General features: G+C 71.3%; 58 protein-coding genes and 3 tRNA genes (2 of these 61 cut by a window edge). 25 read left to right on the forward strand and 36 right to left on the reverse strand.

All coding sequences use genetic code 11. The features are described 5' to 3' along the window. The 10 genes from rpsC to ACF08D_RS14990 form a co-directional block, all read right to left on the reverse strand. A protein-coding gene (gene rpsC, locus ACF08D_RS14945) for a 30S ribosomal protein S3 (RefSeq protein ID WP_147987684.1) crosses the window boundary here: on the reverse strand, positions 1-190 show its 5' end (the start). Its footprint begins 644 nt before the window's first position; the window shows 190 of its 834 coding nt (coding positions 1-190); its start codon is at positions 188-190; its stop codon lies beyond the left edge, outside the window. Further along, a complete protein-coding gene (rplV, locus tag ACF08D_RS14950) occupies positions 190-537 on the reverse strand; it encodes a 50S ribosomal protein L22 (RefSeq protein WP_009327087.1) in 348 nt (115 codons plus the stop codon). Before rplV ends, rpsC begins: the two co-directional genes overlap by 1 nt. A 49-nt stretch (positions 538-586) precedes the next feature. Then, positions 587-868, reverse strand: coding sequence for a 30S ribosomal protein S19 (rpsS, locus tag ACF08D_RS14955; RefSeq protein ID WP_003974263.1), 282 nt, complete (start codon positions 866-868; stop codon positions 587-589). 12 nt (positions 869-880) lie between these two features. Further along, complete coding sequence (rplB, locus tag ACF08D_RS14960) at positions 881-1,717, reverse strand: 50S ribosomal protein L2 (RefSeq protein WP_356734352.1); 837 nt, start codon at positions 1,715-1,717, stop codon at positions 881-883. A gap of 41 nt (positions 1,718-1,758) precedes the next feature. Beyond that, complete coding sequence (gene rplW / locus ACF08D_RS14965; protein ID WP_156692835.1) at positions 1,759-2,076, reverse strand: 50S ribosomal protein L23; 318 nt, start codon at positions 2,074-2,076, stop codon at positions 1,759-1,761. Beyond that, positions 2,076-2,726, reverse strand: coding sequence for a 50S ribosomal protein L4 (gene rplD / locus ACF08D_RS14970; protein WP_064069951.1), 651 nt, complete (start codon positions 2,724-2,726; stop codon positions 2,076-2,078). The genes rplW and rplD overlap by 1 nt, the downstream gene beginning before the upstream one ends. An 8-nt stretch (positions 2,727-2,734) precedes the next feature. Beyond that, positions 2,735-3,379: a 50S ribosomal protein L3 gene (rplC, locus tag ACF08D_RS14975; protein ID WP_344363080.1), complete on the reverse strand. Its 645-nt coding sequence runs from the start codon at positions 3,377-3,379 to the stop codon at positions 2,735-2,737. Positions 3,380-3,392: 13 nt separating this feature from the next. Further along, a complete protein-coding gene (gene rpsJ, locus ACF08D_RS14980) occupies positions 3,393-3,701 on the reverse strand; it encodes a 30S ribosomal protein S10 (protein WP_003948644.1) in 309 nt (102 codons plus the stop codon). 543 nt (positions 3,702-4,244) lie between these two features. After that, the gene (locus ACF08D_RS14985; protein ID WP_392223001.1) at positions 4,245-5,381 is read right to left on the reverse strand and encodes a hypothetical protein; all 1,137 of its coding nucleotides are present in this window, start codon (positions 5,379-5,381) and stop codon (positions 4,245-4,247) included. Between the two features lie 39 nt (positions 5,382-5,420). Next, the gene (locus tag ACF08D_RS14990) at positions 5,421-6,386 is read right to left on the reverse strand and encodes a TetR/AcrR family transcriptional regulator C-terminal domain-containing protein (RefSeq protein WP_392223002.1); all 966 of its coding nucleotides are present in this window, start codon (positions 6,384-6,386) and stop codon (positions 5,421-5,423) included. 219 nt (positions 6,387-6,605) lie between these two features. On the opposite strand from ACF08D_RS14990, the gene ACF08D_RS14995 reads away from it, so the two are divergent. From ACF08D_RS14995 to ACF08D_RS15015, 5 genes are all read left to right on the forward strand, one after another. Beyond that, complete coding sequence (locus tag ACF08D_RS14995) at positions 6,606-7,706, forward strand: FAD-dependent monooxygenase (RefSeq protein WP_392223003.1); 1,101 nt, start codon at positions 6,606-6,608, stop codon at positions 7,704-7,706. Positions 7,707-7,729: 23 nt separating this feature from the next. After that, complete coding sequence (locus tag ACF08D_RS15000; protein ID WP_392223004.1) at positions 7,730-8,452, forward strand: bleomycin resistance protein; 723 nt, start codon at positions 7,730-7,732, stop codon at positions 8,450-8,452. Between the two features lie 65 nt (positions 8,453-8,517). After that, a complete protein-coding gene (locus ACF08D_RS15005; RefSeq protein ID WP_392223005.1) occupies positions 8,518-9,411 on the forward strand; it encodes a hypothetical protein in 894 nt (297 codons plus the stop codon). 22 nt (positions 9,412-9,433) lie between these two features. Then, positions 9,434-9,694: a hypothetical protein gene (locus ACF08D_RS15010; protein WP_392223006.1), complete on the forward strand. Its 261-nt coding sequence runs from the start codon at positions 9,434-9,436 to the stop codon at positions 9,692-9,694. 57 nt (positions 9,695-9,751) lie between these two features. Further along, entirely contained in the window at positions 9,752-11,815 is a 2,064-nt protein-coding gene (locus ACF08D_RS15015; protein WP_392223007.1) for a glycoside hydrolase, read from the forward strand. Here the strand turns inward: ACF08D_RS15015 and ACF08D_RS15020 are convergent. After that, positions 11,809-12,324, reverse strand: coding sequence for a hypothetical protein (locus tag ACF08D_RS15020; protein WP_392223008.1), 516 nt, complete (start codon positions 12,322-12,324; stop codon positions 11,809-11,811). The genes ACF08D_RS15015 and ACF08D_RS15020 overlap by 7 nt on opposite strands. Before the next feature lie 194 nt (positions 12,325-12,518). On the opposite strand from ACF08D_RS15020, the gene ACF08D_RS15025 reads away from it, so the two are divergent. Continuing rightward, entirely contained in the window at positions 12,519-14,573 is a 2,055-nt protein-coding gene (locus ACF08D_RS15025) for a PIG-L family deacetylase (protein WP_392223009.1), read from the forward strand. A 106-nt stretch (positions 14,574-14,679) separates the two neighbouring features. Here ACF08D_RS15025 and tuf read toward each other — a convergent pair whose 3' ends face one another. The 6 genes from tuf to ACF08D_RS15055 form a co-directional block, all read right to left on the reverse strand. Next, complete coding sequence (tuf, locus tag ACF08D_RS15030) at positions 14,680-15,873, reverse strand: elongation factor Tu (RefSeq protein WP_392223010.1); 1,194 nt, start codon at positions 15,871-15,873, stop codon at positions 14,680-14,682. A gap of 147 nt (positions 15,874-16,020) precedes the next feature. Next, positions 16,021-18,147, reverse strand: a complete 2,127-nt coding sequence (gene fusA / locus ACF08D_RS15035; protein WP_392223011.1) for an elongation factor G — start codon at positions 18,145-18,147, stop codon at positions 16,021-16,023. Between the two features lie 38 nt (positions 18,148-18,185). After that, positions 18,186-18,656 (reverse strand): 30S ribosomal protein S7, encoded by a 471-nt coding sequence (gene rpsG, locus ACF08D_RS15040; protein ID WP_003956472.1) that lies wholly within the window; start codon positions 18,654-18,656, stop codon positions 18,186-18,188. 2 nt (positions 18,657-18,658) lie between these two features. Then, positions 18,659-19,030, reverse strand: a complete 372-nt coding sequence (gene rpsL, locus ACF08D_RS15045) for a 30S ribosomal protein S12 (RefSeq protein ID WP_003948652.1) — start codon at positions 19,028-19,030, stop codon at positions 18,659-18,661. A gap of 353 nt (positions 19,031-19,383) precedes the next feature. Continuing rightward, on the reverse strand, positions 19,384-20,268 hold the full coding sequence (locus tag ACF08D_RS15050) for a hypothetical protein (RefSeq protein WP_392223012.1): 885 nt from the start codon (positions 20,266-20,268) through the stop codon (positions 19,384-19,386). 145 nt (positions 20,269-20,413) lie between these two features. Further along, positions 20,414-20,899, reverse strand: a complete 486-nt coding sequence (locus ACF08D_RS15055; RefSeq protein WP_392223013.1) for a helix-turn-helix transcriptional regulator — start codon at positions 20,897-20,899, stop codon at positions 20,414-20,416. Between the two features lie 221 nt (positions 20,900-21,120). On the opposite strand from ACF08D_RS15055, the gene ACF08D_RS15060 reads away from it, so the two are divergent. Genes ACF08D_RS15060 through ACF08D_RS15070 form a run of 3 tightly spaced genes read left to right on the forward strand, consistent with a single transcriptional unit; the run spans position 21,121 to position 22,608 of the window. Continuing rightward, on the forward strand, positions 21,121-21,480 hold the full coding sequence (locus tag ACF08D_RS15060) for a WhiB family transcriptional regulator (RefSeq protein ID WP_392223014.1): 360 nt from the start codon (positions 21,121-21,123) through the stop codon (positions 21,478-21,480). A gap of 19 nt (positions 21,481-21,499) precedes the next feature. Further along, positions 21,500-22,411, forward strand: a complete 912-nt coding sequence (locus tag ACF08D_RS15065) for a hypothetical protein (RefSeq protein ID WP_392223015.1) — start codon at positions 21,500-21,502, stop codon at positions 22,409-22,411. A gap of 14 nt (positions 22,412-22,425) precedes the next feature. Further along, positions 22,426-22,608: a hypothetical protein gene (locus ACF08D_RS15070; protein WP_392223202.1), complete on the forward strand. Its 183-nt coding sequence runs from the start codon at positions 22,426-22,428 to the stop codon at positions 22,606-22,608. A gap of 150 nt (positions 22,609-22,758) precedes the next feature. On the opposite strand, the gene ACF08D_RS15075 is transcribed toward ACF08D_RS15070, so the two are convergent. Then, entirely contained in the window at positions 22,759-23,052 is a 294-nt protein-coding gene (locus tag ACF08D_RS15075) for a hypothetical protein (RefSeq protein ID WP_392223016.1), read from the reverse strand. A 362-nt stretch (positions 23,053-23,414) separates the two neighbouring features. On the opposite strand from ACF08D_RS15075, the gene ACF08D_RS15080 reads away from it, so the two are divergent. The 4 genes from ACF08D_RS15080 (at position 23,415) to ACF08D_RS15095 (ending at position 25,387) form a co-directional block, all read left to right on the forward strand. Then, positions 23,415-23,816, forward strand: a complete 402-nt coding sequence (locus tag ACF08D_RS15080) for a hypothetical protein (protein WP_392223017.1) — start codon at positions 23,415-23,417, stop codon at positions 23,814-23,816. Positions 23,817-23,962: 146 nt separating this feature from the next. Next, complete coding sequence (locus ACF08D_RS15085; RefSeq protein ID WP_392223018.1) at positions 23,963-24,547, forward strand: phage tail protein; 585 nt, start codon at positions 23,963-23,965, stop codon at positions 24,545-24,547. A gap of 154 nt (positions 24,548-24,701) precedes the next feature. Next, on the forward strand, positions 24,702-24,992 hold the full coding sequence (locus tag ACF08D_RS15090; RefSeq protein WP_392223019.1) for a hypothetical protein: 291 nt from the start codon (positions 24,702-24,704) through the stop codon (positions 24,990-24,992). Positions 24,993-25,057: 65 nt separating this feature from the next. Next, positions 25,058-25,387 (forward strand): hypothetical protein, encoded by a 330-nt coding sequence (locus ACF08D_RS15095; protein ID WP_392223203.1) that lies wholly within the window; start codon positions 25,058-25,060, stop codon positions 25,385-25,387. A 17-nt stretch (positions 25,388-25,404) separates the two neighbouring features. Here the strand turns inward: ACF08D_RS15095 and ACF08D_RS15100 are convergent, their stop codons facing one another. Both ACF08D_RS15100 and ACF08D_RS15105 read right to left on the reverse strand, forming a co-directional pair. Next, entirely contained in the window at positions 25,405-25,833 is a 429-nt protein-coding gene (locus ACF08D_RS15100) for a hypothetical protein (RefSeq protein WP_392223020.1), read from the reverse strand. Positions 25,834-25,896: 63 nt separating this feature from the next. Next, complete coding sequence (locus tag ACF08D_RS15105; protein ID WP_392223021.1) at positions 25,897-26,322, reverse strand: hypothetical protein; 426 nt, start codon at positions 26,320-26,322, stop codon at positions 25,897-25,899. A gap of 68 nt (positions 26,323-26,390) precedes the next feature. Here ACF08D_RS15105 and ACF08D_RS15110 point away from each other — a divergent pair, with 68 nt between their 5' ends. From ACF08D_RS15110 to ACF08D_RS15150, 9 genes are all read left to right on the forward strand, one after another. Beyond that, complete coding sequence (locus tag ACF08D_RS15110) at positions 26,391-27,017, forward strand: hypothetical protein (RefSeq protein ID WP_392223022.1); 627 nt, start codon at positions 26,391-26,393, stop codon at positions 27,015-27,017. Positions 27,018-27,063: 46 nt separating this feature from the next. Continuing rightward, on the forward strand, positions 27,064-28,176 hold the full coding sequence (locus ACF08D_RS15115) for a hypothetical protein (protein ID WP_392223023.1): 1,113 nt from the start codon (positions 27,064-27,066) through the stop codon (positions 28,174-28,176). A gap of 22 nt (positions 28,177-28,198) precedes the next feature. Beyond that, positions 28,199-29,458 carry a hypothetical protein gene (locus ACF08D_RS15120; protein ID WP_392223024.1) on the forward strand — a complete coding sequence of 420 codons (1,260 nt, stop codon included), beginning with the start codon at positions 28,199-28,201 and terminating at the stop codon, positions 29,456-29,458. Further along, complete coding sequence (locus ACF08D_RS15125) at positions 29,445-31,820, forward strand: hypothetical protein (protein WP_392223025.1); 2,376 nt, start codon at positions 29,445-29,447, stop codon at positions 31,818-31,820. Before ACF08D_RS15120 ends, ACF08D_RS15125 begins: the two co-directional genes overlap by 14 nt. Continuing rightward, positions 31,817-32,050: a hypothetical protein gene (locus tag ACF08D_RS15130; RefSeq protein WP_392223026.1), complete on the forward strand. Its 234-nt coding sequence runs from the start codon at positions 31,817-31,819 to the stop codon at positions 32,048-32,050. Before ACF08D_RS15125 ends, ACF08D_RS15130 begins: the two co-directional genes overlap by 4 nt. Then, positions 32,047-32,697 carry a hypothetical protein gene (locus ACF08D_RS15135; RefSeq protein WP_392223027.1) on the forward strand — a complete coding sequence of 217 codons (651 nt, stop codon included), beginning with the start codon at positions 32,047-32,049 and terminating at the stop codon, positions 32,695-32,697. The genes ACF08D_RS15130 and ACF08D_RS15135 overlap by 4 nt, the downstream gene beginning before the upstream one ends. 206 nt (positions 32,698-32,903) lie before the next feature. Continuing rightward, a complete protein-coding gene (locus ACF08D_RS15140) occupies positions 32,904-33,809 on the forward strand; it encodes a peptidoglycan-binding protein (RefSeq protein WP_392223028.1) in 906 nt (301 codons plus the stop codon). Between the two features lie 11 nt (positions 33,810-33,820). Beyond that, on the forward strand, positions 33,821-34,057 hold the full coding sequence (locus tag ACF08D_RS15145) for a hypothetical protein (protein WP_392223029.1): 237 nt from the start codon (positions 33,821-33,823) through the stop codon (positions 34,055-34,057). Next, on the forward strand, positions 34,044-34,307 hold the full coding sequence (locus tag ACF08D_RS15150; RefSeq protein ID WP_392223030.1) for a hypothetical protein: 264 nt from the start codon (positions 34,044-34,046) through the stop codon (positions 34,305-34,307). Before ACF08D_RS15145 ends, ACF08D_RS15150 begins: the two co-directional genes overlap by 14 nt. A gap of 74 nt (positions 34,308-34,381) precedes the next feature. On the opposite strand, the gene ACF08D_RS15155 is transcribed toward ACF08D_RS15150, so the two are convergent. The 10 genes from ACF08D_RS15155 to ACF08D_RS15200 all read right to left on the reverse strand — a co-directional run bounded on the left by ACF08D_RS15155 (position 34,382) and on the right by ACF08D_RS15200 (position 47,890). Next, a complete protein-coding gene (locus tag ACF08D_RS15155) occupies positions 34,382-38,281 on the reverse strand; it encodes a DNA-directed RNA polymerase subunit beta' (protein ID WP_392223031.1) in 3,900 nt (1,299 codons plus the stop codon). Positions 38,282-38,387: 106 nt separating this feature from the next. After that, positions 38,388-41,873: a DNA-directed RNA polymerase subunit beta gene (gene rpoB, locus ACF08D_RS15160; RefSeq protein ID WP_392223032.1), complete on the reverse strand. Its 3,486-nt coding sequence runs from the start codon at positions 41,871-41,873 to the stop codon at positions 38,388-38,390. A 538-nt stretch (positions 41,874-42,411) separates the two neighbouring features. Next, positions 42,412-42,798, reverse strand: coding sequence for a 50S ribosomal protein L7/L12 (gene rplL, locus ACF08D_RS15165; protein WP_392223033.1), 387 nt, complete (start codon positions 42,796-42,798; stop codon positions 42,412-42,414). A 114-nt stretch (positions 42,799-42,912) separates the two neighbouring features. Further along, positions 42,913-43,443, reverse strand: a complete 531-nt coding sequence (gene rplJ, locus ACF08D_RS15170) for a 50S ribosomal protein L10 (RefSeq protein WP_156692855.1) — start codon at positions 43,441-43,443, stop codon at positions 42,913-42,915. A 422-nt stretch (positions 43,444-43,865) separates the two neighbouring features. After that, on the reverse strand, positions 43,866-44,831 hold the full coding sequence (locus tag ACF08D_RS15175; protein ID WP_392223034.1) for a hypothetical protein: 966 nt from the start codon (positions 44,829-44,831) through the stop codon (positions 43,866-43,868). 186 nt (positions 44,832-45,017) lie between these two features. Continuing rightward, on the reverse strand, positions 45,018-45,746 hold the full coding sequence (gene rplA / locus ACF08D_RS15180; RefSeq protein ID WP_064069965.1) for a 50S ribosomal protein L1: 729 nt from the start codon (positions 45,744-45,746) through the stop codon (positions 45,018-45,020). A gap of 80 nt (positions 45,747-45,826) precedes the next feature. Further along, positions 45,827-46,261 (reverse strand): 50S ribosomal protein L11, encoded by a 435-nt coding sequence (gene rplK, locus ACF08D_RS15185; RefSeq protein WP_064069966.1) that lies wholly within the window; start codon positions 46,259-46,261, stop codon positions 45,827-45,829. A gap of 159 nt (positions 46,262-46,420) precedes the next feature. Continuing rightward, positions 46,421-47,350, reverse strand: a complete 930-nt coding sequence (gene nusG / locus ACF08D_RS15190) for a transcription termination/antitermination protein NusG (protein WP_392223035.1) — start codon at positions 47,348-47,350, stop codon at positions 46,421-46,423. Between the two features lie 77 nt (positions 47,351-47,427). Then, a complete protein-coding gene (gene secE / locus ACF08D_RS15195) occupies positions 47,428-47,715 on the reverse strand; it encodes a preprotein translocase subunit SecE (protein WP_064069968.1) in 288 nt (95 codons plus the stop codon). A 102-nt stretch (positions 47,716-47,817) separates the two neighbouring features. Further along, positions 47,818-47,890 (reverse strand) — tRNA-Trp (locus ACF08D_RS15200). A gap of 264 nt (positions 47,891-48,154) precedes the next feature. On the opposite strand from ACF08D_RS15200, the gene ACF08D_RS15205 reads away from it, so the two are divergent. Further along, entirely contained in the window at positions 48,155-49,381 is a 1,227-nt protein-coding gene (locus ACF08D_RS15205) for a pyridoxal phosphate-dependent aminotransferase (protein WP_392223036.1), read from the forward strand. Positions 49,382-49,516: 135 nt separating this feature from the next. Beyond that, positions 49,517-50,539 (forward strand): adenosine deaminase, encoded by a 1,023-nt coding sequence (locus ACF08D_RS15210; protein WP_392223037.1) that lies wholly within the window; start codon positions 49,517-49,519, stop codon positions 50,537-50,539. A gap of 92 nt (positions 50,540-50,631) precedes the next feature. Here the strand turns inward: ACF08D_RS15210 and ACF08D_RS15215 are convergent, their stop codons facing one another. The 6 genes from ACF08D_RS15215 to ACF08D_RS15240 form a co-directional block, all read right to left on the reverse strand. After that, positions 50,632-51,687, reverse strand: a complete 1,056-nt coding sequence (locus ACF08D_RS15215; RefSeq protein ID WP_392223038.1) for a UDP-N-acetylmuramate dehydrogenase — start codon at positions 51,685-51,687, stop codon at positions 50,632-50,634. A gap of 103 nt (positions 51,688-51,790) precedes the next feature. Beyond that, positions 51,791-52,219 carry a MaoC family dehydratase gene (locus ACF08D_RS15220; RefSeq protein ID WP_392223039.1) on the reverse strand — a complete coding sequence of 143 codons (429 nt, stop codon included), beginning with the start codon at positions 52,217-52,219 and terminating at the stop codon, positions 51,791-51,793. 4 nt (positions 52,220-52,223) lie between these two features. Further along, positions 52,224-52,676 carry a MaoC family dehydratase N-terminal domain-containing protein gene (locus ACF08D_RS15225; RefSeq protein ID WP_392223040.1) on the reverse strand — a complete coding sequence of 151 codons (453 nt, stop codon included), beginning with the start codon at positions 52,674-52,676 and terminating at the stop codon, positions 52,224-52,226. Positions 52,677-52,772: 96 nt separating this feature from the next. Then, complete coding sequence (rpmG, locus tag ACF08D_RS15230; RefSeq protein WP_003948671.1) at positions 52,773-52,937, reverse strand: 50S ribosomal protein L33; 165 nt, start codon at positions 52,935-52,937, stop codon at positions 52,773-52,775. An 88-nt stretch (positions 52,938-53,025) separates the two neighbouring features. Then, positions 53,026-53,098, reverse strand: a tRNA-Met gene (locus ACF08D_RS15235). A gap of 44 nt (positions 53,099-53,142) precedes the next feature. Next, positions 53,143-53,215 (reverse strand) — tRNA-Thr (locus tag ACF08D_RS15240). Positions 53,216-53,561: 346 nt separating this feature from the next. Between ACF08D_RS15240 and ACF08D_RS15245 the strand changes: the two genes are divergently transcribed. Then, a protein-coding gene (locus ACF08D_RS15245; protein ID WP_392223041.1) for an amidohydrolase family protein crosses the window boundary here: on the forward strand, positions 53,562-54,194 show its 5' portion. The gene runs 600 nt beyond the window's last position; only the first 633 of its 1,233 coding nucleotides appear in the window; the start codon lies at positions 53,562-53,564; the stop codon falls past the right edge of the window.

Raw genomic sequence — 54,194 nt, forward strand, 5'->3', positions numbered from 1 at the left:
GGACACGGTCACGGGTGCGCTCGATCTCGACCTTGGAGATGCCGGCGCGCTCCATGCCGGACGTCATCATCCGACGGATGGCGACGTCTTCCTTGACGTAGTCCTTGTACAGCTTGTCGGCGTACCAACGCGACTTGAAGTCGGTGGTGATGCCGAGCCGGAACCCGTGCGGGTTTACCTTCTGGCCCATTACCGGGTTCCTTCCTTGCTGCTGACGACCACGGTGATGTGGCTGGTCCGCTTGCGGATCCGGTAGGCACGGCCCTGAGCACGCGGACGGAACCGCTTCAGGGTCGGGCCCTCGTCGACGTACGCCTCGCTGATGAACAGCGAAGAGGCGTCCGTGTGGTCGTAGTTGTGCGCGGCGTTGGCAATGGCGCTGTCCAGCACCTTGCCCACCGGCACGCTCGCGGCCTGCGGGGCGAAACGCAGGACCGCCTGAGCCTCCGTGGCGTCCATGCCACGGATGAGGTCCACCACGCGGCGGGCCTTCATGGGCGTGACGCGGATGTACCGCGCCTGGGCCCTGGCTTCCATGGTTGTCCCTTCAGTGTCTGACACGTTCGTCATGGTCTGTCACCCCGCGTTAGCGGCGCTTCGACTTCCGGTCGTCCTTGACGTGGCCGCGGAAGGTGCGAGTCGGCGAGAACTCGCCGAGCTTGTGGCCGACCATCGACTCGGTGACGAACACCGGGATGTGGGTCTTGCCGTTGTGCACCGCGATCGTGTGGCCGAGCATGGCCGGGACGATCATCGAGCGACGGGACCAGGTCTTGATGACGTTCTTGGTGCCGGCTTCGTTCTGAGTGTCCACCTTCTTGATCAGGTGGTCGTCGACGAAGGGCCCCTTCTTGAGACTACGCGGCATCTAAACCCGCTCCTAGCGCTTCTTGTTCGTCTTGCGGCGGCGGACGATGTACTTGTTGCTCGCCTTCTTGGGAGAACGAGTACGACCCTCCTTCTGACCCCACGGGGAGACCGGGTGGCGACCACCGGAGGTCTTGCCCTCACCACCACCGTGCGGGTGGTCGACCGGGTTCATGGCGACACCACGAACGGTCGGGCGCACGCCCAGCCAGCGCTTGCGGCCGGCCTTGCCCCAGTTGATGTTCGACTGCTCGGCGTTGCCGACCTCGCCGATGGTGGCGCGGCAGCGGACGTCGACCAGACGGATCTCACCGGACGGCATGCGCAGGTGGGCCATCTGGCCCTCCTTGGCGAGCAGCTGCACGGAGGCACCCGCGGAGCGGGCGAACTTGGCGCCACCGCCGGGACGGAGCTCGATCGCGTGGATCGTGGTACCGACCGGGATGTTGCGCAGCGCCAGGTTGTTGCCGGGCTTGATGTCGGCGCCGGGGCCGTTCTCGACCCGGTCGCCCTGGCTCAGGCCACGCGGAGCGATGATGTAGCGCTTCTCGCCGTCCACGTAGTGGAGGAGCGCGATGCGCGCGGTGCGGTTGGGGTCGTACTCGATGTGAGCGACCTTGGCCGGCACGCCGTCCTTGTCGTGACGACGGAAGTCGATCACGCGGTAGGCGCGCTTGTGGCCACCGCCCTGGTGACGGACGGTCACACGACCGGTGTTGTTACGGCCGCCCTTGCTGTGCAGGGGGCGGACCAGCGACTTCTCCGGCGTGGACCGCGTGATCTCGACAAAGTCGGCGACGCTGGACCCACGACGGCCCGGAGTCGTCGGCTTGTACTTGCGGATACCCATTTCTCAGTCCTCGTCCGATATTCGGACGATCCAGACCGCCGTCAGGCGGTCGGACCGCCGAAGATGTCGATACGGTTGCCCTCAGCAAGGGTCACGATGGCGCGCTTGGTGTTGGCGCGCTTACCGAAACCGGTGCGGGTGCGCTTGCGCTTGCCCTGGCGGTTGATCGTGTTCACCGACGTGACCTTGACCGAGAAGACCGACTCGACGGCCTGCTTGATCTGGGTCTTGTTCGCGGTCGGCGCCACGATGAACGTGTACTTGTTCTCGTCGAGCAGCGCGTAGCTCTTCTCGGAGACGACCGGCTTGACGAGAACGTCACGCGGGTCGGAGAAGGTCTTGCTGGTGATCTCGGCCATCAGGCCTCGCTCCCCTCGTTGTCATCGGCCTTGGGGCCAGACACGAAGGACTCGAAGGCGGCCTTGGTGAAGACCACGTCGTCGGAGACGATCACGTCGTACGTGTTCAGCTGGCCCGGCTCCAGGATGTGAACCTGGGGCAGGTTGCGGGCGGACAGCCACGCGGCCTCGTCGGCGCGCTCGACGACCAGGAGCAGGTTCTTGCGCTCCGAGATCTTGCCGAACAGCGTCTTGGCGGCCTTGGTGGAGACCTCGCCCTCGACCACGCCGGTGACGACGTGGATGCGGGAGTGACGCGCCCGGTCCGAGAGGGCACCGCGCAGGGCGGCGGCCTTCATCTTCTTCGGGGTGCGCTGCGAGTAGTCACGCGGCACGGGGCCGTGGACGACGCCACCGCCGGCGAACTGCGGGGCGCGGGTCGAGCCCTGACGGGCGCGGCCGGTGCCCTTCTGGCGGTACGGCTTCTTGCCGCCACCGCGGACTTCGCCACGGGTCTTGGTCTTGTGCGTGCCCTGGCGGGCAGCGGCCAGCTGGGCGACGACGACCTGGTGGATCAGCGGAACGCTGGTCTTCGCGTCGAAGATCTCCGCGGGGAGCTCGACGGTCCCGGCCTTGTCGCCTGCCGGCGAAAGGATGTCAATGGTGCTCATCGGTTACCTCAGGCCCCCTTGGCCGCGGTACGGACCAGGACGAGGCCGCCGTTCGGACCAGGAACCGCGCCCTTGATCAGGAGCAGGCCCTTCTCCGCGTCAACGGCGTGGACGGTCAGGTTCTGGGTGGTGACCCGCTCGTTGCCCATGCGGCCCGCCATGCGGAGGCCCTTGAACACACGGCCCGGGGTGGCGCAGCCACCGATGGAACCGGGCGAGCGGTGCTTGCGCTGGGTGCCGTGTCCGGCGCCCAGGCCACGGAAGTTGTGGCGCTTCATGACACCGGCGAAGCCCTTGCCCTTGCTCTTGCCGGTGACGTCGACCTTGACGCCCGCCTCGAAGACCTCAGCGGTGATCTCCTGGCCGAGCGTGTACTCGGAGGCGTCAGCGGTGCGGATCTCCACCAGGTGGCGGCGCGGGGTGACGTCGGCCTTGGCGAAGTGGCCCTTGAGGGGCTTGTTCACCTTGCGCGGGTCGATCTCGCCGAAGGCGATCTGGACCGACTCGTAGCCGTCGATGTCGTTGCTGCGGACCTGGGTGACGACGCAGGGCCCGGCCTTGACGACGGTCACCGGGACGACCCGGTTGTTCTCGTCCCAGACCTGGGTCATGCCGAGCTTCTCGCCCAGGACGCCCTTAATGTTCTTAGCCATCTCGCGCGTCACCTCAGAGCTTGATCTCGATGTCGACGCCGGCCGGCAGGTCGAGACGCATCAGCGAGTCAACCGTCTTCGGCGTGGGGTCGAGGATGTCGATGAGGCGCTTGTGCGTGCGCATCTCGAAGTGCTCGCGCGAGTCCTTGTACTTGTGCGGCGACTTGATGACGCAGTACACGTTCTTCTCAGTGGGCAGCGGCACCGGGCCCGCGACCGACGCACCGGTACGGGTCACCGTCTCGACGATCTTCTTCGCCGAGGAGTCGATGACCTCGTGGTCGTAGGCCTTGAGCCGGATGCGGATCTTCTGTCCCGCCATGGCTACTCAGTAGTCCTGTCTCTCGTAACGCTCTGGAACCTGGTGGGTTCGCGTCCCGCTCTCCGACCCACGCGGTCGGGCGTGTCGCATCCCCTCTACGCAGATCTCCCGAAGGATTTCCCAACCAAGGGGGTGCGGGCCCGAGGACCGCGAGACCGGGGGGAACACCCACCGGGTGCCTGGTCGGCGCCCCGCTGACACTTCCCGGAAGATTCCCGTACGTCCGCCCCTGCACCTCGCGGTGCGATTCATGGGGCGACGAGTACTGTGGGACTCGCTTCCGGTCCTCCCGGCGGGAGGCGCGCAGCATCGGCACTCAACCGAGCAACCCCGACAGTCTGCCATACGGGGCAGAGCCCACGCCAATCGAGCCGTAGAGATTACCCCGCGGGGTGTCGCTGTCAAACCGCGGCACGCGCCGCGCCCGCCGGAACGCCCTGCTCCGCAGGGGTGTCCCGGGGTACGGAGTCTCCGGGGCCGACGGCCCCCGGGTCGCGGCGTTCAGGTGCGGGGCCGGGCGCCGGTGGCCCCGGGGCGCGGCGTTCAGGTGCGGGTGACCGTGCCGCACTCCTGGGACTGCTCGTCCAGCGGCTCGCTCATGTCGTAGGGGTCGACCGCCGGGCCCGTACCGCCGCCCTCGTCCTCCCCGGTGGCCAGGTCCGTGAGGAACTGCGGGTGCAGGAAGCCGTCCGGGTCCCGCGTGCAGTCGTCGTTGCCGGCGCTCTCGTCCATGCGCAGCACGTGCAGCGTGCCGGGTGTCGACCGGACCTTCTCCGGGTCGTACGCCGCGAAGGTCATCTGCCGGCGTACGACCGTCCGGGCGACCTCCCTGGCGTCCGGCTCCGCCTTGACCACCGGGTAGACGAACGTGTGGTCGGTGTGGACCAGCACCTCGCCGTCCTGGTCGCCCTTCTCGTACGTCACGGTGCCGAGCACCTTCACCACGTCACCGGCGGGCCTGACCTCGGACGGGTCGAAGCGGCTGAAGACCCACAGCGGGTTCTGCTCGGGGCCGGGGGCGGTGAGCGCCTTCTCCAGCGCTCGGCGGCCGTCCTCCTGGCGCGGGTCCAGCAGCGCCAGGGCGGCGCGGGGCCGGTCGCCGCGCAGGGTGGCCGGATCAAGGTTGGCCGCGATCAGCAGCCTCCTGGTGTCGGCGAGCGCCCGGGCGACCTGCTCCCGGCTCAGCCCGCCGGTGGCGCGGGCCTCCGGCAGGGCGATCCCGGCGGCGCCGTCGGCCCAGCCGGCCGCGGGCGAGCCGCGGAACGGCTCCTCCGGTGTGGGCAGGTCCTCGGGCGCCCGGTCCGCCGGGAGCGCGACGGCGGGCACCGGGCGCTCCCAGCCGAACCGGTCGGTGACCAGCTGCGGGCGTACGGCGACGACCAGGAGCCCCGCCGCCGCGAGGATGCCCAGCACCGCGGCGACACGCCGGCGGCGGGTGGCCCGCCCGTCCCTCTCCCGCCACGCGGGGCCGGTGCGCCACCCGGCGGGCTCGGCGGGCCGGGTGATCCGCCGGGCGCGCGCGGCCCGCTCGTCGGCGGACGCCTCCCGGGGCGGCGGCGCGGCCTTCCGCCCGGGCTCCGTGCCCGTACTCTCTCCCGCGTCGCGGAGGAACCGCGCCCACTCCTCGTCCGGGACGGACGACCCGTCGCCGGGCCGGTCGTCCGGTGCCTTCGCCGTCACTGTCCCCACCCCTGAGCGTCATCTGACGCGCACATTTCATCACGGGCGGTGGTCGCGCTCCGCCACGAGGTGTTCGACGCCGTCGAGGAGCGGGGTGAGCCCGAAGGTGAAGAGGGCGTCGAGATCGAGGTCGTACCCGTCCTCGAAACCGGCGAGCGTGGCGGCCAGCGCCGGGAAGCGCCCGGAGGCGACGATCTCGCCCATCGCCGCCGCCTGGCCCGCCATCCAGTCGTCCTCGGTCAGGCCGGTCGCGGCCTGCGCCTGCGTCTCGCGCTCCAGGTGGACGGCGACGCCCTGGACATAGGTGTAGATCAGCACATGGACGTCGAACCGCGTCTTCGCGTCCAGCCCGCTGTCCGCGAGCGCCCCGAGCACCCGCTCGCCGTGCACCAGCAGGTTGGGCAGTACGAGGGGGCGGCCGAGCGGGCCGATCTGGGCGACCCAGGGATGCCGGCGGCACACCTCCCACAGGCCGCGGGCCGCAGCCTCCAGCTTCTCGCGCCGGCCGCCGGGCGGCGGTACGGCGAGCGGCCCGACCTCGCCGTACACGGTGTCGGCCATCAGCGCGACCAGCTCGTCCTTGCCGCCGACATGGCGGTACGGCGACATCGCGGCCACCCCGAGACGGGCGGCGACCCCGCGCATGGACAGGGCGGCGAGCCCCTCGGCGTCGGCGATCCCGATGGCGGCCCGCACGACACGCTCACGGGTCAGCTCCGGCTCGCCCCCGGCCCGCCCGGGGGGCAGACCCGGGGCCGGGGCCGTGTCCGGAGCCGGGGCCGGGGGCCGCTTCGCGGCGACGACCGTGCCGACGCGGGGGCGCGCCTCGACGGCGCCCTCCAGCCGCAGGGCGGTGAGCGCCTTGGTGGCGGTGGCGAGGGCCACGCCCCACCGCTGGGCGATCTGCCGGGTGGAGGGCACCCGGTCGCCGGGGCGGAGGTCGCCCGCGGCGATGCGCCGCCGGATGTCGGCGGCGATGCGGAGGTAGGGCGGCTGACCGGTCATGGCACCTCGCGTTTCTGCGGAATTTTCCCGCCGCCTCACCCCTGTACTAGCTCAGCGACGAGCAGCACGTTCCTGGCGTCACGGCGTAACTACCCTAGTACAGCAGCCCTTTTGAGCCCCTTGCGATGCTGCGTGTACGGCGTACATTCAGCAGCGTACGCCGTATTGAGCGTACCGGTCGTACCGGTCGTTACCGGTCGTGTCGAAGGGAGCTGGGCCATGACGTCCGTACTCATATCCGGTGCCGGGATCGCCGGATCCGCGCTCGCCGCTCTGCTGTGCGGGCGGGGCTGCGAGGTCACCGTCGTCGAGCACGCGCCGGAGCTGCGCGCCGGCGGGCAGGCGGTCGACGTCCGGGGAGTCGCGCTGGAGGTGCTCGCCCGCCTGGGCGTGCTGGAGCCGGCGAGGGACCTGCGCACCCGCGTCCGCGGCATGTCGGTCCTGGACGCCGCCGGCGCGGAGGTCGACCGGTCGACCACGCACGCGCTGAGCAGCGGGCGCCTCGACAGCGAGGACATCGAGGTGCTGCGGGAGGACCTGGGCCGGCTGCTGTACGAGCGGGCGCGCGGGGACGCCGCGTACGTCTTCGGGGACGGGGTGACCGCGCTCACCGAGGAACCCGGCGGGGTGCGGGTGGACTTCGCCTGCGGCCCGGCGCGCCGGTTCGACCTGGTGGTCGGGGCGGACGGACTGCACTCGGCGGTGCGGCGGCTGGCCTTCGGGCCGGAGGAGGGCTTCTCCCGGCACCTGGGGAGCTACCTGTCCGTGTTCGGCGCGGACAACTTCCTGGGCCTGGAGGACTGGCAGGTCTGGCTGCGGGACGGCGGGGCGGGGTTCGGGATCATGCCGGTGCGCGGCAACCGGGAGCTGCGGATCGCGTTCGGCTTCGAGTCGGCGCCGCTCGCCCGGGGCGCCGATCTGCGGGCGCTGGTGGTGGAGCGGCTGGCCGCGCTGCACTGGGAGGGCGACCGGCTGGCGAAGGCCGCGGCCGGGGCGCCGGACTTCTACTGCGACGCGATGGCCCAGATCCACCTGGAGCGCTGGTCCCGGGGGCGTACGGTCCTGCTCGGGGACGCCGGGTACTGCCCCTCCCCACTGTCGGGCCAGGGCACGAGCCTCGCCCTGGTCGGCGCGTACGTCCTGGCGGAGGAGCTGGGGCGCACCTCGTACGAGCCGGCCTTCTCCGCGTACGAGACGCGGATGCGGCCCTTCGTGGCGGTGAACCAGGCCCTGGCGACGGAGAACCCGGGCGGACCGGCCTCGGAGGAGTCGATGGAGCGCGCGAAGTGGGCGATCGACCTGGACGAGGGCGACAGCTAGTAAAATTTGACTAGAGTGAGGGGGTGAGCGAGAAGACGATTCCGATCCTGCCCTGCCGGACCATCCGGCCCGTCCTCGACTTCTACACGGCCCTCGGCTTCGAGGTGACCTTCGAGCAGACGAGCCCCAACCCGTTCGCGGCCGTCGAACGCGGCGGCATCCAGCTCCAGTTCTTCGGGATGAGGCAGTACGACCCCGCCGGGTCGTACAGCACCTGCTACGTCCTCACCGACGACGTCGACGGCCTGCACGCCGCCTTCCGCGCGGGGCTGAAGGCCGCGTACGGCAAGGTGCCGGTGCGCGGGCTGCCGCGCCTCGGACCGGTGAAGGACACCTCGCACGGCGTGCGCCAGTTCCTGATGACCGACCCGGGCGGCAACTGCATACGGGTCGGCCGCCCGTACCGCGAGGACCTCCACCACCTGCCCGCCCCGGACGAGACGTTCGCCCGCGCCCTGCACCTCGGCGCCCTGTTCGCGGACTCGCGCGACGACCCGGAGGGCGCCGCCCGGATCGTCGACCGGGTGCTGCGCCTGGAGGACGAACACCCCACGCCCGTCCAGCTCGTGCGGCTCCTGGTCCTCCGCGCGGAGGTGGCGGAACGCCTCGGCGACGACGGGACGGCCTCCTCGGCGCTGGCCCGCGCCGAGGCGGTGCCGCTCACGCCCGGGGAGCGGGAGGAGGTACGCGAGGACCTGGAGCGCGCGGGGGAACTGGCCGCCCGGGCGGGGCAGGACCCGGCGTAGCACGATCGGGTGAAGCAAGCGCCTTCGGCATATGTCGAGGGTGCTTGCTCCCTAGCGTCCCGCTCATGGTCAGTTCGCCGCACGAAGCGATGCACCGCATCTTCCAGGAGTGTCCGGAGCTGTTCTCCGGCGTCTCGGAGGTGCTGGGCGTCCCGTTCCCCCCGCCGACATCGGTCACGGTCCTGCCGACCGACCTCACCGAGGCCCGCCCGCTCGAACGCCGGGTGGACACCCTGCTGCGCTTCGACACCGAGGAGGGCCCCTTCCTCCTGGCCGTCGAGGCGCAGGGCAAGAAGGACCCGGCCAAGCCCGGGAGCTGGGCCTATTACGTGTCGTACCTGTACGCCAAGTACCAGGAGCCGCCACTGCTGCTGGTCGTCTGCCAGGACCGCGCCACCGCCGACTGGGCCTCGCGCCCGGTCAGCATCGGCCCGCGCCAGTGGACCTCCCTGGTGCTCCGCCCCCTGGTGGCGGGCCCGCACAACATGCCGGTCATCCGCACCACCGCCGAGGCCCGGAAGGACCTCGCGCTGACCACACTGGCCGCGATCACACACGCCGACGACCCGGAGGTCGCTGCCATACTGAAGGCAGTCTCCGGCGCGCTGCGCGACACACCTGAAGAGCTTTCGTTCCCCCTCGCCGAACTCATCGCACAAGGCCTGGCGAAGCGCCCGGCCGCACTTCTGTGGAGGCAACTGATGGCCGTGGACCTGTCGTTCTACACGTCACCGATCTCGGAGGAACTCCGCGACGAGGGCCGGGAAGCAGGCCGGGAGGAAGGCCGAGCCGCCGGAGTCGCGGAGAGCATCCTCCTCCTGCTGGAGCAGCGAGGCATCGACGTCCCCGACGAGGCCCGCGACCGCCTCGCCCACTGCGACGACCTCGACACCCTCCACCGCTGGCTCCTCCGCGCACCCACCGCCCCAACGGCGGAAGACGTCTTCACCGAAGACTGACCGGACGGAGGAAGGCACTGCGGTGGACCTGTCGTTCTACACGTCACCGATCTCGGAGGAACTCCGCGACGAGGGCCGCGAAGCAGGCCGGGAGGAAGGCCGAGAGGAAGGCCGAGCCGCCGGAATCGCGGAGAGCATCCTCCTCCTGCTGGAGCAGCGAGGCATCGACGTCCCCGACGAAGCCCGCGACCGCCTCGCGCACTGCGACGACCTCGACACCCTCCACCGCTGGCTCCTCCGCGCACCCACCGCCCCGACGGCGGAGGACGTGTTCGTGCCCTAGGCACCGCGCGCCCCGGGTCTTAGAAAGCTCTTAGGCCCGGGGCGCACAGTCGCCCGCATGGTCCACTCCGCAGACTCCCCGCGCCGGGAGCCCCAGAAGCACGCGCGCCGGAGGCGGGGGCGCGTGCTGGGCACCGCTCTGGCGCTCGCCGTCACCGCCGGCGCCGTCTCCGCCGGTTACGCCGCCTTCGCCGGGCCCGAGGGGCGGGCGCCCCAGGCCGCGCCGCCCCGGGTGCGCGGGGCCCTCGTCGACTTCACCGTCGCGGGCGGCACTCTCACCGTGGACACCGCCACGCTGCGGATCACCGGACGCACCGAGGACGGGGCCGGCGTCCCGGTCTCCGACGCCGCCGGGGGCGACCTGGGCGAGCCCGGCCGCGTGGAGGTGAAGGGCACCCGCGACGCGTGGAGCGCCTCGTGGGCGTACCCGAAGGGCCTGGGCGTCACCGCCACCGGGGACGGCGGCCGGCTGCGGATGACCGTACGCGCCCAGGACGGCACCACCCTCGACTGGCCGGTCAGCGGCAGGGGCCCCGGCACCGGGGGCAGGGGCGCCGCGCTTCAGGTGCCGCGCGGCGAGGGGCTCTCCGTGCCGGTCGCCGACCCGTTCTGGAACTCCCCCGACGCGGGTCTCGCGGGCACCGAGGCGGAGCTGGCCACCGGGTCGCTCACCCTGCCGCTGTGGGGCTACACGACGGGCGGGCACGGGGTCAGCTACCTCGTGCCGGAGAGCGTCGGCACCTCCCTCGCCTTCGCCTCGGCGGGCGGACGGCTCCACGCGACGGCCCGCCACGAGTTCTCCCGGCGGGAGGACACCCTCGACTACACCGTCACCTTCGCCCTCACCGCCGCCTCCCCCGTCGCCCCCGCCGCCGACTACCGCCGCTGGCTGCGCGAGCACGGCCAGTCGCGCACGCTCAAGGAGAAGATCGCCGCCAACCCCGAGGTAGGGAAGCTGCTCGGCGCGCACCACGCCTATCTGTGGGGCGGCGCCCGCAGCCCCGAGGCCGTACGGAGACTGCGCGAGCTGGGCAGCACGCGCGCGTGGCTCGGTTACGACGCCGACGGCAGCCCCATGAGCGCGGAGGCGGTCGCGGCGGCGAAGCGGCAGGGGTACGTCGTCGGCCCGTACGACACGTACGCCAACGGCCAGGACCCCGCGACGGCCGACACCCCGGCGGCCGTGTGGCCCGGTGGCGTGTACCCGGGCCACTGCGTACGGACCTGGAAGGGCGACATCAAGAAGGGCTTCGGGAACCGGGGCTGCTACCTCAGCTCGGAGGCGTTCGCCCGGACGGAGGCGACCGGGCACCACCTCGCCGACCGCGCCCGCGCGGTGACCGGGAACGGCGCCAACAGCGTGTTCCTGGACGTCGACGCGGCCGGCGAGCTGTTCAGCGACTTCTCCCCGGACCACCCGATGACCAAGAAGCAGGACCGGGCCAACCGCATGGCCCGGATGCGCACGCTCGCCGACCGGTACCGCTTCGTCCTCGGGTCGGAGTCCGCCGTCTCCTGGTCGGCCCCGGTGCTCGCGTTCAGCCACGGCTCCCAGACGCCGGCGAACGACACGCTGTGGCCGTTCCAGAAGCAGGCGGCGTGGGGTGCCTACCACCCGCAGGGTGCGCCCGGCTTCTTCTTCCGGCCGGTGGAGCTGCCCGCCGCGCTGGCGACGTCGCTGTACGACCCCGCGTACCGCGTTCCGCTCTACCAGACCGCGCTGCACGACTCGCTCATCAGCACCGAGCGCTGGGAGATGCCGTACGACAAGTTCCCCGCGCAGAAGACGGACCGCGCGCTGATGTCGCTGCTCTACAACACGCCGCTCAACTTCGTGCTGGGCGACGGGAACCTGGAGAGCACCGGCCGGGAGATGGCCCGCCTGCAACGCGCCTTCGCCCCGCTGCACCGGGCGGCGGGCACGGAACCGATGACGGACTTCCGGCGCCTGACGCCGGACCGCCTGGTCCAGCGCACGGTCTTCGGCGACGGCACGCTGACGGTCACGGCCAACTTCGGCACCGCCCCGTACCACGGCCTCCCGCCCGGCTGCGCCGACGCCCGCCTGAAGCACGACCCGGCCCCCCGCCGCCTCTGCCCGTCGGGCGCCGGGAATCAGTAGGCCGTCAGGTAGACCCGCGTGCGACCGCGCGGGTCTGCGCCCACGTGGATCTCGACCGCCTGGACGTTCCTCCGGCGCGGGTCGCCCACGCACGGGGGGCACGCGGTCGCCGTCCGCACACCCTCCACGTCCTGCGGGGACGCCAGCCCCAGGTGCCGGAAGCCGTCGCCGGACAGCGAGGAGGAACGGTCACGGGCCCGGAGGGGTCCCTCGGGGCGCAGGTCGTCGACCATGGCGTCCGCGGCCCCGGCGTCGGTGAGGAAGGACAACAGGTACACCTTCTCCTGCGGCTGGACCCGTACGGCCCCCTTCACCTCCGTCGCCCCCTCCGGCACGGCCACCCCCATAAAGGCAGCCGCCTCACGCGCCCCGGCGCCCTTCTCCCAGTACGGGTACCGGCCGTCCGTGCCCCGGGTGGGCCCTTCGGTGGACGTACCCGAGCAGGAAATCAGCAGGAGCCCGGTGGCGACGCCCGCGAGCAGACGGACCCTGAAGACCCTCGTCCTCACGCCGGCCCTCCCCCCCCATCACCGGTCTCTCCGTAACCTACGTGTCGTACAGCCACCCCGCCGCCGATTTCCGGACCATCCGCGGCCCCCCGGCGAGCCCCGGGTGAACGGGCCGTGACCGCCGGGGCAACCCCTGCCCCCGGTCGGCCGTCTTGTTGATCGCGGACACACAACGGGGCGGGAGTACTGGGGGGATGGATCACATACCGGTGGTCGGGCGGCGGGGGGTGCTCGTCGCGGGGGTGGGGCTGGTGGCGGCCGGGTGCAGTGTGCCGGCGCCACGGCGCGGGGGGCCCGTGGCGGATCCGGCGCCGGGGGCTCCGATAGCCGCGGCGCGGCGGGCGCGGCTGATGCAGATCGCCGCGCACCCGGACGACGACCTGTACTTCATGAACCCGGACACCCAGCGGATGGTGGACGCCGGGGTGCCGCTGGTCTCGGTGTACGTCACCGCGGGCGAGCACGACGGCCGCAACCACATACCCGGCCGCGGGGGCGCCCCCGCCGACAAGGCGGCGTACTCCTCGGCCCGGCACCAGGGTCTGCGGCAGGCGTACGCGGCCATGCTGGGGCTGGACATGTTCACCGCGTGGCGGAAGGACGTGATCGTCCTGCGCGGCGACCGCCGGGCGGAGATCAACACGCTCAGCCACGGCGGCCGGCGCGTCGAGCTGGTCTTCCTCAACCTCGCCATGCACGCCCCGCGCCGCTGGACCGCGCTGCCCAGCCTGTGGAAGGACCGGGCGCTCGGCCTGCGGACGGTCGTCGCGGACGACTCCCCCGTACGCAGGGCGGACGCCTACGACTACGACGCGCTGGTGGACGTCCTGGTGGGCCTCATGGAGCGCTACCGGCCGACCGTGATCCACACGCTGGACCCGGACCCCGACATCCAGCACAGCGACGAGCGGACGCGCCGGAAGGACTCCGAGCAGCCCGGTTACTCGGACCACGGCGACCACACCGCCGTCGCGTCGTTCAGCTGGGCGGCGATGATCCGGTGGGTGGCCGACGCGACGCGCGACGGCGGGGCGGTACCCGCCTTCGTGGCCACCGCCTTCCGCGGCTACTACAACCGGCACTGGCCCAAGAACCTGCCCGGGCCGGTGCTCGGGGAGAAGGCCGCCCACCTCGTCCCGTACGGCGGCGACCCGTCCTGGGACTGCGGCAACAGCGGCGGCTGCGGCGACTACAACGTCGGCGGCACCCGCCCGCTCACCAACAGGAAGGGCTGGGTCCGGGCGACCCACCACCGCTACCCGTCGCCCGGTCCCGTCGTGGCCACCGAACCGGACGGGCGGCTCGCGGTGTACGGGGTGCTGGGCCTGCGCGCGGTGCGCCGGCGCGAGACGGCGCCCGGCAGCGGACGCTGGGGCGCGCCGGACGACCTGGGCGGCGGGCCGCTGGCGCCGGCGCTCGGCGGGGCGACCCTGGCGGACGGGCGGCTGCTGCTGTTCGGGCTGCGGTTCTCGGCGCTGGGCGGGCACGGCGGCCCCAACTCCCGGGAGGTCGTGCTGCTGGAGCAGCGGGAGGCGGGCGGGCCGTTCCTCGCCTGGACCGGTCTGGGCAACCCGGAGCGCGGCGACGACCGGGGCCGGCGGCTGGGCGTCCCGGTGGCGGTGGCCGACCGGGACGGCGGGGTCCACCTCTTCGTACGCAACGCGGACAAGGGCGTCAGCTCCCGGCGACGGCCGGCCGGCGGCGGGTGGGGGCCCTGGCGGGACCTGGGCGGGGCCGAGGTGCAGGACGGGCTGTCGGCCGCGCTGGACGGCTCGGGCCGCGTCCATCTCTTCGCGGCGGGCCGCGACACCGTCCACCACTGGGCGCAGGACGCCCCCGGCGGCCCGGTCACCCTCCGCGCGGGCGCCGGCCTCCCCGCCCCGGGCGGCCCCGTGGCGGTGGCCCCGGCCGGCGACGGGGGCCTGGCGCTCCACTACCGGGCGCCCGCCCGCGCGGAGTTGCTGTCGCTGCGCCCCGACGGCACGCCCCTGCCGCGGATCACCCTCGCGGGGTACGGCCCGGTCGCCGTGACGGCCACGGCCGGGGGCACCGCCCTGCTCGGCCGGGACCTGCGGGGCCACCTCCAGCTCCGCACCCCGGCGGGGCGCCTCGTCCGCCGTACGCGGGGACCGGCCGCCCTGGGCGCGGCCACCCTCCACGTCACGGCCCGCGACGGCATCCGGGCCGTCGGCCTCGGACCGGACGCCCACCCCTGGACCTGGTTCCCGGAGCCCCGCGCCGAGGGGTGACGCCGTGCCGGGACGCCGGCGGCCCGGAGGAACGCGAAAGGCCCCGCACCAGCAGGTGCGGGGCCCTTCTTGCAGCTCGGTGAGGAGCTGCCAGGTCAGTTCAGATTCACTTCGTGATCTTGGTGACCTGGCCGGCGCCGACGGTCCGGCCACCCTCACGGATGGCGAACTTGAGGCCCTCCTCCATGGCGACCGGCTGGATCAGCGCGACCGTCATGGTGGTGTTGTCGCCCGGCATGACCATCTCGGTGCCCTCGGGGAGGGTCACGACGCCGGTCACGTCCGTGGTACGGAAGTAGAACTGCGGGCGGTAGTTGTTGAAGAACGGCGTGTGGCGGCCACCCTCGTCCTTGGACAGGATGTAGGCCTGCGCCTCGAACTCGGTGTGCGGGGTGACCGAGCCCGGCTTGATGATGCACTGGCCGCGCTCGACGTCCTCGCGCTTGATGCCACGGAGGAGCAGACCGACGTTCTCACCGGCCTGGCCCTCGTCGAGCAGCTTGCGGAACATCTCGATGCCGGTGACCGTGGTGGTGGTCTTCTCGGTCTTGATGCCGATGATGTCGACGGTCTCGTTGACCTTGAGGACACCACGCTCGATACGGCCGGTGACGACCGTACCGCGACCGGTGATCGTGAAGACGTCCTCGATCGGCATCAGGAACGGCTTGTCGACGTCACGCTCGGGCTGCGGGATGGACTCGTCGACGGCGGCCATCAGGTTCAGGACCGACTGGCCCCACTCCTTGTCGCCCTCGAGCGCCTTGAGCGCCGAGACCTTGACGACCGGGACGTCGTCGCCCGGGAACTCGTACTCGGTGAGGAGCTCGCGCACCTCGAGCTCGACGAGCTCCAGGATCTCCTCGTCGTCCACCATGTCGGCCTTGTTCAGGGCGACGACGATGTACGGAACGCCGACCTGGCGGGCCAGGAGCACGTGCTCCTTGGTCTGCGGCATCGGGCCGTCGGTGGCGGCGACCACGAGGATGGCGCCGTCCATCTGCGCGGCACCGGTGATCATGTTCTTGATGTAGTCCGCGTGACCGGGGCAGTCGACGTGGGCGTAGTGACGCGACTCGGTCTGGTACTCGACGTGCGCGATGGAGATGGTGATACCGCGCTGGCGCTCCTCAGGAGCCTTGTCGATCTGGTCGAAGGCCGAGGCCTCGTTCAGGTCCGGGTACGCGTCGTGCAGCACCTTGGTAATGGCGGCCGTGAGGGTCGTCTTACCGTGGTCGATGTGACCGATGGTGCCGATGTTGACGTGCGGCTTAGTCCGCTCGAACTTCGCCTTCGCCACTGGGGTCCTCCTGAGAGTGGTTCTGGTACGCCTTACTCATCGGCGCCAGGTGATCTTTGCTGGGTGGCCACCCGCCGGAGCCCCGTCCCGGGTTCGGGGCGGAGCCCCGGCGGATGGTGTCAAGCCTAAAGCGTGTACTCGGGAGAGTTACTCGCCCTTGGCCTTCGCGATGATCTCCTCGGCGACGTTCCGCGGAACCTCGGCGTAGGAGTCGAACTGCATCGAGTAGCTTGCGCGACCCGAGGTCTTGCTGCGGAGGTCGCCGACGTAGCCGAACATCTCCGAGAGGGGCACGAGGCCCTTCACGACGCGAGCGCCGCTGCGCTCCTCCATGGCCTGGATCTGGCCACGGCGGGAGTTGATGTCACCGATGACCTCGCCCATGTAGTCCTCGGGCGTGGTGACCTCGACGGACATCATCGGCTCGAGGATGACCGGCGAAGCCTTCCGCGCGGCCTCCTTGAAGGCCTGCGAACCGGCGATCTTGAAGGCGAGCTCGGAGGAGTCGACCTCGTGGTAGGCACCGTCGAGAAGAATGACGCGGACGCCCGTCATCTCGTAGCCGGCCAGGATGCCGAACTGCATGGCCTCCTGCGCACCCGCGTCCACCGAGGGGATGTACTCCTTGGGGATGCGGCCACCGGTGACCTTGTTCACGAACTCGTACGAGGCGTCGCCGCCCTCGATGGGCTCGATCGCGATCTGCACCTTGGCGAACTGACCGGTACCACCGGTCTGCTTCTTGTGCGTGAAGTCCACGCGCTCGACGGCCTTGCGGATCGTCTCGCGGTAGGCGACCTGCGGCTTGCCGACGTTCGCCTCGACCTTGAACTCGCGGCGCATGCGGTCGACGAGGACGTCGAGGTGAAGCTCGCCCATACCACCGATGATGGTCTGGCCGGTCTCCTCGTCCGAGTGAACCTGGAAGGAGGGGTCCTCCTCCGCGAGACGCTGGATGGCGACACCCAGCTTCTCCTGGTCACCCTTGGACTTGGGCTCGATCGCGACCTGGATGACCGGCGCCGGGAAGTCCATGGACTCCAGGATGACCGGGTTCTTCTCGTCGCACAGCGTCTCACCGGTGGTGGTCTGCTTCAGGCCCATGACGGCGACGATGTCGCCGGCGCCCACCGAGTCGATCTCCTCACGCTTGTTCGCGTGCATGCGGTAGATCTTGCCGATGCGCTCCTTCTTGCCCTTGACGGAGTTCAGCACCGAGGTGCCGGCCTCCAGGCGACCCGAGTAGACCCGGATGAAGGTGAGCTTGCCGAGGTGCGGGTCGCTCGCGATCTTGAACGCGAGGGCCGACAGCGGCTCGGACTCGGACGGCTTGCGCTTGACGACCTCCTCCGGGTCCTTGACGCCGTGGCCCTCGATGGCCTCGACGTCCAGGGGGGAGGGGAGGTAGCGCACGACGGCGTCGAGCAGGGGCTGAACGCCCTTGTTCTTGAACGCGGTGCCGCAGAACACGGGGGTGACGGTGGTGTCGCCGCCCTTGCCGGACGCGATGGTGATACGACGGATCGCGGCGTACAGCTGCTCCTCGGACGGCTCCTGGCCCTCCAGGTACAGCTCCATGATCTCTTCGTCGTTCTCCGCCACCGTCTCCAGCAGCTTGCCGCGCCACTCCTCGGCAGCCTCGGTGTGCGTGGCCGGGATGTCGACGACGTCGTACATCTCGCCCTTGGTGGCCTCGGCGGACCACACGAGGGCCTTCATCCGGACGAGGTCGACGACGCCCTGGAAGTCGGCCTCGGCACCGATCGGGAGCTGCATGACGATCGGGGTCGCGCCGAGGCGGTCCACGATCATGTCGACACAGCGGTGGAACTCGGCGCCGGTGCGGTCGAGCTTGTTGACGAAGCAGATACGCGGAACGCCGTAGCGGTCCGCCTGACGCCACACGGTCTCGGACTGCGGCTCAACGCCGGCGACGCCGTCGAACACCGTCACGGCACCGTCGAGCACGCGGAGCGAACGCTCCACCTCGACGGTGAAGTCGACGTGGCCCGGGGTGTCGATGATGTTGATGGTGTGGTCAACGTCTTCCAGCGGCCAGTGGCAGGTCGTCGCGGCAGACGTGATCGTGATGCCGCGCTCCTGCTCCTGCTCCATCCAGTCCATCGTGGCAGCGCCGTCGTGGACTTCACCGATCTTGTACGAGACACCGGTGTAGAACAGGATCCGCTCGGTGGTGGTCGTCTTGCCCGCGTCGATGTGGGCCATGATCCCGATGTTGCGGACCTTGGCCAGGTCAAGCGAAGTGGTAGCCATAAGGCTTCAGTCTTCTCTCGGTCTCGATGTGGGTGCGACTACCAGCGGTAGTGCGCGAAGGCCTTGTTGGACTCGGCCATCTTGTGCGTGTCCTCACGCTTCTTGACCGAAGCACCGAGGCCGTTGGAGGCGTCGAGGAGCTCGTTCATGAGGCGCTCGGTCATGGTCTTCTCGCGACGGGCGCGGGAGTAACCCACGAGCCAGCGGAGCGCGAGCGTGGAGGCGCGACCGGGCTTGACCTCGATCGGCACCTGGTAGGTGGCGCCACCGACACGGCGGGACTTGACCTCGAGAGCCGGCTTGACGTTCTCGAGGGCGCGCTTCAGCGTGATGACCGGGTCGTTGCCGGTCTTCTCGCGGAGGCCCTCCATGGCGCCGTAGACGATCCGCTCGGCGGTGGAGCGCTTGCCGTTCAGCAGGATCTTGTTGATGAGCGAGGTCACCAGAGGAGAACCGTAGACCGGGTCGATGATGACCGGGCGCTTCGGGGCGGGGCCCTTACGAGGCATTCTTACTTCTCCTTCTTGGCGCCGTAGCGGCTGCGGGCCTGCTTGCGGTTCTTGACACCCTGGGTGTCGAGCGAGCCGCGGATGATCTTGTAGCGAACACCCGGCAGGTCCTTCACACGGCCACCACGCACGAGCACGATGGAGTGCTCCTGCAGGTTGTGTCCCTCACCCGGGATGTAAGCCGTGACCTCGATCCCGCTGGTCAGACGCACACGCGCGACCTTGCGGAGGGCCGAGTTCGGCTTCTTCGGGGTGGTCGTGAACACACGCGTGCAGACGCCGCGGCGCTGAGGGGAACCCTCGAGTGCGGGCGTCTTGTTCTTCTCGACCTTGTCCTGCCGGCCCTTCCGGACCAGCTGCTGGATCGTAGGCACTACTTCTCCGGTTTCTGTGTGCCGTGTAGTAAAGCTAACCTGGAACGTCGCCGACCCACGCGGTCGGGTGTGTCGAATACTGCGAACTCCCGCCGCGCGGCGGGAAAGGGCGCAGATCGCGGTGGCCGTTCACGGCTCGCCGTGCGGTTGCAGACACGCACACGAGCCCAGGCACACCCCAGGCACAAGGTCTGAGCGTACCTACCGCACGGACCTGGGTCAAAACAAATGCTCGCACCCCGACCAGGGCTCCCGGCGCGGCCCGGCACGCCGCGCCCGGGCCCCGGGCCCCCGTCCCGGCGGGGCCACCGCCGCCCCGGTGCCTCCCCGGCGCCGTCCCGGTGCGCGGGGGCTCAGTCCTCGTCGCCCCTGCCCCGGCGGCGGCCCGGGAGCGGCGGGATGGTGGGGACCCGCGAGTGCGGCGACTTGGCGACGAGCCCGGAGCGGCCGGTGCCGGGCTCGCCCGCCTCGGGCTCCTGCTCCCGGGGGCCGGCCCCCTCGGCGCCCCCGCCCCGCCGCGCGCGGGCCTCGTGGCCCTGCCGCCCGGGACCGCGCGTCTCACGCTCGGCCGCCCCCGGGCGCCGCGGCACGGCACCCCGCTCGGGCGCCCGGTCGCGGGCGGGGGCGGAGGCGGTCGCGGGGGCCGGCCTGCGGTCGGTGTCGCGGTCGCGGTCGGGGTCCTGGGCGGGGGCGGGGGTGTCCCGGTCCGGGTCGCGGCCGGGTTCGCGGCCGGGGTCGCGGCCGGGGTCGTTCCGTTCGCGGTACGGGGCCTCGGCCGGGGCCCGGCCGCCGGAGTCGTGGGCGGAGTCGCGGCCGGAGTCGCGGGCGGGGGCCTCGTCGGTGGCGGCCGGGTTCGCGGCGGGGCTCCGGGCGCCGCCCTGGCTCCCGTACGGGAACGGAATGACGGCCGCCTGCCCCGGGGTGCGGCCGACCAGCCGCAGGCGGCGGGTCTGCGCGATGCGGCGGGCCTCCTCCAGGACCGGCTCGTACTGGTCGGCGGCGTCGCGCCAGCCGCTGACGTACGCCTGGAACTCCCGGCGCGCCAGCTCCTCGCGGAGCAGGATCACGATCTCCTCGGGCCCATGGCCCTCCAGATGGCGGCCCAGGGCCGCGAGGAGCGCGGGGAGGTCGGCGGCCGGTTCGGGAAGTCCGCGGACCGGGCCGCGCGCGGCTGTGCCGCCCGCCTCGCCGTCGTCCGGATCGCCTGTCCGTCGGGAGCGCCCCTCGCCCTCGACCATGACACTCTCTTTCGCGACCCGTAGCTGCTCCCGGGGGCATGGACGCCACCGGGACGTACAGCCTGCGAATTCGTGGGGAACAGGCGTCAACAGCTTACGAGAGAGGGTGGTTGGGGCCGGGCGGGCACCCTGGGAACCGGCCGGTTCAGGCCCGGCGGGCGTCCTCGGCGGCGGCGGGGCCGGGCTCCGGGGCGCCCTCGCGCCCGGGCCGGGCGGACGGCCACTCGGGCAGGAACTGGCCCGCGACGCGGATGAACATCTCGCGCTGCTCGGGCGGGATGCCGAGCCCGGCCGCGGCCTGTTCGAGCGTGAGGCCGGCGGGCGCCGCCTCCTCGGCGGGCGGGACGTCGTCCGGCAGCCCGGGCAGCGGGAGGTCCTCCTCGGTGAGCCGGCCCGACTTGATGAGCATGTCGCGCACCGGGATGCGCAGGACGTGGGCGAGCCGGCGCATGGTCTCCAGGTCCGGCACGCTCTGGCCCTGGAGGAGCCGGGTGATGGCGGCCCGGTGGACACCCGCCTCGTCGGCGAGGCGGGACTTGCCGCCGCCGCGCGGGCTGTCGATGTCGTAGCCCTGCCGTCGGATCACTCCCTCGATCCAGGCGGTGAACTCGTCCAGTTCGCCGGCAGACATGGGCAACGCCCTCCCTTCGAGGCGGGGACCAGAGTATCGCGCTTGCACGCACGGATTGCGCGCTTTCACGCACGCAATTGTGAAGGTGTCGTCGAGGCGTGTGCCGCCCGGGGTCGGCCCGCCGGATCAGTTTTGATTGCGCGCTCGCTCGCAACATGTCAGGGTGCGTGCTCGCAACGCAGTTCGATCTCTCGTTCGTTTGCGTACCAGGGGGTTCCGCCATGTCCGTACCGTCCTCCGACACCGAACGCACCGGCTGGCGCGCGTCCGCCGCCTGCGCGGGGATGCCGCCCCAGGTGGTCTTCGCCCGCCGGCCGGCCGACGCCGAGCCCGCCCTGCGGGCCTGTGAGCGCTGCCCGGTGGCGCGCCAGTGCGAGGAGACCGTGGACCCGGCGCACACCTGGTTCGACGGCGTGAGCGCCGGCCGGCTCTGGCACAACGGCCGCCCGGTCGACCTCACCCGCCGCAACCGCGCCCACGCGCCGGCCGCCGGGCCCGCCGTCCGGCCCGACTCCGGGCGCGCCGCCGGGCGCGACGCCGGGCGCGACAGCGCCTCCGCCGGCTGCCGCCGTGCGGCCTGAAGCACAGGAGGGAGCACTCATGTCCGCACCCACCACCCGGTCCGGCGCCGCGTCGGGCACCCCGACCGGCACCACGTCCGCCGCGTCCACCTCGGCGACCGGCGCCGCACCCGCCCCGGCCGTCGCGGGTTCCGTCCCCGCGTACGGGGCCGGTGACGCGCCCGGCACCGCGCCCGCGGCCGACGCCGCGCTCTGGGCCGCCATGCTGATCCGCCAGTTCCCCGAGCTGCTCACCGAGCTGGCGCCCGTGCCGGGGCGCGGGCGCGGTACGGCCGCCGACCGCCCCGCCCCCGGCCCCGAGCGGCTCGCGGCCCGCTCCGCCCGGCTGCGCGAGGAGCGGCGGGAGGCCCTGCTCAACGAGCAGCGGCACGGCCTGGCCGTACCGGGGCACACCGCGTCGCCCATCCGCCTCCACGTCTCCGACGCGATCCGCGACATCACCGACGGGGTGACCGAGCTGGAGGAGGCGGTGTACGACCGCCTCCGCCTCGGCCGGCCGCGCCGGGCCGACGTGCCCCGGCGGCTGCTGCGCCTGACCGCGCTGCTCGACGGGGTCGCCGCCGACGCCGTGCTCGCCGCGCATGTGCGGGACGAGCTGCGGCGCATGGCGAGGCGCTGCGCGCGGGCGCTGGGCGAGGCGGAGACGATGGTGCGGGTCCCGGGCCGCTGCCCGTGGTGCGACTCGGTCTCGCTGCGGGCGTTCCCGGCGTCCCGCGCCGTGGTGTGCGTCAACCCGGGGTGCCGGTGCGGGGTGCCGGACTGCGACTGCCCGACCGACCCGGCCTTCCGGCACGTGTGGGAGGAGGGCTCCTGGCACGAGCTGGCCGGGGCGGCGGAGGGCGGTACGGAGCGGATCGCCGCCCGGATGGACGAGGACGACCGGCCGCTCGCGGCGGACGGCCCGCGCGGCGGGCGGGAGGGGGGCCGGTGAACAGGTCGTCCGTCATGGTGGGCCCGGCGCTCGTCACGGGTCCGATGGCCGCGCGGGAGGCGGGGGTGCTGCCCGCCACCATCCGCAAGTGGGTGCAGCTCGGGCGGCTGGCGCCCGCGGGCCGGCAGGGCCGCGCGCAGCTGTTCCGGCTGGAGGACGTCTTCGCGGCGGAACGCTCGGCGCGCCGCGCACGCTAGGCACCCGCCCGTACCGACGCCGGGGCGGCCCCTTCCCAGGGGGCCGCCCCGGCGTCTTTCGCGTGCGCCCCGCGACGTACGCCCCCGCGACGTACGCGCTCGTCCTTGTACGCGCCCGTACACGCATGTACGCGCTCGCACGCGCGCGTGTCAGGCGCCTTCGGCGGGGCCGCGCCGGGCGGGCATGGGAAAGACGGGGGCGGAGGCGGGCACCGCCGGGGCGGGTCCGCGGTCGCCCGACAGCGTCGCGACGGCCTCCTGCCAGCCGCTGGAGAAGCCGCGCAGCTCGGCGTCGACCGCCACGCGCGCGCCGACCTTGGCGACGACGGCGCTCAGCGCGCGCCCCACGCCTCCGGTGTACGTACCGGCTTCGCCGCTCTCCGCCGCCACCTCGACGACCGCCGCCGCGACATCGGCCAGCCGCTCCTGCGGGGTGATCGTCATCGGCCCTCACCGTCCGCGAAGCGTCCGCCGCCGCTGCCGCTCCCTGTGCTCGTCCTCACGCCCCACCACTCCTTACGCCCCGCTCGGCTGCTCTTCGGTACCTTCCGCGCCGTGCCTGCCTCGAGGGACGGCCCGTCCGTGGACAACCCGTCCGTCATATTCGAATACGTGTTCGGACTAGCGAGCGTAGCGCAGTCAGGCGGCCGGGACCGGAAGCTACGGCACCGGTGGCCGGAGGAAGTTGGTTGCGGCGCTCCGGGCGCTCGATCACACTTGGAGCAGCGGCAGAGCTGCGCCCTCCACCAGGGCGGCGGTCCTGCCGCTTCGTGTTTTCCCGACACTCTTCCGAAGGGAGCGTCCATGTGAGCCCTCTCGCCTTCCCGGACGCGGAACGCCTCGTGGTCGACCACCTGAAGAACCGGCCGGAGCTGGCCGGGGTCGTGGTCGACAACCGGCCGCCCGCCGGGTTCGACGGCACCCAGAAGGCCGTCCTCGTCTCGCGCGTCGGCGGCGCCTGGGTGGACGACCTCCACCTGGACCGGCCGCTGCTCGACCTGGAGGTCTACGGGCCGGACAAGACGGCGGCCCACACGGTCGCCCTGGCCGCCCGCGCCGCGCTGCTCCAGGCGGCCGGCACGGTGTACGGCGGCGCCGCCGTCACCGAGGTGGTCGAGGCGGACGGCCCGCGCTGGCTGCCGGACTACAACCGGCCGGCCGGCAACCGGTACCTGGCCACGGTCCGGCTGTCGATCCGGCCCGCGTAGCCCGTCCCGTACCGCACACACGCCCCTCCCGCACCGCCCCCGCGCGCGTCCGCGCGCCTCATGAACAGGCCCTGCCGCACCCGCGACAGGGCCTTCGCCATGCCCGTGTGCCCCCGGGCACCCGGCACCCCACCGAAGGAGCCCTCATGCCCGCCAACAACGGAAGCCAGATCCGCGTCGCCGGCACCGGCCGCATCCTCGTCGCCCCGGCCGGCACCCCCGCCCCGGCCGCGCCGAAGAACACCACCGAGGACTGGGCGGCCGGCTGGGTCGAGCTGGGCTACACCAGCACCGACGGCATCAAGTTCAACAAGAAGGACAAGATCGACCCGGTGGACACCTGGCAGTCGGTCAGCCCGGCCCGGTTCATCTACTCGGACCGCGACCTGACGGTGAAGTTCCAGCTGCTCCAGTTCAACAAGGACACGCTGCCGTTCTTCATGGGCGGCGGCTCGGTCGCCGCGGTGACCACCGCCGGGGTCACCGACACCTACACGTACGCGATGGGCGCCGAGCCGCAGAAGGACGAGCGCCAGCTCGGCATCGAGTTCAAGGACGGCGCGGACGTCACGTACCGCTTCGTCATCCCGCGCGGCCAGGTCACCGAGACCGAGGAGATCGCCCTGACCCGCACCGGCGCCCTGAAGCTCGGTGTCACCTTCACCGCGCTGGCCGCCGAGGGCAGCTCCACGCTCGCGACCTGGATCATGAAGGACAAGTCGTACGCGTAAGGGCGCGGCGCTCCCCCGGCGCCCGCCCCTCCCCCGCCGGTGCCCGGCGCGCGGCCCGTCGTGGCCGTGCGCCGGGCACCGGCGTACGCGTTCTCAGACACGCCCTTCGCGCACACCTCTCCCGCACACCGTCTCCCGGAAAAGGAGCCCGCCCATGTCGTCCTTCAACGTCAACGCCGCTCGCGCCCAGCGCCTGGAAGCGCTGGGCCGCGCCTGGTCGTTCGAGCTCGACGACCAGTCCTTCCAGCTGCCGACCGAGCTGACCCGCGCCACCGCCCGCAAGCTGCGCGACCTCGACGACAACGACGTCGACGGGCTGCTGCGGCTGCTGCTGGGCGAGCAGCAGTACGCCCGCTTCGACCGGCTGGAGGTCACGATGCAGGACATCGCGGCCATCCTGGAGGCGTACGGCAAGGAGACGGGGCTCGGCCTGGGGGAAGGCTGAGCCTCGGCGTGCTCGTCGAGGAGCACGCCGAGGCCCTGGAGGCCGACCTGCTGCGCCACTACGGCGTGGACCTGCTCGACTGGCACCGCGGCCGGCTCTCCTCCCGCCGGCTCGCGGTGCTCGTCCGCCACATGCCGCGCGACAGCGCGCTCGCCCGCGCGGTGCACGGCGAGGCGGCGGAGTGGAACGTGGGCGACTACCTGCTGGCGTCGGCGGTGGACCACCTCGCCGAGGCCAACTGGATGTTCGCCACCGTCAACCAGGACGAGGACGCCGAGGCGCTGGAGTACCCGTCCCCGGTCCCCCGCCCGACCGGCGCCATCCCGGAGGACGACGCCCCCGCGCCCGAACCGGCGGGGCCGCGGCCCGAGGAGCTGTCGCTGTTCTTCGCCTGACGGGCTCTCCGCGCCGGTCAGAGGTCGCCGGCGGCGACGGCGTACCCGATGACCCCGATCCCCGCCGCCGCCACCACGCAGAAGAGGGCGAGCCCGAGGAGCACGACGCCCATGACCGGAGTGGCGACCACCGCGACGGCGAACCGCTCGGCCTCGCGCGGGTCGTCCTTCCGGTAGCGGAGCAGGGCGCGGGACCCGACCTCCGGTTCGGTCAGGTTGCCGGTCCGGAGGACGGTCGCCGTGTGCGTCTCACCGTCCGGCGTGGAGATGCGGTAGCGGTACTGGGAGGGCTCAACGGCCAGGCAGGTGCCGCGCGCGGTGGCGTGGTCGCCCAGCTCGCGGGCGAACTGCCGCAGCAGCCCGCCCCCCTTCCTGGCGATGAACCAGGCCCCCACCACCGGCAGCAGGGCCGCCGCCATACAGAGACCGCCCCAGAAGACCCGCATGCCGCACCCCCGCGTCACCCCGCCCCGAAACCCGCGCACACTCACACGCCCGCCACTCCCCGATCAGTGGATCGCGCCCGCCTCGTACAGCGTGACGAGGACGAAGCCCAGGACCATCACGGCCTCCAGGCCCAGCATCCACCAGAGGATCGTCCACGCCTCGGGCCGGCTCACCAGCTCGCTCCTGCTGCGGACGAAGCGGCGCGGGAAGCCCGGGTCGTAGACGAGCACGGCCTCCCGGCCCGGAGTGCCCCAGCTGCGCCAGCTCAGCCGCGACCGGTAGTGGACCTTCTCGCCGAGAGCCGTCGTGAACACAAAGCTCGTACTGCGCCGGTCCTCCGACGCGGTGACGTACCGGCAGACACCGACGGCCTCCACTCCGACCCGCGCCAGACGCCGCCTCAGCCACAGCGGATACACGCCGAACCACGCCATGAACGGCAGCGGCACCACCACCCACACCACAGCGACCCACATCAGGCTCGTCACGCCGGGATGGTGGCACGCGGCAGCGCGGGATGACAAGGAATTCCGTCACCCGAGGAAGGTGACCAGACTTGGCTACGAACAACGACCCCGTCCTGCATTTCTGGACGAAAAACGAAGCAGACACGTTCAAACACAAGCTCAACGGCCTGAGTACCACGGTCGAAGGGCTGAAAATCGCCGTCGGCGTCGTCGGACTCGGCTTCACGCCCTTCAAGTTCGACGCGTCCGTACTCAAGGGGGACGAGAAGGGAATCGTCTTCCTCGGACGGCAGCTGGTCACCTTCCCCTGGGCGAAGGACAAGGACGAGCGCGAGGACCGCAAGCTGGTCCGGCTCGCCGAACGGGCGGAGAAGGCCGGCGACAAGGCCGTTCAGGCGCGCAAGGACGCGGAGGCGATCCGGTCCAGGGTGGCCCGCGGGACGTCGGGGCGGACCGGCTCCGGGCTCGGCGACAACTCCGCCGTCACCTCCGCCCAGCGACAGGCCGACAAGGCCACCAAGAACGCCGAGAAGCTGCTGGCGAAGGCGCGGCGGCACTACGTCGACACCCTGAAGACCGCCCAGAAGACGCGCCACGAGGAAAAGGACGCGGAGAAGTCCAAGGAAACCGCGGTCAAGTCCCTGCACTCGGTGCGGAGCAACCTGCGGACCACCAGGGAACACCTGCGCAGGCTCCAGGAGGAACTCGCCGGATGACCCCCATGGGCAGCCCCCTTTCCACGGCGATCGACAAGGAGCGCACATGAGTCTGAACAGCGCATTCAGCAAGGCCGCCGGCGGCGCGGGCAGGTTCCGTTCCGTCATGGACCAGGCCAACGCGTCACTGGGCCGCATCAGGCAGTCCTCCCGTACCGCGTCCAGCGCGGTGGGAACCATCAAGTCGTCGGCGGGACAGGCGTCCACCGCCATCTCCAAGGTCAAGTCCGGCGCCGACCGCACCTCCACCTCGCTCGGCAAGCTCCGCACCTCCGCCACCAACGGCAACAAGGCCGTCGGCACCCTGCGTACCGGCCTCAACGGCGCCAACACCTCCTTCGGGAAGGCCAAGAGCGGCACCGACAAGTTCAAGACCTCGCTCGACCGGCTCAAGGGCTCCGCCGACAAGGCGAAGAACGCCCTGCGGGACGTCAAGCGCCAGGCCGACGCGGTCGAGAAGTCCGTCGGCAAGGCCGGCAAGGGCGCCGACAAGACCGGCAAGACCATGGGCGGCGGGCTGTCGAAGGGCCTCAAGGGCGCGAGCCTCGCCCAGAAGGGGCTCAACCTGGCCATGGCCGCGAGCCCGTTCGGCCTGATCATGACGCTGCTGGCGCCGCTCATCGCCAAGTTCGTCAACGTCGACAAGATCGTCTCGGTGGTCACCAAGGGCTTCAAGGCCGGGATGAAGGCCATCCAGAGCGCGGTGTCCACCGCGATCCGGGTCATCACGCCCATCCTCAAGGGCGTCGGCAACGTGATGCTCGCGCCCTTCCGGGCCTTCGCCACCGCCGTGAACACCATCATCGGCGCCCTCAACGGCTTCAAGGTCTCGATCCCCGGCTGGGTGCCGGTCTTCGGCGGCAAGAGCTTCTCCATCAGCCTGCCGAAGATCCCCATCCCGCACCTCGCCAAGGGCGGCATCGTCCAGCCCCGCAACGGCGGCACGCTCGCCCTCATCGGTGAGGCCGGTGAGCACGAGGCCGTCATCCCGCTGAGCAAGCTGGAACGCATGATCGGCCCCGGCGCCGGCCGCGCCCAGATCGCCCGGCTCGCCGAGGCGGTCGAGCGGCTCGCCGAGCGGCCCGTGCACGTCCAGGTGGACGGCCAGACCATCGCCCGCGCGGTGATCGCCGGCCGCCGCCAGCTCGCCCGTCGATAACCCGCCACGAAAGGAGGCCCCCATGGCCCGCAACCTCTGGGTCGGCCTGCCCGGACAGCTCCGGGAGATCAGCCAGGCCGCCACCGGCTTCGAGCGCGGGGCGGAGCTCGGCGTCTCCCAGTTCACGGCGCTCAGCGGCCAGATCACCACCATCGCCACCCGCCGCGCCCCGCGCCGGATCAAGCTCACCTTCGACCGGCTGTCGCGCGACGACGCGGCGCACCTCGACCGGCTCGCCCGCCGCATCGACGGCCCAGGCCCGGTCGAGGTCGTCGACCCGGTCGGCCGCAACCTGCTCGACCCGCTCCAGGCGGAGGGGCGCACCGGCGGCGACAGCCCGTACAACCACTGGTACACCTCCGTCAGCGGCAGCGGACGGCTGGAACCGTCGGCCGTCCCGGGCGCGCAGCCGCAGACGTACGTGTGGAAGGCGGACACGGCGAGCGCCCAGCTCAGCTGGCACCGCAGGCCCCGCGCCGGCTTCCCCGTCGCGCCCGGCATGCGGGTGCGCTTCACCCTGCCCACCTCCTGGCGGACCGGGCCGTGCGCCACCCGGCTGCACTGGCGGGACGCGGCCGGCACATTCCTGTCGACGTCCGCCGACTACGGGCACACCGTCTCGGCGACCGCCCCGGCCGGCGCCGCGCTTGTCACCCCGGCGGGCGTGGCCGGAGAGGTGGGGACGTACGGGCTCGACGGCGCCGTCCTGACCCTCGACGACGACCACGTCCCCACCGCCCCGGTGAACCTGCTTTCCGCCGACCAGGCCGCCGGGCGGGGCGCGCTCACCCAGTGGTCGGCCACCGGGGTCACCCTGTCGGCCGACGCGTCGGGCTACGCGGTGGCCTCCCTGGCCGCGTCCACCGCCGGGACGCTGACCTTCGCCAACGGCTCCGCGAAGGGTCACCCGCTGCCGGCCGGCCCCGGGCTGACCGGGCTCGTGCTGCCCGCCGCCGTCCGCGCCCGGGCCCAGTCCTGTGCGCTGACGTTCTTCGACGCGGCCGGCGCCCAGCTCGCCGTCACCACCGGCTGGGTCCCGGCGACCGTGCCGGCCGGCGCCGTCCAGGTGTCGGCCACCGTGTCGTTCGCCTCCGCCACCACCGCGTTCCAGTCGCGGATCGGCCCGGCGAAGCTGCTGCACCTCGACCCCGAGGTGACCGAGCTCCCGGGCGACGGCTGCCCGGTGATGGCCGTCACCGGCTACACCGACACCCCGGCCCGGCCCCTGCCGTACCGGAACGTCTCGATCGAACTCACGGAGGTGACCAGTGCAAGCGTCTGACGACGACCTGACCCGGACGCTGCGCTCCGGGTCGCGCGTCTCCGCGCACACCACCCGCCTCGGCGGCCGGGACGTGACCGGACAGGTCCAGTCCTGGCAGCTCGAACGCAGCTACAGCACCGACCTGCCGGACGCCATGCGCGCCTTCTCCGGCAGCTCGGCGGCCCAGCTCCAGCTCCAGGTGTCCGGCACCGGCGGCGCCTCCGCCCCGGCGCTGTACTCGCCGTGGGCGCCGCGCTCCACCGGGGACGTCGCCCGCCCGGGCCAGTCCGTCGTCCACACGTACGGCACCGACGCGGGCACCCTGCCCGCCTTCCGCGGCACCCTGCGCAACCGCTCCGCCGCCTCCGGCACGGACAGCGTCCAGCTCACCGCCCTGGACGGCGCCGAGCGGCTGCACGGGCCGGCCGAACTGCCCAAGCCGTACGCCGGGTTCTACTGGCGGCGCCCGGTGGGCACCGCGACCTGGTGCGTGGACGAGCTGCTGCGCCAGGCCGGGCTGCACTCCTGCCCGCCGCCGCGCTGGCCGGAGTTCTCCCCCACCGCGCCGCTCACCGTGGTGTACGCCTCCCTGCACGGCGGGTTCGCGGCCACCTACGGCCAGCCCGAGATCCTGCCCGACCCGCGGCACTACGGCTGGAGCCGGGAGGGCGCCCCGCACGAGATGGCGCTCGTGCCGTACGTCGCCTGGCCCGACACCCAGGCGGTGACCGTCTCCTGGTTCCCGCGCAGCCGGGTGACCGTGCCCGGCAGCCGGCTGTTCGCCGAGGCGTGGGTGAACAGCGCCCTCGGCTTCGGCTCCACCGTGGCGCTGGAGCTGGACCTCAACCGGGCCGGCACCCAGACCGGCCGGCTGCGCCTCGCGGTCGACTTCTCGACGGGGACGGTCTACGTGCACTCCGGCACCCGGGAGGGTGGCGGCTGGTACTTCTCCTGGGGCGTGTCGGCGCTCAAGGAGAAGCGGGGCGTGTGGCACATCGGGGCCCTGTTCGACACGGTGTCGGCCGGCGGCTCCGTCCTGCCGACGGTCCAGCCGTTCCTGACCGGCCCGGACGGCCGCCACTACCCGTGCGGGCCGGCCACCTTCACCGACCCCTCGGCCGCGCAGCCGGCCGCCGAGCTGTACCAGCTGCGGCTGGTGACCCAGCTCGCCGCGGAGGCGGTGCAGCTCTCCAGCGGGCTGCCCGCCGCCCCCACCGCCGCCGAGTTCGCGCAGACCGGCACGTGGACGAAGGAGGTGGAGCTCGACGACGCGATCCTGCCCCTGTACTCCGTGCCGCGGGTGTCCGGCTCGCAGTGGGAGGTGGTCACGCAGATCGCCAAGGCCAGCATGTCCACCGCCGAGTTCGACGAGCGGGGCGTCTTCCGCTGGCGCAACCACACCCGGTTCTCCAGGCCGCCCACCGCGCCGGACCTCACCCTCACCTCCGTACGCGACATCGCCGCGCTCACGGTCACCGAGGAGATCGACGCCTGCCGCAACTACTGCGTGCAGCCGTACAAGGACTGGACGGCGGTGAAGGTCACCGCGGGCACCACCTACAACGACACCGTGGTGCGCGAGATCCCCGGCAACACGTCGGTGACGCTCAAGTACGTCCTCGCCGACGAGGAGTTCGACGTCGGCCCGCCCAACGTGGACGACGACCAGAGCGTCGCCCCCGGCTTCTCGGTGCGCTTCGCCGCCGCCAACGCGGCCGGCGCGGAGGCCGTGAAGGGCGCCGTGGACATCCTCGCCCGGCGCGAGGAGGGCTGCCTGGTGCTGCGGTTCACCAACCGCACCTCCCGGCGGCTGTACACGGTCTCCGAGGACGGCAGGCCCTCGGTGCACATCCAGACCCTGAAGCCGTCCACCGAGCCGGTGGACCGCCAGGCGACCTCCTCTGCGCCCGGAAGCACCAGCGAGGCGTACTACGGGCGGCAGGAGTACTGCGCGGAGGCCGGCGACTGGGTGCAGGACTACCGGGCCGCCCAGGACCTCGCCGACGCCATGCGGGCGGCGGGCCAGTACCCGGTGCCCGTCCTCGGCGACGTCGAGGTGCTGTACGACCCGGCCATCCAGCTCGGTGACGTGGTCCGCGTCGTGGACACCGGCGGCGCCGCGCTGGACACCCTCGCCTGGGTCGTCGGGATCAAGACCTCGGCCGCGGCGGGCGGCACCGTCCAGCAGACGCTGACCCTGCGCGGCACCCGGACCAACGGCGTACCCACCGACACCGGACTGACCCCCGACACCCCCTCGGACCACGCCCCGCCGCCGGCCGGCGCGACCTACGCGCAGGTCGCCGCCGCCCACCCCACCCTGGCGGACCTGGCGGCCACCGGCCTGACCTGGCGGCAGATCAAGGAGAACGGGCAGTGAGCGACGACCCCTCGGCCACCACCCCGCCGCCCCCGGGCCAGGCCCCGGACCCGGCGGCCGCGGACACCACCACCGAGCTGCCCGGCGACCCCTCCCTCCCGGTGGAGGTCGTCGTGGAGGAGCACGTCCCGCCGGGGCCGCCCGGGCCCCAGGACCCGCCGCCCGGACCCGAACCCGACACCGCCCCCGTCGTCCCCGTCTCCGGCGGCGGACAGGAGGAGATCGCATGACCACCCAGTACACGCCCCTCAGCGGCCTGCCACACCCGCAGCCCAGCGACCCCGCCGACCTCCCGGCGCACCTCCAGTCCCTGGCCCTGGCCCTGGACGGCCGGACCGTGCTGCGCTTCGGCACCACCACCGAGCGGGACACCAAGCTCCCCGTCCCGGTCGCCGGGATGCTCGCCTGGATCGCCTCCCCGGGCCGCCTGATGTACTACACCGGCGCCGCCTGGGCCCCGGTCGGCGCGGTCCCGGTGTTCCGGGTCAACATCGACGGCGGCAGCACCACCAGCACCACCTGGTCGGAGACGCTCACCGACGCACAGGGCGACCCGATGAACGCGGCGTTCACCGTCCCGGCCTCCGGCCAGGTGATCATCACGGTGGGCTGCTACATGAACTCCTCGTCCGCGAACGTCGGCAGCTACATGTCCGCCAACGTCCGCAACGCCTCCGGGACGATCGTCCTGGCCGCGTCCGACGACCGGGCCGCGCTGGTCAACACGCCCAGCAGGTCGTCGGTCTCCACGCAGTTCCTGGTCGGCGGGCTCGCGGTGGGCACCACCCACACCGCCACCCCCGCCTACCGCTCCGCCGCCGCGACCAACACCGGCAACTTCGACACCCGCTTCATCCGCATCGACCCCGTGATGTGAGCGCCCCGGTGCCGAGGGGCCGCCGGCCCCCGCCCCCGGGCGGACCGGCGGCCCCCGGCCCCCGCCCCCGGGCGGCGGACCGGCGGCCCCCGGCCCGCGACCGCTCGGGCCCCCGGCCCGCGGCCCCTCGGCCTCGACCCGCGCACCGACCCCGCAGCTCCGAGCAAGCTCCCCGCACGCTCCACGCACCGACGAGGAGGCCCACCATGGCAGCCCCCCTCTCCCCCGACCGGCTCCTCGCCGCCCTGCGCGCCGAGGGCGTCCGCGTCGTCGAACACCCCGGCTGGCGCACCCGCAACCGCAACCACAAGGGCCCCTTCGGCCCCCTGCACGGGGTGATCGTCCACCACACCGTCTCCAGCGGCTCCGCCGCCTCCGTCGCCCTGTGCCGCGACGGGTACGCCGGTCTGCCCGGCCCGCTCTGCCAGGGCGTCATCGACAAGGCGGGCACCGTCCACCTCATCGCGCACGGCCGCGCCAACCACGCCGGTACGGGCGACGGGCGCGTCCTGCGCGCGGTGGTCGCCGAGACCGCCCCGCCCGCCCCGGGGCGGCAGGACACCGACGGCAACGCCCACTTCTACGGCTTCGAGTGCGTCAACCTCGGCGACGGCAAGGACCCCTGGCCGGCCGCCCAGCTCGACGCCATCGAGCGGGCCTGCGCCGCCCTGTGCCGGGCGCACGGCTGGACGGCCGCCTCGGTGGTCGGCCACAAGGAGTGGACGGCCGCCAAGAGCGACCCGCGCGGCTTCGAGATGCGCGCCCTGCGCACCCGGATCGGCACCCGCCTGCGGTCCGCCGCCCCCGGCACGCCCGCGCCCGGCGCCCCGGCCCCCGACACGCCCGCGCCCGGTGCGCCCCGCCACCACCCGTTCCCCGGCGCCTCGTTCTTCACCGCCGCCACCAGCTCCCCGGTCATCACCGCGATGGGCCGCCGGCTGGTGGCCGAGGGCTGCTCCGCGTACGCCGTCGGCCCCGGGCCCCGCTGGTCGGACGCCGACCGGCGCAGCTACGCCCTGTGGCAGCGCAAGCTCGGCTTCTCCGGCTCCGACGCGGACGGCGTACCCGGCCGCACCTCCTGGAACGCCCTGAAGGTCCCCTACACCCGCTGAGGAGCCCACCCATGTCCGACGCCGCCAAGCGCACGGCGCGCACCGTCCTCCAGACCGCCGTCGGGATCGCCGTGGTGCTGCCCGCGATCGTGGACGCGTCCGGGGTGCCGGCCACCCTCCCGTGGGTCGCCGGGGCCCTGGCCGTGGCCGGTTCGCTCGCACGGATCATGGCCCTGGACGCCGTACAGAACCTGCTGCCGGCCTGGCTGAGCAGTGCGTCCCCGGGAGCCGCCGATGACCGACACTGACCGGAACGACCCGGTGGCCGTCGCCCTGGAGCTGGAGCGGCTGCGCGGCACCCTGGAGGCCGGGTTCGCCCGGGCCGACGGGTCGCTCGCGCTGCTGGTCCAGCGCAGTGACCAGACCGACAAGCAGCTCGCCGACCACGAGGCCCGGCTGGACGCCCTGGAGCGCAACCGCTGGCCGCTGGCCAGTGTCCTGGCGCTCACCTCCGGCGCCGGAGTCACCCTCGCCCTCTGGCAGGCCATGGGCCGCTAGCGCGGGAGAACGCCGGAGGGCGGCCACCCCGTACGCAACGGGGTGACCGCCCTCCGGTCGATCAAGCGACTCGCTTACTGGTTGTACGGACCGTAGTCGTAGTCCTCCAGCGGAACGGCCTGGCCGGAGCCGGTGCCGAACGGCGAGTAGTCGATGTCGTCGTAGCCGACGGCCGAGTACATCGCGGCCTTGGCCTCCTCGGTCGGCTCGACCCGGATGTTGCGGTAGCGGGACAGGCCCGTACCGGCCGGGATGAGCTTACCGATGATGACGTTCTCCTTGAGGCCGATCAGGGAGTCGGACTTGGCGTTGATCGCCGCGTCCGTCAGGACCCTGGTCGTCTCCTGGAAGGAGGCCGCGGACAGCCACGACTCCGTCGCCAGCGACGCCTTGGTGATACCCATCAGCTGCGGACGGCCGGAGGCGGGGTGACCGCCCTCGGTGACCACACGACGGTTCTCCGACTCGAACTTCGACCGCTCGACCAGCTCGCCCGGCAGCAGCTCCGCGTCGCCGGACTCGATGATCGTCACGCGGCGCAGCATCTGCCGGATGATGATCTCGATGTGCTTGTCGTGGATCGACACGCCCTGCGAGTTGTAGACCTTCTGGACCTCGCCGACCAGGTGGACCTGGACGGCGCGCTGGCCGAGGATGCGCAGCACGTCGTGCGGGTTGGTGGCACCCGCGGTGAGCTTCTGGCCCACCTCGACGTGGTCGCCCTCGTGCACCAGGACCTTGGCGCGCTTCGAGATCGGGAAGGCCGTCTCGTCGCTGCCGTCGTCCGGGGTGACGACGATCTTCTTGGTCTTCTCGGTCTCCTCGATCCGCACGCGGCCGGAGGCCTCGGAGATCGGGGCGACACCCTTCGGCGTACGGGCCTCGAAGAGCTCGACGACACGGGGCAGACCCTGGGTGATGTCGTCACCGGCCACACCACCGGTGTGGAAGGTACGCATCGTCAGCTGCGTGCCGGGCTCACCGATGGACTGGGCGGCGATGATGCCGACCGCCTCACCGATGTCGACCAGCTTGCCGGTGGCGAGCGAACGGCCGTAGCAGAAGGCACAGGTGCCGACCGCGGACTCACAGGTCAGGACCGATCGGGTCTTGACCTCCTCGACACCCGCGTTGACCAGGGCGTCGATGAGCACGTCACCCAGGTCGACGTTGGCCGGCGCGATGACCTTGCCGTCCACGACGACGTCCTCGGCGAGCATCCGCGCGTACACGGACGTCTCGACGTCCTCCGCCTTGCGGAGCACACCGGTCTCGTCCTTCGCCGCGATCCGCAGCTTCAGACCGCGCTCGGTGCCGCAGTCCTCCTCGCGGATGATCACGTCCTGCGAGACGTCCACCAGACGACGGGTCAGGTAACCCGAGTCGGCGGTACGCAGGGCGGTGTCGGCGAGACCCTTACGGGCACCGTGCGTGGAGATGAAGTACTCCAGCACCGACAGACCTTCACGGAAGGACGCCTTGATGGGACGGGGGATCGTCTCGTTCTTGGCGTTCGACACCAGACCACGCATACCGGCGATCTGACGCATCTGCATCATGTTGCCTCGTGCGCCCGAGTTCACCATCATGAAGATCGGGTTGGTCTTCGGGAAGTTGTCGTTCATCGCCTCGGCGACCTCGTTGGTCGCCTTGGTCCAGATCGCGATGAGCTCCTGGGTGCGCTCGTCCTTGGTGATCAGACCGCGCTCGTACTGCTTCTGGACCTTCTCGTCCTGAGCCTCGTACGACTTGACGATCTCCTTCTTCGCCTCGGGAACGACGACGTCGGAGATGGCGACGGTGACACCGGAACGGGTCGCCCAGTAGAAGCCGGCCGCCTTCAGGTTGTCGAGCGTCGCCGCCACGATGACCTTGGGGTAGCGCTCGGCGAGGTCGTTGACGATCTCGGAGAGCTGCTTCTTGCCGACCGAGTAGTCGACGAACGGGTAGTCCTCGGGCAGCAGCTCGTTGAAGAGCGCACGGCCCAGGGTCGTCCGCAGACGGAACGAGTCACCCTGCTGCCACTGCGGCTCGCCCTCCTCCGCCACCGGCGGGGTCCAGCCACGCGGCGGGACGGTGCCGATCGGGAAGCGGATGTCGACCTTCGCCTGGAGCGAGAGCTCCCGGGCGTCGAAGGCCATGATCGCCTCGGCGGTGGAGTTGAACGCACGGCCCTCGCCGCGCACCTCGCGCTCCTCTTCGTCCGTGGTGAGGAAGAAGAGGCCCAGCACCATGTCCTGGGTCGGCATGGTGACGGGACGGCCGTCGGCCGGCTTGAGGATGTTGTTCGAGGACAGCATCAGGATGCGGGCCTCGGCCTGCGCCTCCGCGGACAGCGGCAGGTGCACGGCCATCTGGTCACCGTCGAAGTCCGCGTTGAACGCGGTGCAGACGAGCGGGTGGATCTGGATGGCCTTGCCCTCGACCAGCTGCGGCTCGAAGGCCTGGATGCCGAGGCGGTGCAGCGTGGGCGCACGGTTCAGCAGCACCGGGTGCTCGGCGATGACCTCTTCGAGGACGTCGTACACCACGGTGCGGCCGCGCTCGACCATGCGCTTGGCGGACTTGATGTTCTGCGCGTGGTTCAGGTCGACCAGGCGCTTCATCACGAACGGCTTGAAGAGCTCCAGCGCCATGGCCTTGGGCAGACCGCACTGGTGCAGCTTCAGCTGCGGGCCGACGACGATCACGGAACGCGCCGAGTAGTCGACTCGCTTGCCGAGCAGGTTCTGGCGGAAACGGCCCTGCTTGCCCTTCAGCATGTCGCTGAGGGACTTCAGGGGGCGGTTGCCGGGACCGGTGACCGGGCGACCGCGGCGGCCGTTGTCGAACAGCGCGTCGACGGCCTCCTGGAGCATCCGCTTCTCGTTGTTCACGATGATCTCGGGGGCACCGAGGTCGAGGAGACGCTTGAGGCGGTTGTTCCGGTTGATCACACGGCGGTACAGGTCGTTCAGGTCGGAGGTCGCGAAGCGGCCACCGTCCAGCTGCACCATCGGACGCAGGTCCGGCGGGATGACCGGGACGCAGTCCAGGACCATGCCCTTGGGGCTGTTGCTGGTCTGCAGGAACGCGGAGACGACCTTGAGGCGCTTGAGCGCACGGGTCTTCTTCTGGCCCTTGCCGGTCCGGATGATCTCGCGGAGCTTCTCGGCCTCCTCGTCGAGGTCGAAGGACTCCAGGCGCTTCTGCAGCGCGGCGGCGCCCATCGAGCCGTCGAAGTAGGTGCCGAAGCGGTCGCGCAGCTCGCGGTAGAGCAGCTCGTCGCCCTCGAGGTCCTGGACCTTGAGGTTCTTGAAGCGGTTCCACACCTCGTCGAGACGGTCGATCTCGCGCTGGGCGCGGTCGCGCAGCTGCTTCATCTCGCGCTCGGCGCCCTCGCGCACCTTGCGGCGGACGTCGGCCTTGGCGCCCTCGGCCTCGAGCTCGGCCAGGTCGGTCTCGAGCTTCTTGGCGCGGGCCTCGAGGTCGGCGTCGCGGCGGTTCTCGATCTGCTGGCGCTCGACGGAGACATGGGCCTCCAGCGAGGGCAGGTCGCGGGTGCGGCGCTCCTCGTCGACGTACGTGATCATGTACGCCGCGAAGTAGATGACCTTCTCCAGGTCCTTCGGGGCGAGGTCCAGCAGGTAGCCCAGCCGGGACGGGACGCCCTTGAAGTACCAGATGTGGGTGACGGGGGCGGCCAGCTCGATGTGGCCCATCCGCTCACGGCGCACCTTGGCGCGGGTGACCTCGACGCCACACCGCTCACAGATGATGCCCTTGAAGCGGACGCGCTTGTACTTGCCGCAGTAGCACTCCCAGTCCCGGGTCGGACCGAAGATCTTCTCGCAGAAGAGTCCGTCCTTCTCGGGCTTGAGGGTGCGGTAGTTGATGGTCTCCGGCTTCTTGACCTCGCCGTGGGACCACTGACGGATGTCGTCAGCGGTGGCCAGGCCGATCCGCAGCTCGTCGAAGAAGTTGACGTCGAGCACTATGCGTCAATCCCTCTCAGGGTTGTAAGTCTTGGGGTCTGGAACGGGGGTCCTGGGGCCGGCCGGGGACTCGGTGGATTGCACCGGTCCCCGTGCCGGACTCCCGTCAGACCTCTTCGACGCTGCTCGGCTCGCGCCGGGACAGGTCGATGCCGAGCTCCTCCGCAGCGCGGAAGACGTCCTCGTCGGTGTCGCGCATCTCGATGGACATGCCGTCCGAGGACAGCACCTCCACGTTGAGGCACAGGGACTGCATCTCCTTGATGAGCACCTTGAAGGACTCGGGGATGCCGGGCTCGGGGATGTTCTCGCCCTTGACGATGGCCTCGTAGACCTTCACGCGGCCGGTGACGTCGTCGGACTTGATCGTCAGCAGCTCCTGGAGGGCGTACGCGGCGCCGTAAGCCTCCAGCGCCCACACCTCCATCTCACCGAAGCGCTGGCCACCGAACTGAGCCTTACCACCCAGCGGCTGCTGGGTGATCATCGAGTACGGACCGGTCGAGCGGGCGTGCAGCTTGTCGTCGACCAGGTGGTGGAGCTTGAGGATGTACATGTACCCGACCGAGATCGGGTCCGGGAACGGCTCGCCGGAGCGGCCGTCGAACAGCCGGGCCTTGCCGGACGGGAGCACCATGCGCTCACCGTCGCGGTTCGGGATGGTGTGCTGCAGCAGACCGGCCAGCTCGTCCTCGCGCGCACCGTCGAAGACCGGGGTGGCGACGTTGGTGCCGGGCTCGACCTGGTCGGCGCCGATGACCTGGAGGCGCTGCGCCCACTCGTCCGCGAGGCCGGAGACGTCCCAGCCGCGGCTGGCGAGCCAGCCGAGGTGGATCTCCAGGACCTGTCCCGGGTTCATTCGGGACGGGACACCCAGCGGGTTGAGGATGATGTCGACCGGGGTGCCGTCCTCCAGGAACGGCATGTCCTCGATCGGCAGGATCTTGGAGATGACGCCCTTGTTGCCGTGACGGCCGGCGAGCTTGTCACCGTCGGTGATCTTGCGCTTCTGCGCGACGTACACGCGCACCAGCTGGTTCACACCGGGGGGAAGCTCGTCGCCCTCCTCGCGGTCGAAGACGCGCACGCCGATGACCTTGCCGGTCTCACCGTGCGGCACCTTCAGCGAGGTGTCGCGGACCTCACGGGCCTTCTCGCCGAAGATCGCGCGGAGCAGGCGCTCCTCCGGGGTCAGCTCGGTCTCACCCTTGGGCGTGACCTTGCCGACGAGGATGTCGCCGGCGACGACCTCGGCACCGATCCGGATGATGCCGCGCTCGTCGAGGTCGGCGAGGACCTCCTCGGAGACGTTCGGGATGTCCCGGGTGATCTCCTCCGGGCCGAGCTTGGTGTCACGGGCGTCGACCTCGTGCTCCTCGATGTGGATCGAGGAGAGGACGTCGTCCTGCACGAGGCGCTGCGACAGGATGATCGCGTCCTCGTAGTTGTGACCCTCCCACGGCATGAACGCGACCAGCAGGTTCTTGCCGAGCGCCATCTCACCGTTCTCGGTGGCGGGGCCGTCGGCGAGGACCTGGCCCTCGATCACCCGGTCGCCCTCGGAGACGACGACCTTCTGGTTGACCGAGGTGCCCTGGTTGGAGCGGGAGAACTTGGCGACGCGGTACGTGGTGTACGTGCCGTCGTCGTTGGCGACGGTGACGTAGTCGGCCGAGACCTCCTGGATGACACCGTCCTTCTCGGCCTTGATGACGTCGCCGGCGTCGGTGGCACAGCGGTACTCCATGCCGGTGCCGACCAGCGGCGCCTCCGCCTTGATCAGCGGAACGGCCTGGCGCATCATGTTCGCGCCCATGAGGGCACGGTTGGCGTCGTCGTGCTCGAGGAACGGGATCATGGCGGTCGCGACCGACACCATCTGGCGCGGCGAGACGTCCATGTAGTCCACGTCGTCGGGCGCGACGTAGTCGACCTCGCCGCCACGGCGGCGGACCAGCACGCGGGCCTCGGCGAACCGGAGCTCGTCGGTCAGCGGCGCGTTGGCCTGGGCGATGACGAAGCGGTCCTCCTCGTCGGCGGTCAGGTAGTCGACCTCGTCGGTGACCTGACCCTCGACGACCTTGCGGTACGGCGTCTCGACGAAGCCGAACGCGTTGACGCGGCCGTACGAGGCGAGCGAGCCGATCAGACCGATGTTCGGGCCTTCGGGGGTCTCGATCGGGCACATGCGTCCGTAGTGGGACGGGTGCACGTCACGGACCTCGAAGCCGGCCCGCTCACGGGACAGACCACCCGGGCCGAGCGCGGACAGACGACGCTTGTGCGTCAGCCCGGACAGCGGGTTGTTCTGGTCCATGAACTGCGACAGCTGGCTGGTGCCGAAGAACTCCTTGATGGAGGCGACGACCGGCCGGATGTTGATCAGGGTCTGCGGCGTGATCGCCTCGACGTCCTGGGTCGTCATGCGCTCGCGCACGACGCGCTCCATCCGGGCCAGACCCGTGCGGACCTGGTTCTGGATGAGCTCGCCGACGTTGCGCAGACGACGGTTGCCGAAGTGGTCGATGTCGTCGGTCTCGACGACGATCTGGGTGCCGTTCTCGCCGATCGTCTCGGTCTCGCCCGCGTGGAGCTTGACCAGGTACTTGATCGTGGCGATGACGTCGTCGGTGGTGAGCACACCGGCGTCCAGCGGCTCGTCGGCGCCGAGCTTCTTGTTCACCTTGTAGCGGCCGACCTTGGCGAGGTCGTAGCGCTTGGGGTTGAAGTAGAGGTTCTCGAGCAGCGTCTGAGCGGCCTCACGCGTCGGCGGCTCGCCCGGGCGCAGCTTGCGGTAGATGTCGAGCAGCGCGTCGTCCTGGCCCTGGGTGTGGTCCTTCTCCAGGGTGGCGCGCATGGACTCGTACTCGCCGAACTCCTGGAGGATCTGCTCGGTGGTCCAGCCGAGCGCCTTGAGGAGGACGGTGACGGACTGCTTGCGCTTGCGGTCGATGCGGACACCGACCATGTCGCGCTTGTCGATCTCCATCTCCAGCCAGGCACCCCGGGACGGGATGATCTTGGCGGAGAAGATGTCCTTGTCGGACGTCTTGTCGATGGAGGAGTCGAAGTAGACACCCGGCGAGCGGACGAGCTGCGACACCACGACACGCTCGGTGCCGTTGATGACGAAGGTGCCCTTGTTGGTCATGAGCGGGAAGTCGCCCATGAAGACCGTCTGGGACTTGATCTCGCCGGTCTCGTTGTTGGTGAACTCGGCCGTGACGAAGAGCGGCGCGGCGTACGTGAAGTCGCGCTCCTTGCACTCGTCGATCGAGTTCTTGGGGGGCTCGAAGCGGTGGTCGCGGAAAGTCAGCGACATCGACCCGGAGAAGTCCTCGATCGGCGAGATCTCCTCGAAGATCTCCTCGAGGCCGGACTTGGTGGGGACGTCCTGTCCGGACTCCAGAGCCGCCTCGACACGAGCCTTCCACGCGGCGTTGCCGAGCAGCCAGTCAAAGCTCTCGGTCTGCAGCGCGAGGAGGTTCGGAACCTCGAGGGGCTCCTTGATCTTTGCAAAGGAGATGCGCAGCGGGGCGGTGCTTGCGCCGTTGTTCGTATTCGCGGTCGAGGCGTTGCGCGAGGCGGCCAAGAGGGGGTCCTTCCGAGGGCTCGGACTCACTACGCGCGTACCGGTCCCACGCCGGACACGGAGACAGACTTCCCGATTCGACCAAAAGACCAGGTCAGGAGGGTCGGTCAACTGTGCTCTTGCGAGGGTATGCCCCTGGTGACGGGCAGGGGGCAGCTAACAGGCAGCGCAAAGGGTCAGTGTAGCCACTTGGCCCACTGATGTCCAGGGCGGGTAAATCGCGACCCTCGTTGTTCTCAACTCCGCGGCACCTCGCGCCGTTGGCGCACATCGATACTGCCCGTTCGGCCGCCGATCCATGCCTCGGATCCGGATCGTTGACGGCGCGTCCTGAGAATTGCGCGCGGCGTGCGGTTCGTCAAGGCCCCCGGCCGTCCGGGGCCATGCGGGGCGCACGGCGAAGATCACCATACTCCGCGTCCGGCTCAGCGCAAGGCAGGCGTCCCGAGCACGCCGAAGGGCGACCACCCGGATGGGTGATCGCCCTTCGAGAACGCCCTGTACGAGCGTCTGAGCGGGTCGGGAGACCCGCAGGGTGTTACTTGACCTCGACCGAGGCGCCGGCGGCCTTGAGGGACTCGGCAGCCTTCTCGGCGGCCTCCTTGGCGACCTTCTCGAGGACCGGCTTCGGGGTGCCGTCCACGAGGTCCTTGGCCTCCTTCAGACCCAGGGAGGTCAGCTCACGCACGACCTTGATGACCTGGATCTTCTTGTCGCCGGCGCCGGTGAGGATGACGTCGAACTCGTCCTTCTCCTCGACGGCCTCGGCGGCAGCGGCACCGGCGCCACCGGCGGCGGCAACGGCGACCGGGGCGGCGGCGGTGACGTCGAACTTCTCCTCGAACGCGGAGACGAACGCGGCGAGCTCGATGAGGGTCATCTCCTCGAACTGCGCGAGCAGGTCGTCCTGAGACAGCTTCGCCATGATGGCGGTCCTTCCACTAATTCGGCTGGTGCCGGGTGTACATGTGAGGCGGGCGTACGTTGGGCCCGCTGCGACCGTCGCCCCTAGGGGGCCACGATCAATGCGCGAGCCGAATTACTCGGCACCGCCCTGCTCGGCCTGCTTGGCACGGAGCGCGTCCACGGTGCGGACGAGCTTCGAGGGAAGCGCCTGGAAGAGCGCGGCAGCCTGGGACTGCTTGCCCTTCATGGCGCCCGCCAGCTTGGCGAGCAGAACCTCGCGGGACTCGAGGTCCGCGAGCTTCTTGATCTCATCGGCGGAGATGGCCTTGCCATCAAGGACACCGCCCTTGATGATCAGGTTGGGGTTCTCCTTGGCGAAGTCACGAAGACCCTTCGCCGACTCCACCGGGTCACCGGTGATGAAGGCGACAGCCGTCGGACCAGCGAACTGGTCGTCCAGCGTCGAGATCCCGGCCTCGTTGGCCGCAATCTTGGTCAGCGTGTTCTTCACCACGGCGTACTGGGCGTTCTCACCGAGCGAACGGCGCAGCTGCTTGAGCTGTGCCACGGTGAGACCGCGGTACTCGGTCAGCACGGCGGCGTTCGAGCTGCGGAACTTGTCCGTCAGCTCGGCAACCGCAGCAGACTTGTCGGGCCTCGCCATGAGCCTCGGCCTCCTTCCGGGTGATTCGGACCGCATGGGCTGAAGGAAGGAGACTGGGCAAAACGAAACGCCCCGGCGCAGGCGCACGGGGCGTGACTCGACCAGGTGTAATCACCTGGGAGTACATCCACTGTCACCTGCGCGGGTCGTCCGCAGCTAGCGGATCCTTCGGCCGCCGCGACTCTGACGAGCGCAGCAACGACCAGCGGTCTTTGGCTTCTGTGGAAGAGTACGGGAAGGCCCCGGCGCCAGGCAAATCGCCCGCCCGGCCCAGCGGCGGGCAGGGCGGACGGGCCCGTCGGCCGGGATGCTACGGGCCGGGGCGCTACGGGCCGGCACTACGGGCCGGCGCCGAGGCCGGGCCGCGCGGGCGGCACCGCCTCGCGCGGACCCCGGGCACCGGACCGGGCGTGGCCCCCGGGTCAGAGACCGCCGCCGGAGACCCCGGCGGAGGCACCGGCCCCGGCGGAGGCGCCCTGGGCCGCCCCCTGGCCCGCGCCCATCTGCTCCATCAGCTTCATGAAGTCGAACGTCTCGGAGGCCGGCGGCGCCGTGACGTCGGCCTTCACCCCGTAGTCCGAGTAGTGGGCGACGATCTTCACCTGGCCCTGGGGCATCGCCATGCCCAGGTCCATCTTGGCCGGGTAGCCGTCCTCGTCGACCCAGACCTCGGTGTCGTACCCCTTGACGCCGGACTTCTCGATCGCGGCGACCAGCTCCTTGCGCTCCTTCTCGGAGAGGACGCCGAGGGACGAGTTGGACGCGACGACGTCCTTGACCGAGAGCGTGCCCTTGTAGTGCTGGGTCTGGACGCCGTCGATCTTCTCGGGGCCGACGTGCTTCAGGTTCGGCGACTCCAGGAGCAGCGCGAGCTGCTGGGCCGGGGACTGGTTCATGTCCTCCATGCCGCGGGTCATCTGCTTCTGGATCTGCGGGTCGCCGGAGGCCTTCGCCATCGCGGCGAGGTCCATCTTCATCCAGCGCTTGCCGTCCATCTCGGCGGCGGCCTTGGTGCCGAGGTCCATGTACATGGCGTCGCCGAGCCACTTCATCCGGATCTGCTCCGGCATCTCCGAGCCGGACCCCGCCCCGGAGCCGCCCGCCATCTCCGGCGGCATCTTCATGGTCATGTCCATCAGCATCGGGTCCCAGCCCATGACGCCGGACATCTCCATCGTCCCGGACTCGCCCGGCACCCCGGCCATGGTCATCGACATCCGGACCTTGGCGGTCTTCGCCTCCGCCGTCTTCTTGTAGGCGGCCTGGACGACCTTGGTCACGGCGTCCCGGGACTGCGTCTCGGGCGCCCCGGCGGCCTTCTTGCCGCTCGTCTCCTCGCCCTGACAGCCGACGACCCCCACCAGGACCGTGATCGCGACCGCGGACATGCCTACACGCGTGCGTACGGACATACGCCTGCCCCCACCCCTTGTGCTCTCCCTATGAGTACACAAATGACACTAACGCACGCCTCTGACAACCTCCCGGAAATACGGCCGGCCCCCGCCGCTCCTGAGAGCTGCGGGGGCCGGTCGCTGTGTACGGGACACGAGACCCGTCGACTGCCGTCAGGTTCAGACGGCGGCCGGGTCCTCCTCGACGAGGAGGTTGCGGGTGCGGTTGGCGTCCAGCGGGATGCCGGGGCCCATCGTGGTGGTCAGGGTCGCCTTCTTGATGTAGCGGCCCTTCGCGGCGGACGGCTTCAGACGGAGGATCTCCTCCAGCGCCGCCGCGTAGTTCTCGACCAGCTTCGTCTCGTCGAAGGAAACCTTGCCGATGATGAAGTGCAGGTTCGAGTGCTTGTCGACGCGGAACTCGATCTTGCCGCCCTTGATGTCGTTGACGGCCTTGGCGACGTCCATCGTGACGGTGCCGGTCTTCGGGTTCGGCATCAGACCACGCGGGCCGAGGACGCGGCCGAGGCGGCCGACCTTGCCCATGAGGTCCGGGGTGGCGACGACCGCGTCGAACTCGTTCAGGCGGTTGCCCTTGGAGATCTCGTCGATCAGTTCGTCGGAGCCGACGATGTCGGCGCCCGCGGCTTCCGCGGCCGCAGCACGGTCACCGGTCGCGAAGACCAGGACCCGGGCGGTCTTGCCGGTGCCGTGCGGAAGGTTCACGGTGCCACGGACCATCTGGTCGGCCTTGCGCGGGTCAACGCCCAGGCGGAAGGCGACCTCGACGGTGCCGTCGAACTTGGTGGCGGCGGTGTCCTTGGCGAGACGGACGGCCTCGAGGGGGGCGTAGTTGCGCTCCCGGTCGATCTTGGCGTCCGCGCCGCGGAGTGCCTTGCTGCGCTTCACTGCTTCTCCTGGTGTGGTTCAGGTGTGGAGTCGTGGTGCGGGCCGGCGCGTGGCCCTCCCACAGGTCGTACGGGGGCTGCTCAGCCCTCGACCGTGATGCCCATGGAACGGGCGGTGCCGGCGATGATCTTCTCGGCGGCGTCCAGGTCGTTGGCGTTGAGGTCGGGCAGCTTGACCGAGGCGATCTCGCGGACCTGGGCGCTCGTGAGCTTGGCGACCTTGGTCTTGTGCGGCTCGCCGGAGCCCTTGTCCACACCCGCGGCCTTGAGGATCAGCTTGGCGGCCGGCGGAGTCTTGGTGATGAAGGTGAAGGAGCGGTCCTCGTAGACCGTGATCTCCACCGGCACGACCATGCCACGCTGCGACTCGGTCGCGGCGTTGTAGGCCTTGCAGAACTCCATGATGTTGACGCCGTGCTGACCCAGGGCGGGGCCGACCGGCGGAGCCGGGTTGGCCGCACCGGCCTGGATCTGGAGCTTGATAAGCCCCGTGACCTTCTTCTTCTTGGGAGGCATTGCTCTCTCCGGGTCCTAGTGAGAGTTTTCAGCCGCCATCCGACGTCATCCGGATGGAGGCATACCGCACAACGATAACGGGTATCCATGCGCGGCCAAAAACCGAGCAGGTCAGAACGGGCGTGAAGCCCGGTCTGACCTGTTCGGAAGCCGTATGTGTCAGTTCTTCTGGATCTGGTCGAAGCTCAGCTCGACCGGGGTCTCGCGGCCGAAGATCTCGACGAGGCCCTTGACCTTCTTCGAGTCGGCGTTGATCTCGTTGATCGTGGCCTGGAGCGTGGCGAACGGGCCGTCGGTGACGGTGACCGAGTCGCCCACCTCGAAGTCCAGCACCTGGACCTCGACCTTGCGGGCCGGAGCCGGCTTGCCCTCGGCCTCGGCGGCCTCGCGGGCGGCCTTCTCCTCGGCCTCGGGGGCGAGCATCTTGACGATCTCGTCCAGGGTCAGCGGGTACGGGTCGTAGGCGTTGCCCACGAAGCCGGTGACGCCGGGCGTGTTGCGGACGACGCCCCAGGACTCGTTCGTCAGGTCCATCCGGACGAGGACGTAACCGGGCAGCTTGTTCTGCCGGACGTTCTTCCGCTCGCCGTTCTTGATCTGGACGATCTCTTCCTCGGGGACCTCGGCCTGGTAGATGAAGTCCTCGACGTTCAGCGAGACGGCGCGCTGCTCCAGGTTGGCCTTCACGCGCTTCTCGTAGCCCGCGTAGGTGTGGATCACGTACCACTCGCCGGGCAGACCGCGCAGCTCGTCGCGGAGGGCGGCGATCGGGTCGGCCGGCGCCTCCGGCTCGGCCTCGGCGGCGGCCTCGTCCTCGGTGTCCGTGTCCTCGGCGTCCTGGACGGTCTCGGCGTCCTCGGCGTTCTCGACGCCGGCCTCGGCATCCTCGGTGTCGGCGTCGGCCTCGGCGGGCTCGTCGGCCCCCGCCTCGGCGGCCTCCTCGTCCGCGCCCTCGTCCTCGACGTGGAGCGCGGCGTCCTCGGCGGCCTCGCCGACAGCGGCGTCCGCAGCTTCCGCCTGGTCCTCGTCGGCCGCCTCGACGACGTCGAGCTCGTCCTGGGCGGACTCGTTCAGGTTCGGGTCAGACACGGTGGCTGCTTCTTCCTGGATACAGATGGGGTGGAACATGCGAAAAGGGGCGCCGGGATGGGCGCCCTCCGCGGGAATCAGCCGAAGACGTACTTGACTGCTTCCTGGAAGCCGAGGTCAATCACGGTCACCAGACCGATCATGATGACGACGAAGACGATAACGACGGTCGTGTACGTCGTCAGCTGGCTGCGAGTCGGCCAGACGACCTTGCGCAGCTCGGCGACAATCTGGCGGTAGAAGAGCGCGAGACGGCCCAGCGGGCCCTTCTTTCCGCGCTTGCCGCCCTTGCGGCCCTTCTTCTTCGACTCCTGTGCTTCGTCCTCGGCATCAGGCATGTCGATGGAGCCTACGGCATCCGTCACGTCTCTCACCTGATTCCGGGTCGGCCGTGCCGCGCCCGGGTGGAGCCGCACGGCGGTGCAATGAAGTACATACCTGCGCACACAACCTGGCGGTGTGTGTAGCAGGGCCGGAGGGACTTGAACCCCCAACCGCCGGTTTTGGAGACCGGTGCTCTACCAATTGAGCTACGACCCTTTGTGGTTCTCCCCCAACCTACCGCATCCGTGGAAGTGGTCGGTGAGGGCCAACGAGCAGAGAGTGTACGTGGTCAGCGGCCCCGCGTCGAACAGATAGCTCCGGACGCGACCCGCGCACCGGCGGCGCGCCCCGGCAGCGGCCCGCCCCGGAGCCCGCCCCGGACCCTTCCCCGCGCCCCGCCGCCGGGCCCGGCCACGGCCCGCCCGACCCTGCCGCGGGATCCCGGCCCCGCCGTCTTTCCCGGTCTGGGACGATGGCCGCATGAGCGCTGCTACCCCTCCCACCGAGCGCCGGGTCTCCGCCCGAGTCGGCGCGATCTCCGAGTCCGCGACCCTCGCCGTCGACGCCAAGGCCAAGGCCCTCAAGGCCGCCGGCCGTCCGGTGATCGGCTTCGGCGCGGGCGAGCCCGACTTCCCGACGCCCGACTACATCGTCGAGGCGGCGGTCGAGGCGTGCCGCAACCCGAAGTACCACCGCTACACCCCGGCGGGCGGGCTGCCCGAGCTGAAGGCCGCGATCGCCGCCAAGACGCTGCGCGACTCGGGGTACGAGATCGACGCCTCCCAGGTGCTGGTGACCAACGGCGGCAAGCAGGCGATCTACGAGGCGTTCGCCGCGATCCTGGACCCGGGCGACGAGGTCATCGTCCCCGCTCCGTACTGGACGACGTACCCCGAGTCGATCCGGCTGGCCGGCGGTGTGCCGGTGGAGGTGGTCGCCGACGAGACCACCGGTTACCGGGTGTCGGTCGAGCAGCTGGAGGCGGCCCGGACGGAGCGGACCAAGGTCGTCCTGTTCGTCTCCCCCTCCAACCCGACGGGCGCCGTCTACAGCGAGGCCGACGCCGAGGCGATCGGCCGCTGGGCCGTGGAGCACGGCCTGTGGGTGATGACGGACGAGATCTACGAGCACCTGGTCTACGGGGACGCCACCTTCACCTCGCTGCCGGCGATCCTCCCCGAGCTGCGCGACAAGTGCGTCGTGGTCAACGGCGTCGCCAAGACGTACGCCATGACCGGCTGGCGCGTGGGGTGGATCATCGGCCCCAAGGACGTGGTGAAGGCCGCGACGAACCTCCAGTCGCACGCCACCTCCAATGTGTCGAACGTCGCTCAGGTCGCCGCGCTGGCGGCCGTCTCGGGGAGCCTGGACGCGGTGGCCGAGATGCGGTCCGCCTTCGACCGCCGCCGCCAGACGATCGTGCGGATGCTCAACGAGATCGAGGGCGTCTACTGCCCGACTCCGGAGGGCGCGTTCTACGCCTACCCGTCGGTGAAGGGGCTGCTGGGCAAGGAGATCCGCGGCAAGCGCCCGCGGACGTCGGTGGAGCTGGCGGCGCTGATCCTGGACGAGGCCGAGGTGGCCGTCGTCCCCGGTGAGGCGTTCGGCACCCCCGGCTATCTGCGGCTGTCGTACGCGCTGGGCGACCAGGACCTGGTCGAGGGCGTCTCGCGGATGCAGAAGCTGCTGGCGGAGGCCCGCGACTGACCACCTCCTCCGGAATTTCCGGAAGCGAGGAGCGGGCTCCCGGCGGTGCGCCGGGGGCCCGCTCTTCCGTTCCCGGGTACACCCGATCGGTGAAAGGGGCTCCCGCGCGGGCGGCGGTTTTGGCAAGATCTCTCAATGGAGCGCGTACGAGATCTGCGGTTGTTGCCCAAAGCCCATCTGCACCTGCACTTCACCGGGTCGATGCGGCCCGGGACGCTGCTGGAGCTGGCCGACAAGTACGGCGTCCATCTGCCCGAGGCGCTGACCGGTGGCGAGCCGCCGCAGCTGCGGGCCACCGACGAGCGGGGCTGGTTCCGCTTCCAGCGGCTCTACGACATCGCCCGGTCCTGTCTGCGGGAGCCCGAGGACATCCGGCGGCTGGTGCTCGAGGCGGCCGAGGAGGACGTCCGGGACGGCTCGGGGTGGCTGGAGATCCAGGTGGACCCCACCTCGTACGCGCCGCGCCTGGGCGGTCTGATCCCGGCGCTGGAGGTCATCCTGGACGCGGTGGAGAGCGCCTCCCGGGAGACCGGGCTCGGCATGCGGGTCCTGGTCGCGGCGAACCGGATGAAGCACCCCCTGGACGCCCGCACCCTGGCCCGGCTCGCCGTCCGGTACGCGGACCGGGGCATCGTCGGGTTCGGGCTGTCGAACGACGAGCGGCGCGGGATGGCGCGGGACTTCGACCGGGCGTTCGCGATCGCGCGGGAGGGCGGGCTGCTGGCCGCGCCGCACGGGGGCGAGCTGACCGGCCCCGCCTCCGTACGGGACTGCCTGGACGACCTGCGGGCGGCGCGCATCGGGCACGGGGTGCGGGCGGCGGAGGACCCGCGGCTGCTGCGGCGGCTGGCCGAGAGGGGCGTGACGTGCGAGGTGTGCCCGGCGTCGAACGTGGCGCTGGGCGTGTACGACAAGCCCGAGGACGTACCGCTGCGGACCCTCTTCGAGGCGGGCGTGCCGATGGCGCTGGGCGCGGACGACCCGCTGCTGTTCGGGGCCCGGCTCGCGGCGCAGTACGAGATCGCGCGCGTGCACCACGGTTTCACCGACGAGGAGCTGGCCGAGCTGGCCCGTCAGTCGGTGCGCGGCTCGGCGGCGCCCGAGGACGTCCGGGCCAAGCTGCTGTCCGGGGTGGACGACTGGCTGGCGGCTCCGTAGGGCGGGCGGCCGCCGGGCGGGCCGTCCGTCCTACGGGGCCCGCCGGCGGGGCCGACCGTCCTATGGGGCCCGCCGGCGGCGGGGAGCGGCCCTCAGAGGCTGACGCCGACCGTCACCGGCTCGTTGACCAGGGTGACGCCGAAGGCGTCCCGCACGCCCGCGACGACCTCGCGGGCCAGGGCCAGCAGGTCCTCGGTGGTGGCCTCGCCGCGGTTGGTGAGGGCCAGGGTGTGCTTGGTGGAGATGCGGGCGGGTCCGGTGCCGTACCCCTTGGTGAAGCCGGCCTTGTCGATGAGCCAGGCCGCGGAGGTCTTGACGTGCCCCTCGCCGGCCGGGAAGGCGGGCGGGGTGACGTCCGGGCCGAGGCGGTCATGGACGCGGCCCAGGAACTCCTCGTAGTGCGCCTGCTCCAGGATCGGGTTGGTGAAGAACGAGCCCGCCGACCAGGTGTCGTGGTCGTCCGGGTCGAGGACCATGCCCTTGCCGGCGCGCAGCGCGAGCACCGTCTCGCGGGCGGTGGCGGCCGGGACGCGGTCGCCGGGCTCCACCCCGAGCGCCCGGGCCGTCTCGGCGTACTTGAGCGGCGCGCTCAGGCCGCCGGCGTCCTCCAGCTCGAAGCGGACGCGCAGCACCACGAAGCGCTCGGGGTCGGCCTTGAAGCGGCTGTGGCGGTACGAGAAGTCGCAGGCGGCGTTCGGGAGGGTCACCGTCTCGCCGGAGCGGCGGTCGTAGGCGACGACCTCGGTGAGGGTGGACGCGACCTCCTGGCCGTACGCCCCCACGTTCTGGATGGGGGTGGCGCCCGCCGAGCCGGGGATGCCGGCCAGGCACTCGATGCCCGCCAGCCCGGCCTCCACCGTGCGGGCCACGGCGTCGGTCCACACCTCGCCGGCCGCCAGCTCCAGGCGCGTGCCGTCCAGGGCGAAGCCCCGGGTGGCGATGTTCAGGGCGGTGCCGTCGAAGCCCTTGTCGCCGATCACCAGGTTGGACCCGCCGCCGATCACCAGCAGCGGGGTGCCGGTGCGGTCGGCCTCGCGGACGACGGCGACGACCTCGTCGTCGGTCGTGGCCGTCACGAGCCGGGTGGCGGGGCCGCCGAGCCGGAAGGTGGTCAGCGGGGCGAGGGGGGCGTCATGGAGTTCCTGCACGCGCCCAAGACTACGGTGCGGCTCGGACAGCCCGTTCCGGTACGCGCCTGAGGGGCGCCACGCGCGCGTGGCGCCCCCCGGGCCGCGCCGGGCGGGCGGCGGGTCAGGCGAGCCGGACCACGGCGCGGGACATGCCCAGCACCTTCTGGCCGGCGCTCATGGCGGTCAGGTCGACCCGTACCCGGTTGTCGTCCAGCTTCGCGGCGACCTTGGCGCTGACCTCGATCAGGGCGCCCGTCTCGTCGTTGGGCACGACGACCGGCTTGGTGAACCGCACGCCGTACTCGACGACCGCGGCGGGGTCGCCCGTCCAGTCGGTGACCACCCGGATCGCCTCGGCCATGGTGAACATGCCGTGCGCGATGACGTCCGGCAGCCCGACCTCCTTGGCGAACTTCTCGTTCCAGTGGATCGGGTTGAAGTCGCCGGAGGCGCCGGCGTAGCGCACCAGGGTGGCGCGCGTCACGGGGAAGTCCCGGGCCGGCAGCTCGGTGCCGACCTCGACCTCGTCGTACGCGATCTTCGCGGTCATCGCCTCACGCCTCCTCGGCCGCGCGGGCCACGAGCTTGGTCCATGCCGTCACGACGTGCTCCCCGGCCTCGTCGTGGACCTCGCCGCGGACGTCGAGGATGTCGTTGCCCGCGAGCGACTTGATCGCCTCGATGGTCGAGGTGACCGTGAGCCGGTCCCCGGCCCGGACCGGGCGGGTGTAGGCGAACTTCTGGTCGCCGTGCACCACGCGGCTGTAGTCGAGTCCCAGCCGCGGGTCCGCGATCACCTCGCCGGCCGCCTTGAAGGTGATGGCGAAGACGAAGGTGGGCGGGGCGATCACCTCGGGGTGGCCGAGCGCCTTGGCGGCCTCCGTGTCGGTGTAGACCGGGTTCTCGTCCCCGATCGCCTCGGCGAACTCGCGGATCTTCTCCCGGCCGACCTCGTACGGCGCGGTGGGCGGATAGGTCCGCCCCACGAAGGACTGGTCGAGCGCCATGGACTCGCTACCTCCTGGTGTGTGGTGGGACAACGACGCGAGACAAACGACACGAGGCCGCCCCCTGACGGGGACGGCCTCGTGTACGAGCCTGGTTCAGCGCGTCTCGCGGTGCGCAGTGTGTGCGTTGCAGCGCGGGCAGTGCTTCTTCATCTCAAGACGGTCCGGGTTGTTGCGCCGGTTCTTCTTGGTGATGTAGTTCCGCTCCTTGCACTCCACGCAGGCCAGCGTGATCTTCGGGCGGACGTCGGTGGCAGCCACGTGAGTGCTCCTTGACGGACGGATGGACGGATGAACGCAGAAAAGAGTAGCCGATCGAAGGACCGACCCCACAATCGGCTACTACGTGTAGCGGTGACCGGACTTGAACCGGTGACACAGCGATTATGAGCCGCTTGCTCTACCGACTGAGCTACACCGCTTTGATACGGAGTCCCTCACCCGAAGGTGAGGGCTACCGCACCAGAGCCCCAATACGGAATCGAACCGTAGACCTTCTCCTTACCATGGAGACGCTCTGCCGACTGAGCTATTGGGGCGAGCGAGGAAGACATTACACGGTCGGCCGCCGTTCGCCCAAATCCGATTCGCGGCACCTGCCCCGCACCGTCCCGGCCGCTCCTCCCGCCCCTCCCCCACCACCCTTCCGGCCCGTGCGCCGCCCCGTCCGGAGAGCTCTTGAAGGGCCTCCGGCAGCCGTCCCGGAGCCGTCCCGCGGCCCGCGCCGGTACGACTATTGCGCTCCTCCTCGATGCCCCGCCGGACGGCCCCTAGGCTCGGACACGCTGCGTGATCGTGCCAGTACACCCGTGCACCGGTCCCTCCCGGCGGCCCCGCCGCGGATCACGCCCGAGCCACCGAGCCGCCGAGCCCGCCAGGAGCCCGATGTCCTCCGACAGCCAGCAGCCGCAGCCGCCCGAGGGCGCCACCACCGACACCACCGCCCTGCTGCTGTGCGGCGCGCGCCTCACCGACGGCCGCGCCGTCGACGTACGCGTCGGCGGCGGGCGCATCGAAGCCGTCGGCACCGCGGGCAGCCTCCCCACCCACGGCGCCCGCGTCGACCTCTCCGGCTACCTGCTGCTGCCCGCCCCCGCCGAACCCCACGGCCACGCCGACACCGCGCTCAGCGCCGACTGCCCCGGCCCCGTCTCGTACGCCACCGAGGACGTCCAGCGCCGCGCCACCGAGGCCGCGCTGCTCCAGCTCGGCCACGGCGCGACCGCGCTGCGCGCCCATGTGCGCATCGGCGACGTCCACGGCCTCGGCCCGCTGGAGGCGGTCCTCCAGGCGCGGCGCTCGCTGCGCGGGCTCGCCGACCTGACGGCCGTCGCCGTGCCCCGGCTGCTGACCGGGGTGGCCGGCGCGGACGGGCTCGCCATGCTGCGCGACGCGGTCAAGATGGGCGCCGGCGTGGTGGGCGGCTGCCCCGACCTCGACCCGGACCCGGCCGGGTACGCCGAGGCGGTCCTGGAGGTCGCCGCCGAGCACGGCTGCCCCGTGGACCTGCACACCGAC

It is taken from the genome of Streptomyces sp. NPDC015131 (genome assembly GCF_043079975.1).
GTDB lineage: Bacteria > Actinomycetota > Actinomycetes > Streptomycetales > Streptomycetaceae > Streptomyces.

What these genes read in the sequence shown, in the direction of transcription:
- rplL (WP_392223033.1), bottom strand. Translation starts at nt 42,798, where the DNA reads ATGGCGAAGCTGTCTCAGGACGACCTGCTCGCGCAGTTCGAGGAGATG.
- ACF08D_RS15070 (WP_392223202.1), top strand. Translation starts at nt 22,426, where the DNA reads ATGGTGGGCCCGGCGCTCGTCACGGGTCCGATGGCCGCGCGGGAGGCG.
- ACF08D_RS15050 (WP_392223012.1), bottom strand. Translation starts at nt 20,268, where the DNA reads ATGGTCGAGGGCGAGGGGCGCTCCCGACGGACAGGCGATCCGGACGAC.
- ACF08D_RS15145 (WP_392223029.1), top strand. Translation starts at nt 33,821, where the DNA reads ATGTCCGACGCCGCCAAGCGCACGGCGCGCACCGTCCTCCAGACCGCC.
- ACF08D_RS14990 (WP_392223002.1), bottom strand. Translation starts at nt 6,386, where the DNA reads ATGACCGGTCAGCCGCCCTACCTCCGCATCGCCGCCGACATCCGGCGG.
- ACF08D_RS15150 (WP_392223030.1), top strand. Translation starts at nt 34,044, where the DNA reads ATGACCGACACTGACCGGAACGACCCGGTGGCCGTCGCCCTGGAGCTG.
- ACF08D_RS15015 (WP_392223007.1), top strand. Translation starts at nt 9,752, where the DNA reads ATGGTCCACTCCGCAGACTCCCCGCGCCGGGAGCCCCAGAAGCACGCG.
- rplV (WP_009327087.1), bottom strand. Translation starts at nt 537, where the DNA reads ATGGAAGCCAGGGCCCAGGCGCGGTACATCCGCGTCACGCCCATGAAG.
- fusA (WP_392223011.1), bottom strand. Translation starts at nt 18,147, where the DNA reads ATGGCTACCACTTCGCTTGACCTGGCCAAGGTCCGCAACATCGGGATC.
- rplW (WP_156692835.1), bottom strand. Translation starts at nt 2,076, where the DNA reads ATGGCCGAGATCACCAGCAAGACCTTCTCCGACCCGCGTGACGTTCTC.
- ACF08D_RS15115 (WP_392223023.1), top strand. Translation starts at nt 27,064, where the DNA reads ATGAGTCTGAACAGCGCATTCAGCAAGGCCGCCGGCGGCGCGGGCAGG.
- ACF08D_RS15055 (WP_392223013.1), bottom strand. Translation starts at nt 20,899, where the DNA reads ATGTCTGCCGGCGAACTGGACGAGTTCACCGCCTGGATCGAGGGAGTG.
- ACF08D_RS15025 (WP_392223009.1), top strand. Translation starts at nt 12,519, where the DNA reads ATGGATCACATACCGGTGGTCGGGCGGCGGGGGGTGCTCGTCGCGGGG.
- rpsS (WP_003974263.1), bottom strand. Translation starts at nt 868, where the DNA reads ATGCCGCGTAGTCTCAAGAAGGGGCCCTTCGTCGACGACCACCTGATC.
- ACF08D_RS14995 (WP_392223003.1), top strand. Translation starts at nt 6,606, where the DNA reads ATGACGTCCGTACTCATATCCGGTGCCGGGATCGCCGGATCCGCGCTC.
- rplK (WP_064069966.1), bottom strand. Translation starts at nt 46,261, where the DNA reads ATGCCTCCCAAGAAGAAGAAGGTCACGGGGCTTATCAAGCTCCAGATC.
- ACF08D_RS15060 (WP_392223014.1), top strand. Translation starts at nt 21,121, where the DNA reads ATGTCCGTACCGTCCTCCGACACCGAACGCACCGGCTGGCGCGCGTCC.
- rpsJ (WP_003948644.1), bottom strand. Translation starts at nt 3,701, where the DNA reads ATGGCGGGACAGAAGATCCGCATCCGGCTCAAGGCCTACGACCACGAG.
- ACF08D_RS15075 (WP_392223016.1), bottom strand. Translation starts at nt 23,052, where the DNA reads ATGACGATCACCCCGCAGGAGCGGCTGGCCGATGTCGCGGCGGCGGTC.
- rplD (WP_064069951.1), bottom strand. Translation starts at nt 2,726, where the DNA reads ATGAGCACCATTGACATCCTTTCGCCGGCAGGCGACAAGGCCGGGACC.
- ACF08D_RS15220 (WP_392223039.1), bottom strand. Translation starts at nt 52,219, where the DNA reads ATGACCGCGAAGATCGCGTACGACGAGGTCGAGGTCGGCACCGAGCTG.
- ACF08D_RS15100 (WP_392223020.1), bottom strand. Translation starts at nt 25,833, where the DNA reads ATGCGGGTCTTCTGGGGCGGTCTCTGTATGGCGGCGGCCCTGCTGCCG.
- rpsG (WP_003956472.1), bottom strand. Translation starts at nt 18,656, where the DNA reads ATGCCTCGTAAGGGCCCCGCCCCGAAGCGCCCGGTCATCATCGACCCG.
- ACF08D_RS15005 (WP_392223005.1), top strand. Translation starts at nt 8,518, where the DNA reads ATGGTCAGTTCGCCGCACGAAGCGATGCACCGCATCTTCCAGGAGTGT.
- ACF08D_RS15205 (WP_392223036.1), top strand. Translation starts at nt 48,155, where the DNA reads ATGAGCGCTGCTACCCCTCCCACCGAGCGCCGGGTCTCCGCCCGAGTC.
- rplC (WP_344363080.1), bottom strand. Translation starts at nt 3,379, where the DNA reads ATGGCTAAGAACATTAAGGGCGTCCTGGGCGAGAAGCTCGGCATGACC.
- rplB (WP_356734352.1), bottom strand. Translation starts at nt 1,717, where the DNA reads ATGGGTATCCGCAAGTACAAGCCGACGACTCCGGGCCGTCGTGGGTCC.
- ACF08D_RS15225 (WP_392223040.1), bottom strand. Translation starts at nt 52,676, where the DNA reads ATGGCGCTCGACCAGTCCTTCGTGGGGCGGACCTATCCGCCCACCGCG.
- ACF08D_RS15135 (WP_392223027.1), top strand. Translation starts at nt 32,047, where the DNA reads ATGACCACCCAGTACACGCCCCTCAGCGGCCTGCCACACCCGCAGCCC.
- ACF08D_RS15090 (WP_392223019.1), top strand. Translation starts at nt 24,702, where the DNA reads ATGTCGTCCTTCAACGTCAACGCCGCTCGCGCCCAGCGCCTGGAAGCG.
- ACF08D_RS15140 (WP_392223028.1), top strand. Translation starts at nt 32,904, where the DNA reads ATGGCAGCCCCCCTCTCCCCCGACCGGCTCCTCGCCGCCCTGCGCGCC.
- ACF08D_RS15175 (WP_392223034.1), bottom strand. Translation starts at nt 44,831, where the DNA reads ATGTCCGCGGTCGCGATCACGGTCCTGGTGGGGGTCGTCGGCTGTCAG.
- ACF08D_RS15120 (WP_392223024.1), top strand. Translation starts at nt 28,199, where the DNA reads ATGGCCCGCAACCTCTGGGTCGGCCTGCCCGGACAGCTCCGGGAGATC.
- ACF08D_RS15210 (WP_392223037.1), top strand. Translation starts at nt 49,517, where the DNA reads ATGGAGCGCGTACGAGATCTGCGGTTGTTGCCCAAAGCCCATCTGCAC.
- rplJ (WP_156692855.1), bottom strand. Translation starts at nt 43,443, where the DNA reads ATGGCGAGGCCCGACAAGTCTGCTGCGGTTGCCGAGCTGACGGACAAG.
- ACF08D_RS15065 (WP_392223015.1), top strand. Translation starts at nt 21,500, where the DNA reads ATGTCCGCACCCACCACCCGGTCCGGCGCCGCGTCGGGCACCCCGACC.
- ACF08D_RS15085 (WP_392223018.1), top strand. Translation starts at nt 23,963, where the DNA reads ATGCCCGCCAACAACGGAAGCCAGATCCGCGTCGCCGGCACCGGCCGC.